This is a genomic window from Nocardia tengchongensis, from assembly GCF_054781395.1.
Map to the genome: position 1 here is coordinate 1 of NZ_BAAGUM010000015.1, position 56112 is coordinate 56112.

Genomic DNA, 56112 nt, shown 5'->3' on the forward strand with positions numbered 1-56112 from the left:
TTGGCGGCCGCGCTACCCTGTCGAGTCGAACGATGCACTGACCAGTTGAGACCAAGATCGTTTTCCGAACGGGTGTGGGGTCTCAAAAGTTGGACAGATTTGGGGCTCGGTGGCCAGTTCCAGCATCGTGTTCGGATGCTGCGCCTCTCAGGGTGCGATGACAAGGTGTTCGATCATGTCGCCGCGAACGGTGAATCGGTAACGCAGGTCGACGGTGCCGCCGGGGAAGTCGCCTTCGAGGTGCTGAGTCGCGATGTAGTGGGTGGCGTCCAACCGTTGGGCCGCTGTGAGTTCGATGGTGTAGGTGAACTCGGTGGCGGACCGGTTCATCCACTCTTCGATGGCCGCGCTGCCGTCGTAGCTGTTCCCGTCGTCGACCACCGTGGCATCGGGAGTGAAGGCGGAGCACGCGGTGGTTGTGTCGTGGGCACGGTGTGCGGTGAGGTACCGGTTGATCACCTCGGGCAGTGCCTGCGGGGCGATGGTCTGGGGCTGATTGGCGGTCACAGTGGTTCCCTTCTGGGGTTCGGTGGTCACACGGTCGGGGTTGTACCGCCGTCGATGACATACTCGGCGCCGACGATGGCCGAGGCGCTGTCGGAGACCAGGAAGGCGACGAGTTCGGCGACTTCCTCGGGTCGGTTGGGGCGGCCCAGTGGGATGCCGCCGAGGGAGTTCATGAGTCGGCTCAGGGCGGCGTCTTGGGTGATGTCGGCGTCCTGGGCGATCCGGGCGATCAGGTTGTCGGCGGCGGCGGTCTGGGTGAAGCCGGGCGAGACGGTGTTGACGCGGATGCCGCGTGGGGCGACCTCGTTGGCCAGGCCCTTGCTGTAGGTGGTCAGCGCGGCCTTGGCGGCCGCATAGGCCAGGGTGCCGTTCCACAGCGGCATGCGGCGCTGAATGGAAGTGACGTGCAGGATCACGCCGTGCCCGGCCGCGATCATGGCGGGCAGCAGGCCGCGGTCGAGGCGGACGGCGGCCATCAGGTTCGTGCTCAGCTCCGTGGCCCAGTCGTCGTCGCCGAGAGCGGCGAATCCACCGCCCGGCGCCTCGGAACCGCCCAGGCTGTTGACCAGGATGTCGATGCCCCCCAAACGGTCGTCTACCTCGGCGATTACGTGGGCGGCGCCCTCGGCGGTGGACAGGTCGGCGGTGATGAAGAGCTTGTCCTCGACGTCGGCGGGACGGCTGCGGGCGGTGACGAGAACCGTCGCGCCGGCCTGGGCGAGGCGACGCGCGATGGCTGCGCCGACGCCCTTGGTGCCGCCGGTGACCAACACTCGCCGTCTGTCGAGGGATGCATTGCTGGACACGGTCATAGGGCTCCCATCTCCAGAGCGGGTGTGAACGACACGGCCCCGCAAGTAACTGCTAAAGTAGAAGTTAGTAACTTCGATTCTAGCAGTAAATAAGGGGATGGAGTCCATGGCGAGCCGGATCAGATTGCAAGACCGGGAGTGTCCGCTGTCGACGACGGTGGCGTATGTCGGGGAGTGGTGGACGCTGCTGATCCTGCATGACGTCTTCGACGGTTACACCCGCTTCGACCAGTTCCAGGAGAACCTCGGCATCTCCTCGAGCATGCTGACTACCCGGCTGAAAGCGCTGGTCGCCGACGGCCTGCTGGAACGCCGCCCGTACCAGACCAACCCCGAACGCCACGAGTACTTACTCACCGACCGGGGACGATCTCTGCGCCCCGTCCTCGTCGCTCTCGCCGCCTGGGGCAACTCCCGGCTCGCAGTTGACGAGCGCAGCATGATTCTCGTCGATGCGAACAGCGGCGAGGAGGTCGAGCCTGTCGTCGTCGATGCCAAGACGGGCCGCCGCCTAGATGACAGCAACGCGTACGTCTTCACCGCGGGTCCCGCAGCCAGTATCGCCATGCGCGGCCGTTACCCCACGCGGTGACCGTCGCACACCATGTAGGTCGCCGTATCGCCGAAGCCGAAAGGGTTAAGGAGTAACTCGGCTACACAGGATCTGCCCCGTAGGGGCCGAAGTGCCCAGGATGGCGTCGATAGACCACGCGCAGACCGGGCTGCCCTGTAGTAGGCGGTGGCGGCGCCCATTGGGCGACAGTCGAGCATGTCCGGCCATCGTTTCCCGAACAGCTCGACCATCATGGGAAGGGGCGCGGGTGCCTCCGCAAGCCGCCGCTCAACCCCATGGAATTCGGGGCCGTCGCGTGCGCGGAATCCGCCAGATGTTTTGAAATGGAAATGATTAACTCTCCGGTGGTGGGTCGAGAGGTTCGGCCCCGCGCTCGATCGAAGGGTTCTCCTGTATGCGCACTCTCATTGCGGCAGTCGGTATTGCCACGGCACTGACCGTCGGAACCGGACAAGCGGTGGCCGCGCCGCTGTCGGTCGTCGACACTCCGGCCGCCTCTGTCGCGGAGACCGGCTCCTCCAGTGGGTCGCTTGGGGCCGTGAACCTCATCGCCGCGCTCCTGCAGTGCCTGCTCCCGCCTTCTTCGGGTTGCCACGCTGGAGGAGGCGATATCTCGTAGCGTCGCTGCGCTAGGCCATCGTCTTCGGAACATGTAGGCCGATTGTCATGCGGTGGCGCTGTTGCTACTGGCCGCGGGCGGCGAGCCTCCATGTCAGAACTGGACGAAAGAGCCGTGGATCAGCTCCTCGCTCGGCGGCACTTCCGCCCAGAAAATGGGCAGGTTAGGAAGCTGTGGCAGATATTGGCGCCACGGCCGAATTTGGAGATGTTTCAGGCCGCCTGCGGTGCTGTGAGATGGACACGGATGTGGTCGAGCAGTTCACCGTTTCTGAGCGGTTTGGGCAGGTAGTCGCACGCGCCGGCGGTGTAGGCGTCATCGATGTCATCGGGATTGCCGTCGAGGGAGACCGCGATGATCGGAATCGGTGAACGTTTCCGCATCTGTCGGCACAGGTTCGCGCCTGGCAGGTCGGGCAGGTCCAGCTCGAGTAGCACCAAGTCCGGATTCCATCGCCGAGCCAGGGTCAAAGCGCGCTGCGCGTCGGGGGCGGACATCACCTCGTGGCCTGCGTTGGCCAGCACGAGTGCCTCGATCTCTGCCATCGCCGGGTTGCTCTCGACGATGAGGACCTTGCTGGGCCGAATCGCAGGGGCCGGCGCCATCGTGGATTTTGTTGCAGAGCGCGGGAATTGGCTCATGGTGGATCCTTCGTAGACGGGTCACCGGCCGTTGAATCCGCAGCGTCATGGGGCTGGATGGGGTGGCCCTGTGATCGCAATGTCGCCAACGCGATCGACGTGCTTCGAAACTATGTCAACCCGCAATTGTTCAGCAATGAATCTGTGAACTGTTTTCATGGCGTTCACATGACCGGGGCTATTCTCTGGCATCCCATTACCGGTGACTCGCTGCGCCGATGTTCCCCATCACTCACTAGCACCGGGGAAGGCCGGTGTCGGGGTGGGTGGGGTCAGAGTCGGTAGGCGAGGTGGTCGTAGTCGTCGAGGTCGCGCCGGGTGATCCAGCCGGTCGCCGAGCTCCGGAATCTGCGCGGGCTGAGGGTGTGGTCGTCATCGAGGTCCAGTGGGCTGATCCAGGCTTGGTCGCAGCGGTCTGCGATCGCGGCGGCGTCGAAGGCGGCGCGTACGCATTCGGACAGGGGGTGCAGCGCGGTGGTGTCCAGGCCGATATCGCGGTCGGTGTCGCGGACGCAGAAGCTCTGCTCGGCGCGGTCGCCGTCGCTGCCGTTCGGGAAAACGGTGCCGGTGTGGGTCTTCATCTTCTGCCTCCCAACGGTCATCACAGGGCCTTCACAGGCCACGGTCTTCGAGTAGGAAAAGGGGCCGGGTGAGCCCGCAAGCGCGGTGGCTTCCGGGCTCACCCGTCGACGGAACGAATACTTGACCGATGTGTGTCGCGGGTCCCGCGGGAGAGGGCGGGAACGATGCCTACCTGCGGCTGCCAGCTCGGGTGGCTGTGCACGCACCGTCCGAAACGCCTCGGACAGGGGACGGTGCCGATGGCGCAGGCTCGGGGTCCGCACGCTCCCGCCTCCCGCGAGAACCACTGTCTTTGTTGCTGTGTGTCGGAACGGGCATCACCTCACTTTCCTGCTGCACGCGGTCACCGCCGCGGTCGGTGCCAGGCACATCCGGTGCGGAGGACCGCGCCCGATGCCCTGCCCTGGGCCGGTCCGACGGCCCCGCCAGAGTGCGGGCGGCGCCGGCCGCGCACGATCGGACCGGCCCGACCGGGGCATCGGTGCAGGGTTCGGCCCCGGTCGTGGGACTCGCGGCACCGCGGCGGCGAACAGGATCTGCTCGACCTCGGCGAACAAGTCCTCGAGGTCGGGATCCAGCGCGAGCAGCCGCGCATCGAGCCGGTCCAGTCCGGCACCCGTGACAGCCGACATGGTCATCACCACACCCCCTCTACTCAGCAAGAGGCAGGCCGGGTCAGGCGTTGATGGCCTGACGCTCGTGGTCGGCGTGGGTGATCTCGATCTTGCGAGGTTTGGCCTGCTCGGCGACCGGAATCGCCAGGCGCAGCACCCCGTCGCGGTAGTCGGCTCGGATCTGCTCGGTATCGAGGTTCTCACCCAGGAACAGCTGACGGGAGAACACTCCGCGGGTGCGTTCCGCGGCGATCATCGACCGCCCCGGATCCAGCTCCGGGCGTGAGGCCTTCACCGTGACCACATTGCGTTCAACATCCAAATCCAGCGAGTCGGGGTCGATGCCGGGCAGGTCGAACTCCACGAAGAACTCGTCGCCGTCGCGCCAGGCGTCCATCGGCATCACCACCGGCTGTGCCGGGGTCCCGAGCACCGCGCGGGTCAAACGATCCAGGTCTCGGAAGGGATCGCCAAAGGGATCGGTGCGCATCAACATGGTTGCCACCTCCAGTTACTCCGTTCTCGATTGAAGGTAACTCAGATAACCTCTGTCATCTGACAGAGATAATTTTTAGCACTCTCGATAAGTGAGTGCAAGAGCCTGGAGCAGGTAATCTGATAGCGAAGAGGAACAGGAGTGCCATGGATCCGCAGCAACAGCCACTCGGCCACCTGCCAGGCGCGGAGCGGGCGGTGTATGCGATCTCGGTCGCCGCCGAGTTGTCCGGCCTGGGCGTGCAGACCCTGCGCCTCTACGAGCAGCACGGCCTGATCACCCCGGTGCGCAGCAATGGCGGCACCCGCCGCTACAGCGGCGCCGACCTCGCCCGCGTCGCGCGCATCACCACGTTGACCGGACAAGGAGTCAACCTCGCCGGCATCGCGCGCATCCTCGACCTCGAAGACGCCAACAGCGTTCTGCGCGAATCCAACACCGCCTTGACCGCCGAACGCGACCAACTCCGCGACCAGCGTTGACCAACCCCGACCCCTTGTCTATCCCGTGTGGTCAGTGGGGGATGCGTTCGTGCAGGGTCAGCAGGATGTGGTCGAACGCCGACACCGTGGCGGGTTCGGCCGGTGGCACGGCGGGCAGCTCACGCAGTAGCTGCTCGGCCAAGGCGCGGAGTTTGGTGTTGGTTTCCTGGGACCGCCACACCAGCAGCTTGAACGCCTGTTCGTCGCTGATGCGGTACATGCGCATCAACACACCCTTGGCCTGCTCGATCACCGCCCGTGCTTCCACGAGCTCCGGCATCCGCGCCTCGAGGGCGTCGTGTTCGGCACGGACGAGGGTGCCGGCCAGGTCGACGTAGAAGCCCGCGGTGCCGACCGCGCGGCCCTGGTCGAGGATGCGGTCGGCGACCACCATCACCTGATGCTCGACACCATGGGTATCGATGAACCGGTGGCGGCTCGAGAACGGCTCACCCAACTCCACCGAGCGGGCAATCGTCTCGGCGACCTTATCGCGGTCGTCGGGATGTTTGTGTGCCAGAAGCATTTCGGTGGTCGGCTCGACCTCGCCGGGGGTGTAGCCGTGCATGCGGTACAGCTCCGGTGACCATTCCCAGCGGCGGGTGGCGAACCAGAACCGGAAACTCCCCGTCCGCGGCCCTGGAAACGTCCCCGTAGCCCATACCAGCGATTCCGCAGGTAGCTCAGCAGGAGAACCCATACCCGGATTATCGCGCCGGGATGCTGGTGCGCTCCACCGGGAATCGGCTTGACCACGAATGCCTACCCCCGCCCACGTCGGCCCCATCTGCGGTGGCGCAGATCCCTCGGCATCGCCCTGAGCGTTCATGGCATTCCTCGACGCCAACACCGTCCTGCGCGCATCCAACACCGCCCTGACCGCCGAATGTGACCAACTCCGCGACCAGCGCCGACAAACCGACCCGACCCCTGGCCAAGTCTGGAGTGCTGATCACCCGACTGGCAGTGAGCGCGAAAGTTCCGCCCTCGATCACGGCTACCACTCCGTGTCGGCAGGTAGCGGCACGAAATGAACGACTTCGTCATCGGGTGGCCACGATCAGGGGCCAGGGGTTCTGCGGGGCGGGTTGGTGGTGTGTGCTGAGATGTCGGCGCAGCACGCGACCCGGGTGTCCGAGCCGATACGAGGGTCACGCCCCTCGTGCACTGACGGACGCTTGGGCGAGGCCCTTGTCCATCCTGAGCCGGGATGTGGCCATGGCGACTGAGACCAGACGAGCTTCGACAAGGCTGCCGATCGCGCCGGTGAAGTAGCCCGCGGCCAGGCCGGGGCGGCGGCCGCGGGACTGGGACAGCCGGCCCACGGCGACGGCGGCAAGCGCGGAGCCCGCGGTGAACAGGGCGCTGGGGAGGCGGGCCAGGCTGTTGGATCCGACCATGTCCTGGGTCAGCAGCGCGCCGACGGTGATCCCGGCGGCCAGTCCAGTGCCGCCGAGGATCTGCGCGGACCCCAGCACGGTCAGGACACGGCGTTGGGCGCGGACAGCATCGGGGGTGAGGGATGGCGATGGCGTCGGCACTGTGCGTCACGATAGGTCTTTCCTGGAGATGTGAGCTGGCGCAACGGGGGGGGGGGGCATCGAGGCGGGAATTCTTCCCGATTGGATTTTGGTTGTTTGCCGGTGTGGAATCCGCTCGTCGGTCCTCCTTGCCCAGCCCCAGCTGCGTGAACAACGCTGTCAGTGCGCGTAAATCGCCGGGCGGTGCTGATGCCAGGGGAACCGCCGTTCGAGGTCGGCGGCCAGGCTCAGCAGGGTGGCCTCGTCGCCGTAGGGGCCGACGAATTGGACGCCGATCGGCCAGCCCTCGGCCGATCGGGCCAGGGGCAAGGAGATCGCTGGATTACCGGTGGCGTTGAACAGGGCGGTGAAGGGCGCGAAGTCGAAGATCTTGCGGTACCAGTCATGCGCGGTCAAGCTCGCGTCGTCGGCATCGAGGTGACCGAGAGGGAGATTCGGGCTGGCGGTAGTCGGAGTGAGGTAGACGTCGTAGTCGGTGAGCAGTCGGGCGACCTCACGGCGCGCGAGGTTGAAGGTCTCCTCGACGACGTACAAGTCTGCCGCGGACCTGGTGGCGCCGTAGGCGACGCAGGCGCGGGTGCTGGCTTCAAGGTGTTCGGTGCCGGGGTCGACGCCCAGTGCCTTGGCCGCGGTGGTGACGGTGTGTGCGAGAAAGCTGCACCATGCATCGAGATTGGCGTGATGGAACGCCTCGGCGTCGATGCGCGGAGTGGCTTCCTCGACGTGATGGCCTATCGAAGCCAACTGTTCGGCGACGCTGTGGACGGCGTCGGCGCAGGCGGGATCGGCCTGGGAGAGATCGCCTGCGACGGCGATGCGCAACGCGCGCGCCGGGTGGGAGATCAGTGTGCTGTAGCTCGTCGGCTCGGCCGGAAACAGATACTTGTCGCCGGGTTCACTGCCGTGTATCGCGTCGAGCAACGCGGCGCAGTCCCGGACGGTACGGGTGACTGCGAACTCCGCGCCCATGCCGAGCAGAGGATCAGCGTGGTCCGGAGCGGCGGAGACGCGGCCACGGCTCGGTTTGAGTCCGACCAGCCCACACGCCGCGGCCGGGATGCGGATGGAGCCGCCGCCATCGTTGGCATGGGCCAGCGGTAGCGCTCCGGCTGCGACCAACGCCGCGGCGCCGCCGCTGGATCCGCCCGCCGTGCGGGTGGGGTCCCACGGGTTGCGCGTCGGTGCGCCGTAGGCGAGAGCTTCAGTCGTGGCGTTGAACCCGAGCTCGGGGGAGGTGGTCACCGCCATCATCGCCAGCCCAGCTCGGCGCAAGCGGGCCATCAACGCCGTGTCGTCGGCGTACATCACGCCAGGGCCGAACAACCGGCTGCCGTTGCGCTGCGGTACGCCGGCCGCATGAATGATCAGGTCCTTGAACGCGGAGGGCACCCCCGCGAACGGGCCGGACGCATCGTAGGCCAGGGGGCGCTCGAACACCTCGCCCGCGACCGCACCGAGAACAGGGTCGACCTGCGCGATCGCGGCCGCAGCCGCGGCCTGCACGTCTGCGGCGCTGACCTCGCCCTGGTTGATCAGCTGGGCCAGCTCTGTGGCGTCCCGGCCGGCGTAATCGGCGACATCCATCGAAACCTCCAAGTTCGTCATAGTGGTGCGGGAGAACCTAGGACGAGGCGGGCAGCGTGACGTCCGCCGATCGACGGACGTCGCGAAACGGCGACTGTGCATCGTCGTTGAGCGGCCGGCAGATCGGGGGTGCTGTAACCGGCGCCATACTGTGGAGGTGGTTGTTGCACCCGGTCGAGATCTGGAACCCGCTGCCGCCGTCCGAGTGCGAGCCGCTATCAGGGCGGCCACGCCGGACCGATCGGGCCTGGGGCGGGTGCTATTCGAGCTTTCGCGAGTCGTCGCCTATCAGCACGCCGCATTGTCGCGGTGGGATCCGGGCGCCCGTGTGCACATCACAGCGGCCAGCGTCGGATACCCCCGGGAGGCGCTCGAGGTCACCAACAACTGCCTGCACACCCATCCCCTGTTCACCCGGCTCCGGCACGACCAGATACCGATGCGATTGTGCGATGTGCCGGCGCAGGTGCGGCACGGTGCGATCTTCGACCGGGTAATCGTCCCCCTCGGCTACCAGGAGGGCCTGACCCAGCCCTTGTTCGCCTCCGACGGCCGCTATCTCGGCATGCTGAACATGAGCACCACCACGCACGGACCGTTTCCCACAATGTCGGTGACAGCACTCGCGCTGATGGCAGATGTGGTCGGCGCCGCCATAGATCCTTGCCGCGGCATCGCAGCGCCGGCTGATCAGGAGGAATCGGTAGTGATCGTCACCGCGAGCGGAACCGTACATCCGGTGACGGAGCCTGCCGCAGCGCACCTGTTCGTACCTGGCAGCGCCGGCATCGAACTCGCGTGGGCGGTCGCCGCCTCCGGTCGACCCTGCGACCATCTGCTGCTCGACGGCGATGTCGTATACCGGACGCGGATGCAGGCGGCGCGATCAGGCGGGACCCTGGTCGCCTACCGGCGCGTCGATCCACCTCGCGGCCTCACCCCTCGGGAGCTCGTCGTGCTCGCGCTACTTCCACAAGGCGGTTCCAACGCCACCCTCGCCGCCCACCTGCGGGTCAAACCCTCCACCATCGCCACTCACATCGAGCGCATCCTGCGAAAACTCCACGTGCCCAACCGCACCGCCGCCGCTGCCACCGCGGCGCGCTGGGGACTGACCGTGAACTACCGCGACAGCGGGCTCATCTACTCGGGGTTGTCGATGTAGTCGAGGACTTCGGTGCGGATAAACCCCGACGAAGCCAAGGCACATTGCAACGAATGCGAACTCGCGATGGCGTGCTGCGCGGTGACCTGCCCCGACGGGTCGATCACCCGTGATCCGCCCAGAACACGAACACGACCCAACTCTGGTGCATGCGGGCAACGAAGGTGAGCAACTGGTTCCAATTGATGCCCGGCAGCAGCGCGTTGCGCTCCCGCAACCAGGCCACCGCGACCGTCAGCAGCGCCTTCACACCGTCGCCGGTCATCCACGCCTGATCAGCGATCCACGCCACCAGCTCCGCCTCCACCTCGGCGAAGGGCGTCAGATCGTAGGCGCGGATGATCTGGCCCTGATGCTCGTACCGCGTGGGCTTGCGGTCGAGATAGGACGTCACGCACGTCGGATCAGCGATCTCGAGCTGCTCGGCCAGATACTCGATCACCTCACCCGGAACATCCACCGGATCCGGCAGGAACATCCCCACAAACCGCACAGTGACCAGCCGAAGTGCGAACCCGAGCTTGTTGTAGTCGCGCCGCCGGTCGGCGATCAGCTTGCGGTTTTCATCGTTCAGGTGGAAGAACCGCTCGAGCTCCACCCGCGACAACGCCGGAAAGCGGCCGTACTCGCTCACACCCTCATCACGCACAGCCCGACATGAAACCACCAGTGGCACAACGCTGCTCGCGGTTCACCGAAGAATAACGATCGGTCCGCCCGCGAACCGCTAAGCGTGACTTTTCTCGTCACTGGCCCTCGCGGGCCGTATCGCATGTATGCCGCGGCGAGTACGGAGTCGGTGGCCTGGCTCCAGCGGCGGCGGACCCGTTCCGGCACGGCAGCGAAATCAGCTGTCCTGTCGAAGGTTTCGCCTTGGGTGGCCAGTTCCCGGCGGGTCGCGATGTCGGCTCGGACGACATCGACGCTAGCCGCCGCTGACCTCGACATCCTGGCCACCGCCCGCGCCTCATCGCCGCGGCGGGGGCCTGTCGTCGTCAGCTCGGGATGGATTCGATCTTGGCCGTGTCGAATTCGACGTATTCGATGCGTGCGCCGCCGGGGTGCCGCACCGTCAGATTGCGGCCGGTGGGAACGTCGTTCGGGCCGTCGAGGATGTCGCCGCCGAGGGTGGTGATGATTGTGAGCACCTCTTCCAGGTTGTCCACGATCGTGGTGGCATGTGTTTCCCGGTAGGGGGCAAGGGCTTCCAGGGTTCCGGCGATAAGCAGGTAGGCGCCGATGCCGGCCAGTTCCAGCTCGTGGTAGGCGAAGCGGAGTCGGGGCTGCTCACCGGTGAGTGCGGTGAACGTGGGCAATGCGGTGTCCAGATCGTCGACGTAGACGCGGGCCAGTGTGCTGAGGATCGTCATTGCGAGCTCATTTCGATATTTCCGAATTGACGAAGCGAACGTAAGCTGGTGACCCGGTCATGTCAACCGAACGAGGAGCCCGATGCCGCCGCTTACCCAGCCGAACAGCGCGGACCTGGACCTGGTGACGATGCTGCGCGCCCTGGGGGACCCGGTCCGGATGGAACTGGTGCGCCTGATGGCCGTCTGCGGCGAAATATCCTGCAGCCCAGAACATCTCGTAGTCCCGAGATCGACGTTGTCGAACCATTGGCGCACCCTGCGCGAGGCGGGCCTCACTGTCACCCGCGTCGACGGCAAGGCCCGCTACATGACCCTGCGCCGGGCCGACATCGACGAACGATTCCCCGGCGTTCTCGACGCGGTGCTCGGGTCCCTCTCTTAGCCTTGATCCACCGACGAGGCTTTTGCGTTGTCCGTGCGCCTGCGGCGCGCGGACAGCGGGGTTTGGGGGGACCTCGAGCGCGGGCGAGCGAGCCCTTGAGCAGGTCAGCAGTATCGCCGTCGAGGTCGGCGCATCACAGCTGGCGACGATCAGGAGGCCTGCGGTGCCCAGGGCGGACACGATCGACAGGGCAGTGACCCCAAGACGCTGGTGCTCCACGATCCCACGGGCGCGTTGTGTATCGGGATCTCACGTTCCTACTGCGGTGAGCGTCTGCCTGGTGAGAACGAGAGAAAGGTGAGCCGATGAATACTCGGCACACCGAGATCGACACCGCGGCACTGGGCGCGGTCACGATCGTGGCCACCGACGCGCCGGTGACCGGAGTGTAAAGGAAAACCTTTGCAAGACGACAACATCGATGAATCGGTGACGGTCGAGACCTTCACCCTGCGCATCGGAAGCGGTGTGGGGAAGTTCCAGCGGACCCCGACTTCCCCAGCTCATCGACATGCACGGGGTGCCCTGCCAGAGCTTCGCTGAAATCGTCGCCGAGGCCACGGCGGGCGCAACCGCCACCGCGGTGACCGACGACGAACACGCCGGGATCGACACCCGCGGCCGTACCCCCGCCGAGGCCCTGGGTTCGAGTGATCGCCGGGACCAGTCGGCAGTGACACGGGCTCTGCTGGCCGAGCTCGACCGCGCGGCCGGGTCGGTGCGGGGGCAGGGGTCAGGCGGGGCGGCCCCATTCGAGCACGGTTCGATGGGGGTGTCGGGGCGCGGTGTGTAGCTCGGCGAGGCTGCTGTTCCAGCTCCTCACCGAGGTCGTGGGAGGCAACTCGTCTTAGTGGTGGTCAATAATTTGACCGGTCAAATTGCACACAACGCGCCCGAGCGCTCCACTGGATCGGGAACTTCGGCAGCACAGTGGACTACTATCGGAGTTCCGGGGGGCGTGAATCGCAGGTGACCCACATGGTCGAGGATGACCCCCTCGGAACACACCGGGATATGGATATGGCGGCTCCACCAGTCGCGGAGCTGAGTTCGGTGGGGTTCGAGGACGCCGAGGAGATCGGGCGGGGCGGGTTCGGCGTGGTCTGCCGCTGCACCCAGCGCGACCTGGATCGCGTCGTCGCGGTGAAGGTGCTCACCACCGCTGAACCGGACGAGGAAAGCAGAGCGCGATTTCTTCGGGAGCAGCGCGCGATGGGGCGACTGACCGGCCACCCGAACATCGTCGGGGTTTTGCAGATCGGCGAGATCTCTTCTGGGAGACCGTATTTGGTGATGCAGTGCCACGAGCGCGGATCTCTCGAGGACCGGATCCGCAGGGACGGTCCGCTTTCTGTGGACGAGGCGCTGCGGCTCGGGATCAAGGTGGCCGGGGCGCTCGAGACGGCGCACCGGCTCGGTATCGTGCATCGTGACGTCAAACCGGCGAATATCCTGTTCACCGAATACGGGGAGCCGGCGTTGTGCGATTTCGGCGTCGCCCGTATCGCCGGCGGATTCGAGACCACGGCTAGAACGGTCATGGCGTCGCCGGCTTTCGCTGCTCCAGAGGTTTTCGACGGCCATCCGCCCGGTCCGGCGTCGGATGTGTACGGGCTGGGAAGCACATTGTTCTGTGCGCTCACCGGACATGCCGCTTTCGAACGCCAGAGTGGGGAACAGGTCGTTGCGCAGTTTCTCCGGATCACCACCGATCCGGTGCCGGATCTGCGCACGGGCGGGATCCCCGCCGATGTGTGCGCGGCAATCGAGACCGCGATGGACCGCGATCCGTCGCAGCGCCCCTCCGCTGTCGCCCTCGGTAAGCAGCTGCAGCGGATCCAGCGCGACCATGGTTACGGCGTCGATGAGATGACCATCCGTGGTGAATCCGACAATGTGCAGGAAGCGCACGTACCGGAGCGTGGACCGTGCCGTCGCAGCGTGGATACGGGTGCCCTTCCGTTGGAACTGACAAGCTTTGTCGGTCGGAAGGCACAACTGTCCGAGGTGAAGAAGGCGCTGTCGGAATCGCGTCTGGTTACGCTGACGGGCATCGGTGGGGTCGGCAAGACGCGGCTCGCGTCGCGGGCGGCGAGCAGGTTGGTCCGCGGTTACGCAGACGGGGTGCGACTGGTCGAGTTCGGCGACATCGACGACCCCGAGTTGGTGGACGACATTGTGGCTACTTCCGTTGGCGTGCGGAACCTGGCCGGCAGGCCGACGAGGGAGGTACTGGTCGAGTTTCTGTCGACACGCAAAATGTTGCTGGTGCTCGACAACTGCGAGCACCTGGTGGGGGCGGTCGCGGACCTCGCGGATTCTCTACTGCGTGCCTGCGTGGACCTGTCGATCTTGGCCACCAGCCGCGAGGTCCTCGGAATCGGTGGCGAATCCGTGTTGCCGGTGACGCCACTGGGTTTTCCGGATCCGTCCAGCGTGCCCACGCTGGGAGAAGCGTCCCGATGCGATGCGGTGGAATTGTTCGTCGAACGAGCGGCGGCGGTAGTACCCGGGTTCGAGCTGACCCGAAACAACCGGCTTGCCGTAGCCCGGATCTGTGCCCGGCTGGACGGGTTGCCATTGGCGATCGAGCTGGCCACGGCCCGGCTGCGCGTGCTGTCCGCCGATCAGATCCTCCGACGGCTCGACGACCGGTACACGCTGCTCACAGCGGGTAATCGGGATGTCCCGACGCGCCAGCAGACGCTGTGGTGGTGCATCGGCTGGAGTTACGACCTGTGCACGCCACGCGAGCAGCAGCTGTGGTGGCAACTGTCGATCTTCGCTCACAGCTTCGACCTCGACGCAGCCGAACAGGTGTGCGGCACCGCCACACCCGACCCCGACCTGCTCGATGCATTGTTCGCGTTGGTGGAGAAGTCGATCCTGATCCGGGAGGAATCCGGTGGCGTGGTCAGGTTTCGGATGCTCGACACGGTGCAGAACTACGGCAGGAGAAAGCTCGAGGAGGCAGGTGAGGACCGGGAGATCGGTCGCCGGCATCGGGATTGGTACGAGGGGTTGGCGTTCGACGCGGAGGCCGAGTGGATCAGTCCCCGCCAACTCGAGTGGGATTCTCGCCTGAAGCAGGAACTGCCGAATCTGCGCAAGGCAATGGAGTTCGACGAGGCCGGTACCGGCGGCATGAGGATTGCAGCAGCTCTGTTCTCGTTCTGGTACATGGGTGGCCGAATCACCGAGGGCCGCAGCTGGCTCGACCGTACTTTGGCCCACTCGGCCGGTGGGCACGGTCGAGATCGCGCCAAGGCGCTCTACTCGGCCGGGATGCTTGCCGCGGCTCAGGCGGACCTGGCCGCGGCGACCGCACGGGTGGCGGAACTCAGGGGGCTGGCCAGGCAGCTGGCCGGCCCGGAGATCGCCGTGTGGGAGGCGGTTGCGGACGGTTACACCGCGCTTGTCAGCGACGATCTCGGCCATGCAGTCGCCCGCCTGGAGCAGGCCGGAGAACTGGTCACAGGCTGTAGCGATCCCGTATTGCGAATGGACTCTTCCCTGTTGCTGGGGTGGGCATACCAACTCAGTGGGGATCTACAGCGTGCGGTCGCCTGTCACGAGCAGACGCTGGCATTCGCGGATTCTCGCGGGGGAGAGGCGTCGTTTCGCTCCTGGCTGTTGTGGGCAATGGGTACGGCCGTCTGGAGGCAGGGTGCGCTCGACCGGGCCACCGACTTGTTGCAGGAGAGCCTTCGTCATGCTCGCTCGGTAGATGATCCACTCATCGCCGCGACCAGTTTGGAAGCTCTCGCATGGATCGCGTCGGATCGCGACGATGTTCGCCGCGCCTGCGTGTTGATGGGTGCTGCCGAAGCACGGGGCCAGGCCGCAGGTAGCTCCTCCATCCTGTTCCCCAACCTGGCCACCTATCACGAGGCCTGCGAGCGCCGCGCACAGGAGACTCTCGGAACGCGAGAATTCGAAAAAGCCCGAGCGAAGGGCGGTGCGATGAGTTTCGCCGCGGCCGCTGCCTTCGGCCTCGAAGAAGACCCCCCATCGCTCGCCGACCGAGCGGCGTCAGTCCTCACCAAACGTGAGCAGCAGGTCGCCGAACTGGTAGCCGAAGGCCTCACCAACAGCGCAATCGCTGGTCGATTGATGATGTCACGGCGCACTGCCCAGGGACACGTCGAGCACATCTTGACGAAGCTGGGTTTCACCTCGCGGGCTCAGATCGCGAGGTGGGTGGGAGCAGGTGCAGGACCATCCTGAGTTCACATGATCCATGTTTGGGCGCTGCGTCGCGCCGGCCGGCGATGCAGTGACTTCCCACCTCGTATCCAGGGCTCATGCGCTGTGGTTGATCATGACGTGTTTGGTCCGGGAGAAGTCGTCGAGCGCGTAGAGCGAGAGGTCGCGCCCGTAGCCCGATCCCTTGAACCCGCCCCATGGCACCTCGCACGCGAACACGAGGTGAGAGTTGACCCAGACAGTGCCGAAGTCGAGCCGTTTGGGCACGCTCAGGGAGAGGCTCGCGTCCCGGGTCCATACCGACGCCGAGAGGCCATACGGTGTTTCGTTGGCCCTCGCAACCGCCTCGTCGGTCGTGCTGAACGATTCGACCGTGACGACGGGGCCGAAGATTTCTTGCTGGGTGATCGGCGCCCCGGCCGGCACCGCGCTGAATACGGTCGGTTCGATGAAGTAGCCGGGGCCGTCCAGGACCGCGCCGCCGATGGCCGCGTGCAGGCCGGCCGCCGTCGCCTCGGCCAGCGAATTCCGTACGCGCTCGAAGTGTGGGCGGGAAACCATAGGACCGATTTCGACGTCGTCCCCGGCGGCCGGCGCGCCGACTACAAGGCTGCCGACTTCCCGAACCAGGAGTTGGGTGAACTCTTCCGCCACCGATTCGTGCACCAGCACCCGGCAGGCTGAGCCGCAGTCCTGGCCCGCATTGAAGAATCCGGCGTTGCGCACTCCGGCCGCGGCCGCAGCGAGGTCGGCGTCGGCGAAGACGACGACGGGTGCTTTGCCGCCGAGTTCGAGGTGGACGCGTTTGACCGAACGGGAAGCGGTTTCCGCGACTGCCCGGCCACTGGGAACACTTCCCGTCACCGCGACAAGCGCGATGTCCGGGTGTTCGGCCAGGCGCTGTCCTACCGTCCCGCCAAGGCCGGTCACGACATTGACGATCCCGTCGGGGATGTGTCCGGCGATGAGCTCGGCCAGTTTCAGTATCGACAGCGGCGTCTGTTCGGAGGGCTTGAGCACCACGCTGTTTCCGGCGGCAAGAATGGGGGCGATCTTCCAGGCGGCCATCAGCAACGGATAGTTCCAGGGCGTGATCACCCCGACCACTCCCACCGGTTCGCGGAGAATGACCGAGGTGTGTCCCCGTGCATAGTCTCCACCGGCCAGGGAAGTCATCGTCCGTCCCGCCCCCGCCATGAACCGGAACGTGTCGATGGTGTTGGAGACATCGTCCTCGGCGATGCTGCGGGGTTTGCCGGTATTCGCGGACTCGAGCACTGCGAGTGCTTCGCGGTTGGCTTCTACGATGTCCGCGATCCGGGAGAGCACCTCGGATCGTTCCTGCGGTGTGGTGCAGCCCCACGATCTTTGAGCCTCGACGGCCGCCTCCACGGCCGAATCGACATCTTCGATGGTTCCTGCCGGGACGGATCCGAGGACCTCCTCCGTGGTCGGATCGAGGACGTCGATGACCTCCGGGGACGAGCCCTGCACGAACGATCCGTCGACGAAGTGGCCCGCGGGCGGCACGTCAACGACCGGGATCTGATCCGGTCGGGGACGCCGAACGGTGAATCGTCCAATTTCAGTTGATGCCATGATCATTCACCTGCATTTTCTGCGCCCGGTCCGGCGCCTGTAGGTAGGTTCTTCATTTCGGCCGCGTCGCCGAGGCGTCAAGTGCGGCGGAACGATTCCTGCGGCGGGCAAGAGCTGTGGCTGTGAAGTAGTAGAGCGGTGAAACGACAGCCAATCCGACGATGAGCGAGATATCCGTGTTGCCAAGCATTTTGGCGATCGGTCCGATGAAGGCGGTTCCGATGATCATGAACGGGAGTTGTACAGCGACACCGATGAGGTAGCAGCCGACCGCAGGCCAGTTGACCCGGCCGTAGCGACCGCCGTCGCGCTTGTAGAAATCCTCGACGACGTAGTCCCCATGCCGGACCAGGTAGTAGTCCACCAGATTCACCGCGGTCCACGGGGCCAGCGAAGCCAGCAGCAGAACCAGGAAGTTCTTGTAGGTGGCGACGAAGTCGCTGCCCCCGGTGAGCGCGACACTCGCGGCCACCGCACACAGTCCGGTGGCGATCAGAGCACGTTCGCGGCCGCGTGGATCGAAGCGCGGAAAGATCGTCTGCGCAATCGTGATCGTGCACAGCGTGCCGCAGTACAGGTTCATCGCGTTCGTAGCGGCGACTCCGATGCTGAAGACCACAACCACCACGACGCTGATCCCTGCGGTGGCCTGGGTCAGGGCGACAACCGGGTCGGTGTGGGGGCGCAGCAATCCGATGCCTGCCCCGAGGAACATCGGCAGGATCGAGCCGATGCTGGTGCCCCAGTAGCTCATCCAGAATGCCGGCCTCGGGCCCGTCCTTGCCGGCAGGTAGCGCGAATAGTCGGAAACGTATGGGGCATAGGCGATCTGCCACACCGCACACGCCCCGAAGGTGCTCATGAAGCCGGCCGGCGTTGCAGTGTCCGTGCTGAAGAAGTGAGCGGGCACCGAGTGGATGATGAACGCCCAGACGAACGCCATCAGCAGAACCAGCCCCGATGCCCACGTCATGATGCGCGCGTAGGCGTGGATCAGGGTGTAACCCCAGATGGCCGCGCAGACGCTGATCGCCGCGAGCACCACGATGCCGGCCTTCTCGCTCAGGAAGGGTATCGCCGACGCGAGGGACTGCCCGCCGAAGACAAGAATCGAGATGAAGAACCCCAGGTACATGCAGACGACGACTCCGACGATGAGAATCGATCCCAGCGAACCGAATTGGCCCTTGGTCTGCACCATCTGTGGAACACCCAGCCGTGGCCCCTGAGCAGAGTGCAGCGCCATGAAGATCGCACCGAAGAGGTTTCCTGCGATGATCGCCAGCGCGGCCGACCAGGCGGGCTGCCCGAAGCGGGTCGTCGACAACGCCCCGGTGACGATCGCCAGGATCATGATGTTGGTTCCGAACCAGATCGTGAACATGTCCCGGTTGCGCCCGTGGCGCTGGTCGGCTGGGATCGGCTGGATGGTGGCCGATTCGATGGTGGAGACGGATTCCTCACGCCCGCTGTGATTTTCACTCACTGGTGTTGCCTTTCGCAGGACCCCGGGGCAGGTTCGGGGAGTGCGGTTTCGGCCGCGACAGGTTCGCTCAGCGGATGACGAAGCCGCGCTCGACAACGTCGGCGAGAAGATCGGCGTAGGAATCCATGTCGTCACGGGCCGGTCGTGGTGCCGCGGCATAGGGCATGGCGGCTTTCACGGCGGGACTGAGGAAGTACGCGCCTGCCGTCAGCACCGTCAGCGCCTCGAACTGGTCGGGCCTGTGCACGGCGAGCTCATCGAGAGCGGCTTCGGGGTCCTTGCCAGTACCCGAGGCGACGGCGGCGGCGAACGCCTCTGCGATATCGGGCCGGTAGCCGAGAACCTGGTCGAGCAACGCGCCGGGTACTCCGGCGGCGCTCGCCGAGGGCATGGAGCCGGACGCGGGAATCAGTGTGTCGGCGAGAAGTGCGAAGGTGCGTCGCTGGTCGGAATCGAACATCATGCTGTCCTTAGAACGCGGTCGGGATGCTGTGGCGGGTGTCGGCGAGGTGCCGCATCGAGCGCAGCGCAATCGCCATGATGGTCGCGGTCGGGTTCACGCCCGTGGAGGTGACGAAGACGCTGCCGTCGATGACGAACAAGTTGGGTACGTCGTGTGCCCGGCCCCACTGATCGACGACGGAGGCGGCGGGGTCGGTGCCCATGGTGGCCGTGCCGAGCAGATGCCAGGCGCTGTGGCGCACCACTGGGATCGGGTGGACTTCGACAGCCCCGGCGGCCTGATGCGCCTCGATCGCCCGCTCCACGTTGAATTCGAGCATTCGCTCACAGTTCTCACCGATGGTGTAGCGGATTTTCGCGGCCGGGATCCCGTCGGAGTCCGTGACATCCGCGGCGAGCATGACCGCGTTGTGCTCGTCCGGCAGGTCTTCGGTGGTGATCCCCCATTCGGTGTAGCGCCCGAACGTGCGCTCGAGGCGGCTGTGGAAGGCGGGCCCGAAACTCCCACGCCAGTCCTGGCCCCGCTCCCACAGGACGTGGGCGAGCGGGCCACCGGTCGGCATCAGGTTCCACTTTGCTCCCCGCACGAACCCACGGCCGGTGTCGGTCTCATAGAACTGCATCGACTGCAGCGCCTGTCCTGCCGGGCCGAGCCAGGTTTCGAGCTCTTCGTCGTAGACGCCGAATACCGAGGCGTACGGGTGCGTCATCAGACGCTTGCCCACCAGCCCGGAGGAGTTGGCGAGGCCGTCGGGGAAAAGCGACGAGGTCGAGTTCAGCAGCAGGCGCGGTGTGCCGACACCGTTCGCGGCCATCACGGTCACCCGGGCCGCCAGGTGTCGCAGGTTCCCGTCGCGGTCGACGTACTCGGCGCCGGTGACAAGGCCGCGGTCGTCGACGGTGAGCCGGCTGACCCGGGCACCGGTGATCAGCACCGCACCCAGCGCGATCGCGTCACGCCAGTGTGTGAGGTCGGTGCTGGCCTTGGCTCCGGTTGGACATCCGGATTCACACGCGCCGTAGCGCAGGCAGGCCGGGCGGTTCTTGAAGTCGCGCGACGCGATGGCATTCGGTGCCGGCCACCAGTGCCAGCCCAGTTTGTCCATCCCTTTGGCCGCGACCAGCCCGTACTTGCCGATCGGCAGCGGCGGCAGCGGAAAGGTGTGCGGATCCGGATAGGCGGGGTCGCCTTCCAGCCCGGACGCGCCGATATGGTGGGTGACCTCGTTGTAGAACGGTCGCAGATCCTCATAGGTGAACGGCCAGTCCTCGGCCACGCCGTCGAGTGTCTTGACCCGGAAGTCCGACGGCATCGCGCGAACCCAGTGCCCGGAGAACAGGATCGTGCTACCGCCGACCCCGTTGAACATCAGCGGTTCGACCGGGCTCTCGGTGGCATCGACCGGATAGTCGGCCGGGTTCTGACGCACATTCGGGCTGGAGTTCCACTGCTTCAGACGGGTGAGCTCCCACGACGGTTTGTCGCCGGTGAAGTCGTCGGGCAGGTTCCATTCTCCCTGCTCCAGACACACGACCTCGAGGCCTCTGCCTGCCAACTCGAGTGCCGCCACCCCGCCGGATGCTCCGGCGCCCACGATGAGGACGTCGGCTCCTTCGGCGGTGTCGTAGTCGATGTGCCGTGTGTTCATCGGCTGTGCTCCTGGTCAGTCCAAGAGCAATGATGCATAGGTCACACCTCGCCCGCCAGCATCGATCCACAACAAACCGGCGAACCTGTGTTGTGTAAACGCACAAGGAGATGAAATGCGCACGTAACGCGACGTCGAGGCGGCAGATCACCAGAGCGCAACGCCGCGATAACCCAGATACCGAGTTGTGGGCGTAGGTCGGGGCCACGTCCCGTTCTGGATCGGGCATCGACTACGTCACCGTGCCGGCGTCGGCTCCGCTGACAGGATCTGCTGCCGATAGTCGGTGGGGGTCAGGCCCGTTTCGGCGCGGAAGACTCGGTAGAAGTTGCGGTTGCCGCCGAATCCGCAAGCGTTCGCGACCGCGGCGATGGTCCGGTCGGGGTTGGCGATGAGTAGTTGTCGGGCGTGTTCGGCGCGTAAGCGGCGCAGGAGCATCATGGGGCCGCCGACGGTATCGCTGAAGAGTCGGAACAGTTTTCGGCGCGAGAGGCCGCAGTTCGCGGCGATGAGGTCCGAGGTCAGGTCCGGATTCTCGAGGTTCGCACGCAGGTAGGCGGTCACTTGCTGGCGGAGTAGGGAATCGGCGGCAGGCTCTGCGGGACGCTGATCGGTGCCGATGGCCAGGCATGCGGCGAGCATATTGATGCCGGCGTTGAGCATCGCGGAGTTGCAGAGAGCCCCGGGAGACAGGTCGACGACGTTGCGGAAGTAGTCGATGACCAGGGCTTGGTGGCCGATTGGCTGCAGTCGCACCGCTCGGGGTAGCTCGCCCTCGCGCAGGCCGGCCGCGGCGGTCAGGACGTCGCGGCGGATGCGGATCGTGATGGCTTGATAGTCGCGGGTGATGACTTCCTGTGGTTGTTCACAATCCACGACCCACATGGTTCCGGCCGGGGTCCGCAGAAGCGTTCCGTCGCAATGGACATCGCTCCGGCCCGCCACCGTCAGCCCGGCCACCACATAGTGCGAATCCGCGGCGGCGAAGTGGCGGCCTCGAGGACAGGCTGGACGTGCTCGGCGTTCCCGCTATCTACCACTTCGACCCGACCGGCACACACCGCTAGGTTTACTGGCAGCAGGCGCTGCACGACTCTTGGCCGCTGCTGGCCCAGGGTATGGGGATCGAGTCTTGAGACACCAATTGATCAGTCGCGCTCTATTATTCGCTGTACCCGGTGTGGTTCTCGCCGCCAAGTTCTGACCCGCGAACCCCGCAGAACTCGCCACGTGGTGCCGCTCGTGTATGACGCATACGGCACCACCTGCGCGGACCTGCTCCGATAACCGCTCATCGGCTAGTTAGACACTTGCTGTCAGGATCAGGTCCCGGCCAGGATTTGATCCAGGTGCCCGGTGGGGTGCTCCCAATATTCGGCTGCCCACCGTCTGGTTTGGTGCGGCTCTCTAATGGCTTGCTTCCCACCGGGTGCCGTGCAGGGAGTGGCTGAAGAGGGGCCTGCCCCAAGCTCGAACTAGCGGTGCCCTCCCGCACGGACACCACTTGGTTCGTTGACGCGGGAGGCACGGCGATGACCGTCATCATCGGAATGGACCCACACAAGCGCTCGGCCACCATCGAAGCACTCGACCCGACCGGCAAGGTTCTGGCCACAGGCAGATACACCACCGACAACGCAGGCTATGCGGAAATGCTCACTGCCGGAAAACAATTCCCGGACCGGATCTGGGCGGTAGAAGGCTGCAACGGCATCGGCCGCCACCTCGCGCACCGCCTGGTCCACGACGGGGAAGCCGTGATCGACGTGCCGGCGAAACTGTCGGCGCAGGTGCGTGTCTTCGCGACCGGCAACGGCCGCAAAACGGACCCGGTCGATGCCCACTCGGTGGCCCTGGCCGCATTGCGCGCACCGAATCTGCGGCGGGTCGAGGCCGATCCGGAACTGATCGCCCTGGGCATGCTCGCCGACCGCCGCGACGAACTCGGTCGCGCCCGCACCGAAACCCTGTGCCGGCTGCACCGGTTGTTGCTGGAATTGATCCCTGGTGGCGCCAAAGTCTTTCTGTCCGCCCGCCAGGCCCGCGAGTCGATCGCGGCGATCACACCGTCGGACGCGGCCGTCGCGATCCGGTTGCGGCTGGTTGTCGAGCTGATAGAAGACCTGGAAGCCATCGACCGCAAAACCAGGGCCGCGGACAAAGAACTGCGCCAACTTGTCATCGAACGCGGATCCACCCTGATGGATCTGCACGGGATCGGACCCTCTTCCGCGGCAAGGCTTTTAGCCGATATCGGCGATATCAGGCGATTCCGTGACCGGGATCGGTTCGCGTCCTGGAACGGCACCGCACCGTTGGATGCCTCGTCCGGTGATCAGCGCCGACACCGGCTCTCACGAGCCGGGAACCGCAAGATCAATCGGGTATTGCACATCATGGCCATCGTTCAACTACGAACCCGCACCACCGCCAGCCGCCTCTACTACGACAGCCGCAAAGCAGGCGGGAAGACCTCGATGGAAGCAATCCGCGCCCTCAAACGACGACTGTCGAACGTCGTCTACGCCCGGATGCTCGCTGATCAACGACGTCGTGAATGGGCAGGCCCGGGAGGGCAATCGGGAACGACTCTTGACTCCAGCGCGACCGGTTCCAACCCGCACACCGATCCTTCGGACAAGCCACATCCCGGACCCGACAACCAGGCTAACCCCGCACCCATGATGACGTCTTGACATAGAGGGGAGCCACTACAGGGCGTTCACCGACCACCTGCAGCGCAAGGCCCAGATTATCGTCGACTACTACCGCCGCGACGACGCCGCAGCGGCGATCATCAGTGTGCGGTCTGGGAGGCGGCGGCGGTCTCGTTCAGGTCGGCGAGCGAAAGCAGGTGGCGGGGCGGGGAATCCCGAATGATGCTGGACCGCACGTGCAGATGCCCGGTGACATGGAGCAGTTCACCGGAGGCGAGGAGTCGCCATCCGGGGTCGTTGTCCATGCGTTCGGTGGCGATGACGACAGCGGGATGGTCGGTCAGCACGCCACTGCTGGCGCGAATGCCCCTGTGACTGGTGTGGTCGAGTCGCTGATCGCCCTGTGCGCCGCCGGCGGCGCGCTCGAGGACATACAGGTCGTGGGTGTCGGGATAGCGCAGGGCCCACAGTTCGGTCGCGGTGGTGAGAATCAGGTTGAGTGCGTAGAGCGGCAGCCGGTCGGCGATCCAGCCGACCGCGTCGGTGATGCCCGCGGTGACATCGCCCGCATGATGGTCGATCCGGGCCGTGATCAGGGCGAAGAAGCGCTCGGAGTCGGTGTCGCCGTGGACGAGTCGGCGATAGTCGCCGAGTTCGTGCTCCAGTTCGTCGAGCCCCTCCAGCACCCCGTTGTGCGCTAGCAGGCGTCCGTGCTGCTCGAACGGATGGGTATTGCGCACGTACAGCCCGCCCGTGGAGGCGAAGCGGACATGCGCGACGAAGGTTTCGGATTCGCATTCGCGGGCCTCCTGTGCGAAGAGCCGATCCTCGTAGGCAGCGATCGGCTGCTTCTGCACCAGCGGCGCGCCCGCGGCGGTGAAGGTACCCAGGCCCACGCCGTCAGGTTCGCGGTGACTTTGCCGGGACAGGCTGTCGGGCGCCTTCAGCAACCAGAAGGTGGCGCGCACCCGCTGCGGCGCGGCCGAGAGTCCGAACAGGCGGCACATGACCAACTCCTCCCATGAGAAGCGAAGACGCGCGGACTGCACGGCCGGGCCCAGGGATGATAGGGCCATGTCAGAGAGGCCGTCGGTGCTCGAGCATCATCGTAACCCCGAGCATGTACGCGATGGATCACCTCACCGCCTCACCCGCCGGTGCGCACACCGCCCGCATGGATGACTCACGGCATGCCCGGATCCGCAGCACCTAGCGCTGACCGGTTCGGTCAGCGCGGTATAAGGGCTGGCGTTCGGTGGACGTGAGGTGTCGGGCTCGCGGTCTTCTACCGGGTACGGGGTGTAGACCAGGTTGGCTGGCGACACGGCCGAATTGGAGATGTTTCAGGCCGCCTGCGGTGTCGTGAGACGGACACGGATGTGGTCGAGCAGTTCACCGGTTCTGGGCGGTTTGGGTAGGTAGTCACACGCACCGGCCGCGTAGGCGTCACCGGTGGCATCGGGACCAAGTCTGGATTCCATCGCCGAGCGAGGTTCAAAGCGCGCTGCGCGTTGCTGGCAGAAATCACCTCATGGCCGGCGTTGGCCGGCACGAGTACCTCAATCTCTGCCATCGCCGGGTTGCTCTCGACGACAAGGACCTTGCCGGGCTGAACTGCGGGGGTCGGCGGAAGTGTGAATTCTGTTGCAGAGCGCTGGAATTGGCTCATCGAGGATCCCTCGCAGACGGGGGTCACCGACCGTCGAATCCGATCTGTGAACTGTTTTCATTACGTTCACAAGACCAGGTCCATTCCCCGGCATCCCATTACCGGTTGCGCGCTCCGCCAATGTGCGACATTCGGCTGAGCGCGCACTCCCGACGGCCGTATGGCACTCTGCCCGTTGATCTTCCGCTGCCTCGGCCAGCCGGTTCGGCCAGCGCGGTATGCGCCATGAGAGTGTGTTGGAAGCTATTCGCTGGCGGTTGGGTCGGCTTGTGCGTCGTCGACGGCGTTGGCGTAGTCGATTTCGGCCATATGATCCTCGGCCCAGGTGCGCAGTGCTGCCAATGGGACCTCCAGGGACAAGCCCAGTTCGGTGAGCCGGTAGTGCACCCGTGGTGGCACTGTCGGCTCCACTCGACGGATGACCAGACCGTCCCGGACCAGGTTGTGCAGGGTCACCGACAGCATCTTCTGGGATACACCGGGCATGCGTCGCCGCAGCTCGGCGAACCGCACCTCACCCGGGGCGGCCTGCGCGAGGACCTTGACCGCCATCGACGTCCACTTCGTGCCGATGCGGTCCAGCAACTGACGGGTCGGGCATTGGCAATCGAACAGATCACCGCGAACCGGCGCCTTCGCGTGCACTGATCGAGTAGTCACCTGGACCTCACCACCTGTAGTCGAAGTGCCTTCTTGGCAGCGCAACTGACGTTACCTACCGTTTCCTGGTAACCAATGGTAACCAGACAGACGGGAGGTCTCATGGCCTACGCGCCACCGCTCCACACCGCCCCTGTCGAGCTGCGCCAGATCGAGACCAACGGCATCCGCGCCAACGTCGCCATAGCCGGCTCCGGTCCCGCAGTCGTTCTGCTGCACGGCTTTCCGCACACCTGGCGACTGTGGAGCGAGATCATCGGCCCGTTGTCCGCGCATTACCGGGTGATCGCCCCGGACCTCCGCGGGTTCGGCGCCACCACCCGTGCGTCCGACGGCTACGACGCCGGCGCGCTGGCCGCCGATATCGCCGGAATCCTCGATGCTCTCGGCGAACCCACCGCGGCCGTGGTCGCGATCGATGCCGGCACCCCGGTCGCGGTCCTGCTCGCTCTGCGCCACCCCGACCGGGTGCGACGGCTGGTGGTCATGGAGGCACTGCTGGGCAGGCTCCCCGGCGCCGAGGACTTCCTCGCCGCGGGTCCGCCATGGTGGTTCGGATTCCACGCCGTCCCCGGTCTCGCCGAAACGGTCCTGCACGGCCACGAGGCGCGGTATATCGAATGGTTTCTCACCACTGGTACCGGTGGCCGGGGTGTGCGGGCAGATATCCACGACGCGTTCGTCGATGCCTACACCGGAGAGGACGCCCTACGCTGCGCCTTCTCCTATTACCGCGCACTGCCGACCAGCGCCCACCAGCTCGATCACGCCGTTGCGGCCAATCGGCTCACCACACCCACCCTGGCGATCGGCGCCCACCCGGTCGGCGACGCGCTGGAGCGGCAGCTTCGACCCATCACCGATGATCTCGTAGGACAGGTCATTCCGGATTGCGGTCACATCATCCCGCTGGACCGGCCGCACGAACTGCTCGACCTCATGATGCCCTTCCTCGCCGCCGAACGACCCGCCTGACCACCAACCGCATCAGCGAAAACGCTCATCGGTATGAGCGCGCACTGGCGACGGTCGGTTGGCGGGCTCAGATGACTCCTGCCCGTTGATCTTTCAGCACGCACGCTGGCCGGTTCGGTCAGCTCCGTCGTCTTCGACCTCATTCGATCCGCACATCAAGGCTCCGTGTCACCCGTGTCTACGTCGGTCTCGAAGTTTGCGGCGGGTTTGCGGCTCTGCCATCATCTGCCGATGAAGAAAACGAAGGCTGTGGTGCTCGGTGCCGCAGTAGTGCTGTCCGTGGGAATCGCCGGTTGTAGCGCGGATCAGGAGTCGTCGTCTGCCGGGACCTCGGTCGCGCCGACCACAACGGCCTCATCAACTGTCGCGAGCGATTACACGAACCTGCTCATCAAGCCCAGCGATATCGACTCCGACTGGACGTTGAAGACCAGCAAGGCGGAGAAGAACGGCATCACCGGCATCTACGGCAACGGTGCGGGGACCGAGAAGATCACCACCGCGGTCATTGTGCGCGAGAACGCCACGAGCGCTGCCGCAGCGGCCAAGAATGATGTTGCGCAGAAGACGGGTGCGGCCTTCACACCAATCGATATCGGCATCGAGGGCGGCATCCTGAATGGCCCGGAGGGAACCACCGTCGTCGTGTTCGCCGAAGGCGGAGCCTTCGCGATCATCGAATTCAACAGCAAAACCGGTGAATACGTCCCGGCCGAAGTAGCGTTCGCGATCGCCGCGAAGCAGGACGCCGCCATCAAGAACGGCGTGAAGTAGCGGCTCACGGTCTCAACGCGTTCCGCTGTCGGATTGCCGACAACGGAACCGCGCTGGAAGTCACGGACTCTCCACCATCGCCGGAATACAGCTTTCGAAAACTGTCTTCGAGGTGTCCGAACGGGCAGTGTCGAACAGTGCAGGTTCATAGCAATTAGTCGCGCCAAAACGGCACGGTCGCACAAGCTTTCCATGCCTCAGCCGGCCAGTCGACACCCTCGGTGCAGGCAAACTCTTGGCCTGCTCAATTGGTAGCGTTGACTTTCCGTCCGTGAAGGCCCACAACGAGAAGTCGCGCTCACTGCGGTAGAGCTCGAACCGATGAGGTCGTTGTTGGCACAACGGCTATGCCGCCTTCGCCCCCCGGAGAACTCGGCCGGGTCAAGGCATGTCCGCAGTCGCCCGCCGGTGCTCGTACCAGATTCCCGGGACGACCGATCCGTTCGGCAACGGCTGCGCTCGCCGATCTACTTCCGTCGCCCCGATCCTGTCGCAGATGCGCTGCACTGCGAGATTCGTTTCGGCCGTACCGATCTCGATGGTAGTGAAACCGGCGTCGTGGATCGCCTCGACCAGCGCGGCCACCGCTTCGCTCGCGTAGCCGGCGCGCCGGTGCCGTGGTCCGATCCACCAGCCGAGAGTTCGCGACGATGCGTCACTGTTACTCGGGTGCACGGTCGCGCACCCTACCAAGGTCCCGTCCGACCGCGACTCGAACACGAGAAGCCCGGGAGTCGGGTGCCCCGAGGCGACGGCTTTCACCAATACCCGAGCAGTGCGTTTCGTCCAGCCATTCCTGGCCAGCATCTCCGCATCGATCGTGGCGGCGACCGCGACCGCGTCCTGCGGTACCGGCGCGCGCAGTAGCAGCCGTGCGGACTCGACCTCTGGCAGCGCGCCATAACGCGCCCTGACTTCCTTATCGACGAGCCCACTGACTCTCCACGCCCAGAGCCCGCCCGCGACAAGTACGACGCCTACCACGAGCGCCACCCAGCAGGCGATAACGAGTCCCCTTGCAGCGGAGCCCGATACGACCGTCAACGCGACCCCGACAACCACCGCCGGAGCCCCGACGCTCACGATCCAACTCGCCAGCCCACGAGCGACGGCACGCCAGGGCCCTTGCTGGAGGGCCGCTCTGACATACGTGATTCGCCACATTGGAAACATGCGCGAACCATATTCGACGCTGTCGAACCGACGCGGATCCCGGCCCAGAGAACAACACAGCCGTAGGGAGGTGACCTTCGTCGGTGGCGAGATCAACAAACAATCGGCAAAAGCGAACGGTCCGCAGCGCGCCGGGTTCGGCCGCCGGCACCCCGCAGTGGCCGGTCAGGTCAGCGCGGTCAGCGGCAAGTAGTGCGTTCGTCGGTTGGTCCGCACGGTTCAGTCGGTTGGAGCGAAGCGATAGACCCGTGATTGACGCGGTTGAAATCCGAGCCGCTCATACAGTCGGTTGGCGGCTGACCGTGAGGCTCGTGAGGTCAGATCCAACGTCCGCGCGCCGACAGCGCTAGCCCGCGTCTTGGCCTCCTCGATCAAGGCTGCTCCGACGCCTTGGCCGCGGGCCGAGTCATCGACCACCACATCCTCGATCCGCGCTCGAAGGCCCGACGGTATCGGGAACATCACCAAGCTCAGAGTCCCGACGATCTTTCCGTCGCTCCGTGCGACCAGGACGGTGGTCGACTCCGTGGAGGCCAACTGCGCCAGCGCTTCTCGATCCAATCGCTTCGCCGTCTGTGAGAGCTGGGGTAGCAGCCGGTTGAAAGCTTCCACGATCTCGTCGTCGACCTCGGTCAGTGTTTCCACAGTGACAGCCACCACGGCACTGTACTGCGTGCCCCGTAGGTGCCGCCTTCTTCGAGCCCCACGGTAGCGACACCCATTTCGCGCACTATGCGGCATGTGCGGATACGTGGGGCGGCAAGACCGTAGGCTCGCTCAGTGCATCTGGAGCTCATTGCGATCATCGTTGAGGAGTACGACTCGGCCATCGAATTCTTCGTTGAGACACTCGGTTTCGATCTCATCGAAGACTCACCCTCACTGACCAACGACGGACGCCCCAAGCGGTGGGTCGTCGTTCGCCCGCCCGGTGCGACAACGGGAATCCTGCTCGCGCAAGCAGACGGGGAAAGGCAACGCCTCGCCATCGGTGAGCAGGTCGCCGGCCGGGTCGGGTTCTTTCTGCGAGTCACCGACTTCGCTGGGACCTACCGGCGGATGGCCGAAGCCGGGGTGGCGTTCGTGACCGAGCCCCGCACCGAGACCTACGGTCAGGTCGCCGTCTTCACCGACATCTCGGGAAATCGATGGGACCTTCTCGGCCCGCCTGAATCAGCCGAACTGTAGCTTCCGCGTACCCGGCTGCTCGCACTGCCGGTTCGGTCAGCACGGTATGCGGCAACATGGTGCGTTTCGAAATCGCTGCCGCCCTCAGCCTCTCACCCGATCGCCGGTCTCGATGACGCTGTCAGCGGCGTCGCCATCGAAGACGTCACGATGTCCACGCGCGGTGTCCATATACTCGCGAACCCTGTGAATGAGGCCACCCCGCAACTCGAAGACGAAGCAGTAGTCGTTGCGGTACCTGTTCCCGTTCGCCAGCGTGGCGCTCATCGTCTCCTCCACGATCACCCGATCCCCATCGGCATAGAAGCCGTGGAAGTCCACGGCGACATCACTGACGAACAACCGCGAGAACTCGTGTGCCAGAAAGTGTGTGATGGCCTGCCTGCCGATCATGTGACTCGGACCGTCGAGCGCGACCGCAGTCGCGTTACCCGCTGGAGCAAGCCATTCGGCATCGGCGGTGAAGAACGCGGCGATCCGGTCGGCATCGTGACTGGCGAACGCCCGCCACGCCGCCTGGACAATGGCCTTGTTATCGGTGGTCATGGCTCGACAGTACAAACATCCACACGCGCCACTCTGGCGGGAAACGGACGAGGTCATCCACACTCCGACCGCCCGCCCCGCCTGGTATCACGGCAGCCCGCCGATCTCGAAACCCACCGAACTATCTGCTCATCGGCATGAGCGCGTACTGCCAGCGGTCGTGCAACGCTCTAACCATCGATCGCATCGTCTGAAACCGCGCCCACCTTGTTGAACCCGGCGCCCAACCAGAGGCCAGGATCACTACGCCGATCGGGAGTGGCCGAACCCGCTACTCGGCACGTATGTGATTGTCGTAAGAAGTTGCGCCAGAGCGATGTTTTACCTGGTCAGAGGCTATTGACGGCTAGTTGGGTCGCGCAGTGCGCAACTGTTAGCCTCGGTCAGAGATAGCTGCTATTGCTGTAATTCGAAAGGCGGCGCACTACCGAGGGAGACAGAGACGAGATGGGCGCGAGGTTCGCGTTGGCACAACAATCCCGCAGCGATACCGCGCCCTTCGTGGTCCGCAGGGTTGCGGTCCGGGTCGAGGCCTTGGCCGCTCTGCTCGGGGCGGCGGTGGCGTGTCTGCTGATGATGGCTCCGCTGAACCTCGGGGGAAATTCCGAAGGTGCGGTATGGAAAACGGACCTGCTGGTGCTGGATTTGCCGCAGGCCGCTGCGGCGGGGGCGGCGTTCGCGATGGTGTCCGCGGCGCTGGTGGTCGCGCTCGGGCAGCGCACCGCGTGGATCGTCTCGTGCGGGAGCGCGATCGTGCTGCTGGCCGACGGGCTCTCGAATCGGGCGGCACCCACCGAGAACCTTGCCACTGCCAGCTATATCGACTGCATTTTCAGCGGCATCCTGCTCGGCGCGCTCGCGGTCGCGGTCCACGGCAAGCCGATTGCGACCGGCGCGTACCTGATCGGGGCGCTGGGCGCGATCGAAGTCGGCGACCAGACCCCGCTGCCGTCCTCGGGTGGTGGCAATCCGATCATTCAATGGGTTTCGGTCGGAACACTGCCGGCGTGGCTGCTCGTGATGACCGCCCTGCTGCTGGCCGTCGGAGGCGCCCTGCAGCATGACGAGCCTGCGACCGATGACGAGAACACCACTCTGGCGATCGGCCCGACCCTGGCGGTACTGGTGCTGGTCACCGCGACCACGCTGTCCACGGGATGGCTTGTGCGGCACGCGGGAACACCCGCGCAGATCGGGGTGACCGTGGCCATCGTCATCGCCGCGGCCATGGCCGCCGCCCTGCTGCTGCCGGGACGCGACGGCACTCTCGTCCTGCTGGCGGTGGCCGTCGCCAATGCGGGTAGCGCGATTATCGCTGTGCCCCGGCCGGATTGGAGCCTGCCACTTCCGGTCCTCGCCGTGGTGGCGGGCCTGGCAGCCGGCCGGCGGTGGCGTTCCCCGTGGATGGCACTGGCCGCGACCGGCGGACTGGCGGTCTTCGCGGCCCTCACCGCCGACGCGGCGCACCGGCACACGGTGATTCCGGTGCTCGGGGTGACTCTCGCGGCACTGATCGTCGGGTTCTGCTTCGGCGTGGCCGTGCCCAGGACCGCGGGCAGCACCGTGGTGGCGCTGGCGGTGATGATCGTGCCGGGCCTGGTAGTTGCGCTGCGCGGCAGCAGTTTCGGCCGGGTCGCCTACTCACCGCGCTGGTATCGGGATCCGAACGGGGCCGTCTCCGCGATGCCCGGGTGGATGGCGCTGGTGATCACCCTCGGCTGCGCGGCCGGGATCTACCGGCTGTGGCAGATCCGGTCCCCGCGCGAAGCGGCCGCGCCCGAGCCGACGTCCTGCGTCATCGGCACGGCCGATGGATCATCGGCGGGGCGAAAGACGGGAACGGTGTCGGTGACCGCGGGGGCGTGACGATACGCCGCTCCCGCTCCAGACGGCGCGCAATCACAATGCGCTGCAGTGTGTTCCGTTGCTACCGTCGTGGTGAACATCCTGGCCGAGGTGATTGTGGGTGCGCGACATGACGGACGAGGTAGGCATCGCCGAGCCCGAGAAAGCGCACCGCAACGCGTTGTCGCTCGACGCGCAGCGCATCGAGTACATGGCCTACATCTGGGGCGGCGTGTATCGAATGGAATCGACGTGGTGGCGTCGCTTCCACGCCGCGGTGAACGTCAGTGCCGCTGTGCTGGCAGCGATCGCGGGCAGCGCCGGTCTGGCCTCATTGGTGAGTCACACGGTCGCCGGCGTCCTGGCGCTCGGCGCGGCAGCGATGTCGTCGGTGGCGGCCTCGGTGGGCGCTTCGACACGATCCACAGCCGCACAGTCGGCGGCGATCGCGAACATGGAGCTCAAGGAAGCCGCGCGACGCTTCTATTTCACTGTGGCCCCGTATCTTCCGTTCGATGAGGTCCGCAAGGAGTTCGACAACCTCTGCGCGCACCGCAACCGAGTCGTCGCATCGGTGCCGAGCACTCATCTACCCGCGTACCGGCGGAAGTATCGGCGGCTGAAGGCGCCTCTCGGGCAGCGGGTGGACCTCGATGAACTGATGGAGAAGCGCCGCGAATGGTGAGCTGTGCGGGCGAGGTCCTCTGGAATTCGCGGTCGTCATCGCACCGCTGATTCCTGGCCGGCGGGGGCCTCGCTCGTGGTCGGTGGTTGCCAGCGCACATGTGCGCGGACGGTCGTTCCGTGTTCGTCGAGCCAGCCGTGGGCCAGCGCGTAATCGAGCATGGCCGTGAAACGTTGCGGCCATTGCGGATCGTCGCCCAGCCGGCGGCCGAGCTCGTCTTCGAGACGCTGAACATGAAGCCAGGCATGGGTGCCGTCGAACAGGCCCCACCGCTGCAGTATCGCGCCCAGGTCGAGGTCGCCGGGGTGGGCGAGTACGACAACCGCCAGAGCGGTGAAGTCGGCGGGGTCGTGGAGAGTCACTTCTGGTCGGCCGAAGGGGTTGATAGCGAGGTACACGACAGGTTCTCCTCAACGAGATCGGCCGCACGCACGGCTCATAGTTGGATCGATTGATCCAGAATATGATCAGACCAGCGGGTCTTCGGTCAACCTAAAAGGCTGTTTTTACGAGGCATATCAGGGCGATTCCCACTGACCGGGACGCACATTTTTGGATCAGTTGATCCATGTTAGAACTGTGGGGTCAGTTCGTGAGCACGCTCACTGGACGACCGAACGCGGATGCTCAATCCGACAGGGCCGCCCGCAACCGTGCGGCCAGCGCGCCAGCCTGTTCCGGCGTCCACGCCAGCACACCGTTCTCCGCCATCAACGCGGGGAACTGCTGCTCGTGATACGGGATGCCTGGAGGCAACGGCGAGATATGCCAGTGCACATGGGAATTGCCTTGCTGGCTGCCCAGGCTCAACAGATAGGTACGTTCGACCTCAATCGTCGCTTCCACTGCCTTCGCGACCCGATGCACCAAGCTCATCAACTGGAGGAAGGCATCCTCGCTGAAGTCGCCGACCACATGCTGGCGATGAGCCTTCGGGGCGACCAGCACATGTCCCAGCAAGGTCGGGTACTTGCACAGGAACGCGACATTGTCCTCGGTCTGGGCGACGACCTCGTGCCATCCGTCGCTGCCCGAGGTGGCCACCACCTCGCAGATGAAACAGGGACTCGACCGAACGCGCCGAACGTAGGCTTCCAAATCGAACGGACTGCGTTGCATACCAGACGATTCTGCCGATACTGCTTCGACGCGGCCTGGCTTTCGGCATCCTCGGCCCGAACCGCGGCGTCAGCTCGACAGGAAGCTGTCCCCTGCGGAGATGCCGCCCCTCGTGGACTCGGGGAGGGTGCCGAGTCGGTATTCCTCGAGATACGTGATGCGCCACTGTTGCCAATCCAGATACCGGTCGCCGGCCTTTTCCCGGTAGCGCCGATACTGGTACCGCTTCGTCCGTACCAGGGACTTCCGTGCGTCACGGGCCGCTTTCCGGGCTGCCCGCTCGCCCCGTTTGCGTTCCGCGTCGGTGAGTTCCATCGGCGGATCAGCGAAGACTCCCGATCGCATCCAGTGCATAGTGGGCCATCCTCGGTTCGAGATGCCGGCAGTGTCTGCCCGGCGACCAACTCGATGGTAGCGATCAAGGAAATCAGCCGCTATCGGTTAAACGCCCTAATCATGTTGTGGGGCAACGCGGAACGCAGGAAAAGGTCAGCATGGCTAGTTGCCACCGGTCCCTGAGGGCCCTCTGCACGTTGAACGCGGCCTTCGGTGCCGGGTGTAGTCGCGGTCGGTGACACACCACGCTGATGCTGTCCATTGGTAAGCCGTTGCCGAAGGCGGCGATCTTCGCCGAAGCCGAAGACCAGGTCCAGGTGGCCCGCTACCTGGGTTATGGCGCACCCGACGCCCGAATCAACGGCGAGGGTGCGTGCTATGTGGCAGTCGGAGATGACTTGATGGCCACACCCGTGATCAGCGGTCGAACAATCGGGGGCATTGCCCGCCACGACATTTCTTGCACATCGTCGAGCTTCAGCCCCGACACTCGGATCCGTTCGAGGGTGGCGCGGTTGCAATGGCAGCCCTCCGCGAACCGGCGCCACGGGCCGGCGAGGCGGTCTTGCCAACGCGAAAGTCGCGGCGACTCGGAACGTACGTGCTCGAGAAACAGCAGCTGGCCACCAGGGCGCAACACGCGCCCGACCTCCCGCAACACCGGATCAGGGTCATCGACAGTGCACAACACGAGCGTTGAGACGACCGTATCCACGGTTCCATCCGCGAACGGCAATTGTTCCGCCGACGCGTCGAGCACGCGTGCGTGAAGTCGACTGCGACGCATCCTCCGCGTCAACCGCGTCCTCATCGCGGCCTCAGGTTCGGTCAAGATCAGCTCGTCGAGGCCATCCGGGTAGTACCCCAGGTTGAGGCCGGTACCGCTGCCAAGCTCGACAGTCAGCCCCCTCGCACGGCCGACCAAATTTCGCCGACGAGCGCTCATCCCCGCCTTCTCGCCCATCCACAGCAGCGGGTCGTACAGCGCTGCGAAAACCCGGGCCCACAGGTCCGAGCCCTGCACACCTGCCGCCGGTACGGCGCCACTGCTCACAGACTTGACGTTACGCCTAGGGGCAGCGTCGCGTATCCCGGCCTGTCGAGCGGGGCGATAGTGGCTACCGGTGCGCTACCTGGCGGCTAGGGCCACAAATCTCGGCTCCGGCTCTTCTACGGGGACCACAGCCGGACTGAAGTGAATCGATGCTCTGAGAAGGCAGCCGGCCGGCAGTACAGGGCTGGAACCGTCCAGCCGCCGGAAGGCGCGCCACTTGGCATGAGCGAGCAGGCCGAACCGACAAGAACCTGGCCTCCGCACCGCTCGCTCGGCGGCATGAGCGTGTGTTCACTATCTGAATCAGATTGCTGCTCACCTGTCCGAGTGGGCGGCCACAACTCGGCGGAACAGGTCTTGAATGGCGGGGATGATGTCGGTGTCGGTGTCGGTGTTGTGGTGGCAGGGGCCGGCGTAGGCGTGGGTGAGGAAGTCGGCGGTCAATTCCGGGTCGGGGACGTCGAATTCGCCCGCTTGGTGACCTTCGGTGAGGATTGTGACCAACAGGGCACGGGCGGCGATCAGAGGTTCTTCGCCTGCGGGGCCGAGTTCGTGGAACAGGCGATGGTAGAGCTCGTGGTGTTGATGTTCGGCGGTGACCCAGGCTGCGACCAGGCCGTCCAGGCGCTGAGTCCAGTTGAGGTCGGCGCGGTCCAGTAGTGCGGCCGGGGTTTCGAGGATGCCTTCCCACAGTCGTGCCTGGAGCGCTGCGAGCATCTGCTGTTTGGAGTCGAAATAGAGGTAGACGGTGCCTTTGGCGACACCGGCCCGAGTGGCGACCTTACTGACGGTGAGCGCCTCGTAGCCGTCCTCGAGCAGCAGCGCGGCGACCGCGTCGAGAATCTGGCGGCGCCGCACGTCCGGGGGCTGAAAACGCCCCACCTGCGGGTGGGCATTCGCGTTCACGGTGTGCTCCTCGGGTATGGGCCACGTCTCGGTTCCGTCGAATGGGAACCGCAACGGTCGAATGACCGTTGGTCAGTAGTATGACCCACGGTCATTCGACCGTCCACACCCCACCGCCGACCCCGAAGGACCACGATGACCGCGCCCGCCTTCGCCGACTACATCGCACACATCGGCGACCGCACCCAGCTCTACGCCATAGTCGCCGAGTACACCGGGGCGCACCGCGTGATCTATCCCGGCTGCTACCTCGATCTGGCACCGTCGTACATCTGGGACGACGTCACCTATCTCGACTCGGACCCTCGCGCACTACGCGCGTTCACCGGAACCCACGCCACCGATACCGCCCGTGCGCGCAAACGCTATCCTGCCGAACCTCGAATCACCTTCCACCCCGGTGATTACACCGAGACCTCACGCGAACTCCCCATAGCCGCATGGGATCTGGCCATATCCCTCTACGCCGGACCGATCTCCCGACACGTGAAACCGCTCCTGCGCGCGCCCGGGTGGTTGCTGGTCAACAACAGCCACGCCGACGCTGGACTCGCCCACCTCGACGCCGACTACGATCTAGCCGCGGTCATCCAGCACCGCAATTCCCGCTACACCCTCACCGCCACCGACCTGCAGCGCTACCTGCAACCACGTCGCCCACCCCACCCAACCCCTGAACAACTCCACGCCTCGGGCCGCGGCATCGCTTACACACACCCCGCCACCGCCTATCTCTTCCGATACCGGTAATCACCAGCCGCCGGAGGCTCGGATCACTGCCGCACAGCCGTTCAGGAATTCGAGCCACATCGTGTAATCGGCATGTGCGGACACAGCACGGCCCCGAGATACCCCGGGGCCGTTGATCTTCAGTTAGGTCGCGCTGGCCGCCTTGGACCGCGCCGGATGCGGCATTTCCGGATATTTGACAGGCCAAAGATCGCGATAGGGTGACTGTTGATTGAGACGGAATCGCCAGTGCAACAGGGGGTATCGTGGTGATGCGCGACAGTGAGGCGATATCCCGGGACGCGGCGGCAACCCGGGATATGTCGCGCCCGGCGCGTCTGCACGCCTACGGTGCCGTCTCCACGGCCCTGGCGCTGCACAGCGATCACGCGTTGGGTGAGCTCATGGATGCGGCTGTGCCGATCGGTGCCGGTATCGGCGGAAAGTCGGCGCTGCTGGAGGTCGCCGGAACCCCGGTTTTCGTGAAGCGAGTGCCCCTCACCGACCTGGAACGGCTACCGGAGCACGTCCGGTCCACGGCGAACCTGTTCGACGTGCCGCTGTTCTACCATTACGGCGTCGGTCTCATCGGCGGGGCGGGATTCGGGGCTTGGCGCGAGCTCGCCGTGCACACCATGACGACGAACTGGGTGCTCGCCGCCGAATACGAGTGCTTCCCGCTGATGTACCACTGGCGGGTGTTGCCGGACACGACGCCGCTGCCAGAGGAGCTCGCCGATATCGATCGCGCCGTCGCCTACTGGGACGGCCGACCCCAGGTACGCCACCGGATCGAGGCCCTGCGGGACTCTTCGGCGAGCATCGCGCTGTTTCTGGAGTACATACCGCAGACCCTGCACGAGTGGCTGAACGTCCAGATCGAGGCGGGCGATGAGGCCGCCGACAGGGCGTGCGCCATGGTGGAGCGGGAGCTGGCCGCCGGCACCGCCTTCATGAACAGCCGTGGGCTGCTGCATCTCGACGCGCACTTCTGGAACATCCTGACGGACGGTCGACGCCTCTACTTCGGCGACTACGGCCTCTCGCTCTCCTCGGCGTTCGACATCTCGCCGGAGGAGGCCGTGTTCTTCGACCGGAACCAGAGCTATGACCGCGGTTTCACTGCCACCTATCTGGTGAACTGGCTGCTCACTGCCCTGTACGGGCTGGAAGGCCGGGAGACACGCGCCGCGAAGGTGCGCGCCATCGCCGAGGGCAAGCCGCCGGAGGGCATCCCCGAGGGAGCCGCCGCGGTCCTCACCCGGCACGCGCCGGTCGCCGCGGCAATGTCCGCGTTCATGCGTGCGTTCCAGCAGGCGAGCCGGAGCACCCCGTATCCGGACGGCGAGATCTGCCGCCTGCTGGATGGCCAGGCTTCTGTGTTCATTCAGCCGGTGTGACGGGCCAGGTGGGCTCGGCGGGGATCTGGGGTACGACCTGGACGGGCCACCGTCCGCTCGAGGGCGCATCGACCACCGATAGCCGTTGTGCCGCAGTGTCTTTCGTGGCGAGGCTGCCCTCAATTCGGCAGTTGCGGACGTTCCGGACGTACGAACGCCTCGAGAGGTGATCTCGGGGCGCTGATCTTCAGGTGCACCCTGCTGGCCGCTCCGGACCGACCCGTATGCGGCAGGAGAGTGCGTTCGGGTTACCAGCCGCCGACTGCCAACCACTCTGTCTGGAAGTCGGTGCTGGTGATCGCTTCGGCCGATAGCTGTGGATAGCTGGAGATCTCTGCTATTGACGGCGTCAGGCCGCTGGTCAGGTATGTGAATTCTGTTCGGCCCGACATTGCGGCAAGACCGCCGCCGCCGTCGCGGAACAGTTCGACCCGCCGCCATTCACGACCGTTGGCCAGAATCTCACTGAACGACACCGCGATATGGTCGAACTCGGAGTGGTGGACAATCTTGAGATGACGCAGACCGTCGAGGTCCGGAACGAAATCCGCGGCACGCGAGACTGCTTCAGCTCTATCGATGCAGTCGCATCCCTCTTCGCTGTTGCAGCACGTCGACGCAGTCGTGTCATCGAACCAACCGTGACCGAGCACGGCTTCCTGATGCTCGCCGAGCTCGACGCGCATCCAGCCGGGCACAGAATCCCTTGGAAACAAACGCAACTCATCGGTGACAGCCTGAGCGAGCTGCTCACGCACGTTGGGTCGATCACGTCCGAAACGGACACCAACCAAGCCATCCGAGGTAATCGTCAACCACATCGTGAACCACGTACCCCGGCGCGGGACATACATCACCTGTCGCAGGTCCATGACCTCGTGCGGGACGCCGACCTCGAATGGCCCCGGCAACGACTCCACGGACAGAAAGAAATTCAGCTGCTTACCGACGATATCGATCCGCACCTCGAGAGTGGTCCATCCGGGCGGAACGTCAGCAGAAATGCGGGACACGATAGCGGCGAGCAACTGCCGCTCGGCGATCATCGGCGCGGACACCGGACCAGTGAATACCCACTCAACCGCTGCCGACCGGCGACGCCTCCAGCGTCCGAACACCGGCAGTCCACCTCCAACGCACCACCTGTACAACCTCGTTGGCCACACTAGAGGACCGGTCGAACCGATGAATCGCTTCGACCTTCCTGTAATCGCCATGAGCGGATGCTTTCCTCGCCGCGCGAAGGTCTCGATCCGGTGTTGCATTCGTGCGTGTGTAGAGAGTGGGACGAAGCGGACCTGATCGCGGACGGCTTCGAGCGTGTGTACACCGAATCAGCACGGTATGACTGGCCGCGGGCCGGGTTAGCCGATGTCGGCGGTCGGCCACACTACTACGACGGCTGGGCCTTCGACCGAGGTGACGACCAGTACGTCTACTACGTCTGGCCGGCTAGCGACGAGGCTGTGGCCTGGGAGCTCGAGTGGTGGGCGATCTATATCGCTTGGGAGCTGCGCCGTGCGGCCGGCGAGGCTGGGGTAGATAGCCATCCGGGTCACGGCGGCATCAATAGTCGCTACGACGAATTGGCCAGTCTGCTGGCTCCGCACCGTCAGATTCCGGAGAAGAAGCGAAAGCTTCTGGCCGAGCGCAGACTCGACAACCGCGACGGCTTTCGGGCTGGTGACACTGGTATGTGGTTCCGATGGCATTCAAGTGAGGACGCCGACGCCGGCGAGTGAGCGCCGAAGATGAGCGCGCCTGCCGATCTCGATCAGTATCGCGTCATCGGCACGATCGTGTGTTCGGCCGGCGTGGGATGCCTTGACCTGTTGATCTTCCGACGCTCCGCGGCTGCGGTTCTGTCGCGGCGTCGATGTGTACGTCACGCTCGTGCTGAAAACTCACTGGTGACCGCGTCCGCTCGCCATTACTGTTGCGCGCGTTATGAATCAGTACGAGATTCGCGCCGACTTCGACCGTGACACCATCGTGGTCTATCAAGCGTTCAACGATGCGATTGCTACCGCCGCTGTCGGCGCGCAGCGGTTTGTCGAGCCGTTTTCGCTCAATCGGATGACGTGGATCAAGCCGTCCTATCGGTGGCTCATGCATCGCAGCAATTGGGCACGCAGCGCGGGGCAGGAACGGATACTCGCGGTTCGGATTACACGGGCCGGATGGGAGGAGGCACTCGGTCGGGCGGTGCTGACCAGTCCGGAGCGGCGGGTGTATGGCGATGCCGCGCGGTGGCGGGAGCGGTTCGAAGAGGCGGTTGTGCGGGTGCAGTGGGATCCGGAGTATTCGATTCGCAATGTGAAGCTCGACCACCGGAGCATTCAGGTCGGGCTGTCCCGCAACATCGTCCAGCGGTACGTCGACGAGTGGGTCGTGGAGATCCGGGACCTCACCGCCCTGACGCACAAGATCTCCGCGCATTTGCGCGACGGGCGGGTCGACCGCGCCACGGCGCTCCTGCCCCCGGAGAAGCGCTATCCACTCGCGGAGAATCTGGCGAAAAGGGTTGGCGCAGAGTGATTTGTGGGCATCGGCTCGTGAGCGTATGTCTAGCGCGTCGTGTTCCACGCTTTGTGGACGAACTCCAGGCGGTTGCCGTCGGCATCGCGGACGTTGGCGGCGTAGTAGCCGGGGGCGAAGTAGGTTCGGTCGGCCGGTTTGCCTTCGTCGATTCCGCCTGCGCTGATGGCGGCGGCGTAGGAGGCGTCGACCATCTCGTTGCTGTCGCAGGCGATGCCGAGGTAGAGGCCGGTCTCGCCGGGGGTGCGGCGGCGCAGCCAGATGCTCGAGCCGGGCTTCGCGCCTGAGATGTAGTCGGGATCGCCGATGCCGAAGAGGTCGGGGACGTTGTCCGGCCCGGAGGAGGCGTCGTAGTTGCCGAACGCGCGCCAGCCTGCGGGGGCGAGGGCTTCGAGGTAGAAGGCCAGTGCGTGCTCGATATCGGTGACGGAGATGTAGACGTGGTCGATCACTGGGCATCGTCTTTCCATGTTGAGGAGTCGGCCTGGGTGAACTCGTCGGCGGGATCGGTTGCGAAACCCGGTGGCCGCGTACCGATTACCACGGTCGCGCCCATGTCCTCGCATTCCACGATGCGGGCTGCGAGGTGGTGGGTGCGCATGATGTCGGCGGCGACCGGGGCCTGCTCCTCGCTCTCCTCGACGAGGAGGTGTCCGCCGGGGGCGAGCCAGTCGCAGGCGACAGCGGCGATGCGGCGTAGTACGTCCAGACCGTCGATGCCTCCGTCGAGGGCTCGGCGCGGCTCGTGATCGCGGGCCTCGGGGGGCATGTCGCGGATGTGGTCGGACGGGACGTACGGGGTGTTGGCCAGGAGGATGTCTACGCGGCCATGGAGATCCGGGGGTACCGCGTCGAACAGGTCGCCTTCGACGACGTGTGCGTTCGCTGCGGCGAGGTTCTCTCGCGCGCACACGATGGCTGCCGGCTCGATGTCGGTGGCCGTCAGCTCGACCTGAATCCCTTCCGCCGCCAGTTCTTTCGTGAACGCCAATCCCAATGCGCCGCAGCCGCAACACATGTCCAGCGCAACAAGGGGCCGGCCCAGTGTGCGGGCGAGGGAGACGGCCTGTTCGACGAGGAAGCCGGTGCGTTGGCGGGGGACGAAGACGCCGGGAGCGACGGTTACGCGGAGGTCGCGGAACTCTGTCCAGCCCAGGAGGTGTTCGAGGGGGAAGCCCGCGATGCGTTGGGTGACAAGCGCTTCCAGGTGGGCGGGGTTGGTGGCCGCGGATAGGAGGAGGGCGGCCTCGTCTTCGGCGAAAACGCAACCGGCCGCACGCAGGCGTGCGACCAGGGGTGCGGTGTCACGGGCGGTCACCGCGTCATTGTGCACGGCCGGACCCGCGCCGGAGGTGGGCGGGTCCGGCCGTGGGGTCAGCGTTCGGCGGGGATGCGGAGGGTGCGGGTGGTGTCGAGGTAGATGCCGCGCTGGCCGCTGCGGGCGGGCGGGGGGAGCTGGGAGACCAGCTGCTCGAGGGAGGTGGTGGCGCCGACGACCGGGATGCCCGCGACGATGAAGTCGGCGACCGCGCGGCGGATGTGGTTGGGGGAGGTGACCACGATGGCGCTGGTCGCGCCCGCGTCGCGCAGCATCTGCGCGCCGAACAAGGCGTTCTGGACGGTGGAGCCCGCGCGATGATCGGCGAGGATGCGGTTGGCGGGGATGCCGTGGCCGATCAGCCAGCCCTGCATGGCCGCCGCCTCGGTGATGCCGTTCTGCGGGTTGCCGCCGGTCACCAGAATGGGGGAGAAGGGGGAGGCGATGGCCTGCAGCCACGCCGCCTGCAGGCGGTTCACCAGCTCCGGGCGCATCGCGCCGTCGGGCAGCAGGCCGTAGCCGAGCACCGCGATACCGGTCTGCGGTCCGGCGATCGCGGGGATCGGGTTGGGCAGGGTGCCGACCGCGGCGCCGATGGCCCGGAACAGGTTGCGGGTGCCGTCGGCGAGCCGGCCGTCGATGCCGTTGAGCCGGTTCAGCGCCACCTCGCGGGTGATGATGTCGCCGGAGTAGTCCGACCAGATCGCCTGCAACGCCAGCGCCTGCGCGTCATCGGGCGATTCGCCGAGCAATTGACGCAGGTCGGCCAGACCGGCCGCCTCGTTGCCGCTGGTGAAGTTGTCCTGCGCGGAATTGAACAGGGCCGCGGGATCCGCGTGCGCGGTGCCGGTGCCGAGGATGGCGAGGGTCGCGGCGGCCGCCGCGAGCAGGGTGGGAAAACGCCTGGCGATCTGCACTGCTGTCGACCTTTCCGAGGGTGTCACGCATGCGTCTACGGGCCGGACCATCGCATTAGCTGATCATTGGCCCTGTGCCGGATGGAGACACGATACGACTGTCCAAGGCAGTTATCTGGGATTTGCCGACCTGGTTTCGCGAGTTTGGATCGGCGGGACGCGGGGGACGTGCGAGGCGCGGGGCGGGCAATCCGGACGGGCCGGACAATTCAATCAGGACGGAACGGGGCAAACAACCAGACACGCACGGGTGCGCGGAAGCCGCCGGACGGACGCGCGCGGTGGCGCGGCGGACGCGCGGGACAAGGCGGGCTCCCGCGCCGGATAAGCTGTGCACCCGTGGATACGACTTCGCTCATCGGCAAGGAACTCGCCGCCGCCATCAACGCCGACACCAAGCAGCGCGCCGCCGCCCTCGCCGACCAGGGTGCGGCCCCGCGCCTCGCGCTCGTCATTCCGAACGACGACCCGGCCAGCGCCTGGTATGTGAAGTCGCTCAACCGCGCCGCCGAGCGCAACGGAATCACTTGCGAGAACATCGATCTCGGGGTCGACGCCACCGCGGAGGAGATCCGCGCCAAGCTCACCGAGCTCTCGCAGGACGCCTCCGTCGACGCGATCATGCTGCAGACCCCGCTGCCCAAGGGCGTCGGCCTCGACGACGTCAGCTCCGCCATCGCCGCCGCCAAGGACGTCGACGGCGTCAGCCCGCTGTCGCTGGGCCTGCTGGCCGCGGGCCTGCCGGGCTTCCCGCCCGCCACCTCCGAGGCGGTCGTGGAACTGGCCAAGTTCCACCAGATTCCCCTCGCGGGCCGCCACGTCGCGGTCGTGGGGCGCTCGAACGTGGTCGGCAAGCCGCTGCTGCAGCTACTGCTCGCGGAGAACGCGACCGTGACGATCGCCCACTCGCGCACCACCGATCTGCCCGCGGTCACCTCCGCGGCCGATGTCGTGGTCGCCGCGGTCGGCCGCGCGGGCCTGATCACCGCCGATCACGTGCGCGAGGGTGCGGTTGTCATCGACGTGGGCACCAACGAGGACGACAACGGCAACATCACCGGCGACGTGAACGCCGATGCGGTGACCGGCAAGGCCGCCGCCCTGAGCCCGGTGCCCGGCGGCGTCGGTCCGGTCACCACCGCGCTGCTCATGCGCCACGTGGTGCAGGCCGCCGAGTCCGCTCGCTAGCGAAAAGCCTCAGAACGAGGAAAAGGGCTCCCGCCGATGGCGGGAGCCCTGCTCCGGTGTCACCAGTGGGTGGTGACGGGGTCTCCGACGGAGACGTTGTCGTAGTACCACTCGGCGTCGGCGGGTGCGAGGTTGATGCAGCCGTGGCTGACGTTCGAGTTGCCCTGCGAATCCACCGACCAGGGCGCGGAGTGGACGTAGACGCCGCCCGAGGTCAGGCGTTCGGCGAACTCACCGGTGAGCAGGTAGCCCTCCGGGTCGTTGAGCGGGATGCCGATGGTTCGCGAGTCGAAGGTGACCGTGCGTTCCCGCGACATCACCGGGAAGGTGCCGACCGGGGTTTCACGGCCCGGTTTACCCATGGACGCGGGCATCGTGCGGGCCACACCGTTCACCCAGACCGTGAACGTGTGCGCCGACATGTCCGCATCGGCGGTGGTGCCGCCATTGGTCTGGAACTTGACGTTGTCACGTCCCGCGGAGACGGTGATCGGAGACGACACCGGTAGATAGTGATCCGGGGTCCACTGCAGTTGCCGGTCATCGAGCCAGGTGAACTGTCCCGCCAGGGCGTTCTCGGCTCGCACGGCGACCGTGCGTTCGGCCTTGGCCCGGTCGGTGACCGCGTCCGCGAACTGGACGGTCACCGGGGCCGCGATACCGACCACCTGACCTGCGCCCGGCGTGATCGCTTGGACCGCAGGGAGATTGGATGCCGGGAGTGCCGCGCCTGCGGCTCCGGAACCGAACGCGGCCGCCGCGGCGACGAAGCTTGCGACGAACAGAGAGCGAATCGCTTTCCGCATTCTTCCGTCCCTTCGAGAGGGTGTGGGGCTGGTTCATCAGCGTATGACTTGATCTTGACTACCATCCGGAAATGTTTCCGGTTCGTGACAATTGTACCGGCGTGGGTACTTTGTCCAGATCGGCCCTCGGGGTAAAGGGCATCGAACGCCGACAGTGCAGGTGGCGATACGAAAACGGTGCCCCGTTCCGGATCGGAACGGGGCACCGCGACAAGCGGATTCGCGCTGCTCAGCGTGTGATGGCCACCACAACGTCGTTGTGCAGCGCGTCGGCGCGGGCGATGACTTCCTCGATCTGCTTCAGCACCGGAGCGAACTCGGCGCCCGCCGCACCGTCGAGCGAGGCCACATTGATCGCGATGTTCAGCTGCGAGCTGCCGGCCGCCGAGCGCGCGCAATCGGCCGCCGCGCCGATGTCGGTCACCACGTTCGGATTGCCGATGGGCAGCAGTTCGGTTGCGAGAGAGACGATCTCGTCGGCCTCGGCGACCACCGCGGCGGGCACCCGGGCGGCCTGCAACAGCGCGGCGGTGATGGCCTCGGCGCGCGCGGCCTGCTCGGCCTCGGACTCCTTGGGCAGCTTGTAGGCGGCGCCGACCGCGGTGAAGGCCGCCGCATCGGCGTCGGCCAGCGCCAGCGAGCGCTCGCGAGCGACATCGGCGGCGGCGATGATCCGGTCGATGACCGGGCGATTGTCGGCGTCCTTGGCGCGGGTGGTGTAGCGCGCGACCATGGCGACCAGGGCCGCACCCTGCGCCGCGTGCAGCGCCGCGACCGCGCCGCCGCCGGGCGCGGGCACCTTGGCTGCCAGCTCCTCCAGGTACCCCCGCAGTGTCGAGTCACCGAACGTGGTGGTGTCCTGAGTCATGCGGGGTGGCCTCCCTTGGCAGTCCTGCTGGCATTACCCGGGATTCGGGTGATTTCGCCGCCCACGCTACCGGTCGTCGGGACGCTGCCGGCAACCCGCCCGCTGTCGAGTTGCCAATAGGGGAACCCGCCCGCTGTCGGTATGCAAATAGTTGGGTATTGTCCGGGTCATGCGTATCGGACTGTCGATCAATTACACCGACGGCTTCAAGGAGATCGCCGCCGAGGTCGCCGACCTCGAACGGGCGGGCCTGGACATCGTGTTCGTGCCCGAGGCCTATTCGTTCGACGCCGTCAGCGCGCTGGGCTACCTCGCGGCGAAGACCGAACGAGTGCAGCTGGCCTCGGGCATCCTGCAGCTCTACACCCGCACCCCCACCCTGACCGCCATGACCGCGGCCGGCCTGGACTACGTCTCCGACGGCCGCTTCATCCTGGGTCTGGGCGCGTCGGGCCCGCAGGTGATCGAGGGCTTCCACGGCCTGCCCTACGACGCCCCCATCGGCCGTACCCGCGAGGCGCTCGAGATCTGCCGCAAGGTGTGGAAGCGCGAGCGGCTCGAGTACAGCGGCAAGTACTACAACGTCCCGCTGCCCGAGGGGCAGGGCACCGGCCTGGGCAAGCCGCTCAAGCTCATCAATCACCCTGTGCGCGACAACATTCCGGTGCTGCTCGCCGCACTGGGCCCGAAGAACGTGGAACTGGCCGCCGAGGTGGCCGAGGGCTGGCAGCCCATCTTCTTCCTGCCGGAGAAGGCCGACGCGGTCTGGGGCGACTCGGTGAAAGCCGGTCTGGCCAAGCGTGATCCGGCGCGCGGCGACCTCGACATCTACGCCGGTCCGGCGCTGGCCATCGGCGACAATGTGGACGGCTGGCGCGAGGGCCTCAAGCCGCACATGGCCCTCTACATCGGCGGCATGGGCGCCAAGGGCAAGAACTTCTACCACGCGCTGGCCACCAAGTACGGCTATGGCGCCGAGGCCGACCGCATCCAGGAGCTGTACCTGGCGGGCCGCAAGGAAGAGGCCGCCAAGGTGGTTCCGGACGATCTGGTCCGCGACACCAACCTGATCGGTACGGCCGGGTTCGTCAAGGAGCGGGTCGCCGCGTTCCGCGAGGCGGGCGTCACCGTCCTGAACGTGGTGCCGATGGCTGGTACCGCGGCCGAGCGCGTGAAGCTGATCGAGCAGCTGCGCGAGCTCATCTGATCGCCACACACGACTGACGAAGCCGAGTCCGGGTCATCCGGACTCGGCTTCGTCGTGTTCACGGGACTGCGTACATCGGCCCGGTTCGGCGAGCCCCCGCCACACACGGCGGGCTCGCCGGCTCAGCCCAGCGCGGTCAGCGCCTCGTCGAGCGTGGAGTGCAGCGAGAACACCTGGTCCAGGCTGGTCATCTTGAGCTGCCGGCTGGTGGCGGGACCATCGGCGACCACGACCAGGCGGGTGTCGCCGGCCCGCTTGTGCACGCTGACCAGTGCCGCCATGCCCGCCGAGGCGAGGAAGCTGACCGCGGTCAGGTCGATCACGAGCGCGGCGGGTGGCCCGGCCAGGGCGGCGTCGAGCGCGCTCTCCAGGGCGGGGGCGGTCGCGAGGTCGACTTCACCGGTCACGGTGAGGACGGTCGCGGCGTCGGTCTGGGTGACCGAGGTGGTCATCGTTTCGGCGAAGGGGTGGCCGTCTGCGGAATTAGTGGTCACGTTGTTCAAATCTGCCATGATCCGTCCGTTCGTGCTGCATCGTTTGCCACATCGGCACTGGCTCGCAGGTGGGCCGCCTGCCGAAGACGTGCCGGCAGGCCGTGATTCACATTCTCCCGGCCGCGGAGAAGGAAACGGCCGTGAGTTTCACCGACATCCGCACCCGGGTGCCCGGACCGGAATTGTCGATGTCGAGTCGATCGGTGAGCGCGCGCATCATGGCGATGCCCCGGCCGCGGTTGCCCGGATCCGCGGGCAGCGGCCGCCATACACCGGTATCGGACACCTCGATGGTGAGGCAGTCCACGCCGCTGTCCGCGGCCAGCTGCACCCGGCCGGGTTCGCCGCCGAGGTAGGCGTGCTCGATGCTGTTGCTACAGGCCTCGTTCGCGGCCGACACCAGATCCACCGCCAGGTCGTGCGGCACCGCGGCGGCGGCCAGCCAGGACCGCAAGGCGCGCCGTAGCAGTGACAGCTCGCGCGCGTCGGCGGGCACGTCCAGGCGCAGCGGCGGGGGCGGCTGCCGGTACACCACCATGGCGACGTCGTCGTCGTAGCCGCCGCTGGGCCGCAGCCGCGACAGCACCGAATCGGCCACCTCGCGCGGCAGTTTGCCCGCGCCGCGCGACAATTCGTCGGCCAGCTCCACGAAGCGGTCGTCGATGTCGACGCCGCGCTGCTCCACCAGACCGTCGGTGAACAGCACCAGGGTCGCGCCGGGCGCCATCGCGGTGGTGGCCTCCGGGCGCCGCGGAATATCGAAGGTGGCCAACGGGAATGCGCGCCCGCCCTCCAGGAGCCGGCCCTGTTTGCCGGGTTCGGCCAGCACCGGGGGCATGTGCCCGGCGTTGGAGTAGCGCACCAGCCCGCGCACCGGGTCCAGGATCGCCGCGCACACCGTGGTGCACATGGCGCCCGGGATTCGGGCGGCCACGGTGTCCAGTTCGGCCAGCAGCTGCGCCGGGCCCGCGCCGCGCAACAGCAGCGCCCGTGCGGCCGTGCGCAATTGGCCCATCACCACGGCCGCGGACAGACCGCGCCCGACGCAGTCGCCGACGACCACGCCGATCGCGCCGCCCTCCAACCGCACCACGTCGTACCAGTCGCCGCCGATCTCGAGCGGCGGCAGCGCGGGCTCGTAGTGCACCGAGAACCGCGGCGGCAGTTCGATCGGGCCGAGCATGGCGCGTTGCAGGGTCAGCGACGTCGAGCGGGCCTGATCGAAGTTGCGGGCCCGCTGCACCGCCAGGCTCAGATGCCCGACCAACAGCGAGAACAGCGCCCAGTCACCAGCGGTGATCACCCGCGGCGCGGCGAAGCGCAGCCACAACGCGGAATCGCCGCTCTCGCCCAGCGGCGCGACGATGCCCTCGGAACTCGACTCTCCTTCGGGGATGGCGAACATGCTGCGGCCGGGCTGCAATCGGGCGCGATCGAGCAGGGCGCGGGCGCGGGCGTCGAGCACGCGCCGGGACTCGCCGCCGGTGGTCTCGGCCTCGCCGCGGCGGCGGATGGGCTGGGTGACGTGCGGGGCCAGGCCGGCGGCAGTGTACGGATTGTCCTCGGAGACATACAGTTCCGGTCCCGCGGTGTGGCTGGGCCAGACCGACACCACGGCGGCTTCGGCGCCGACCGCCCGGCGCAGTTCCTCCAGCCCGATGGTGAGCACCTCCACCACGCTGGTGGCCGCGCCGACCGCCGTCGCCAGCCGTGAGACCGCTTGGTCGCGGGCTTGGGCATCGTGCTCGGCGGTGACGTCGCGCAGCGTGCCGACGAAAACCCGTTCCCCGTTCTCGGGTTTCACCAGCGAGGAGGTCGACACCGCCAGCCACAGCTGCCGCCCGTCCCGATGCCGGATCGGCATCACGAACCGGGCGGCCTCGGTGCCCAGATCCGGGTACCGCGGCGCGTCCTCGACCGTCCAGGGGTGGGGCAGCGGGTAGGGGATGCCGTCGGGCCCGTATCCGGTGAGCGCGCCGAAGGCCGAATTGACCTCGATCAGTGTGCCTTCGGCGTCGACGACGAAGAACCCGTCCTGCAGCGACTCCACCAGCGCGGTCCGGAAGGCGTCGCGACCGGCGAGATCGTCGGCGCGCGAACGCTGTTGCTCGTAGCGGCGGGTGCCGTCGAGGAAGCCGCGGGTGGCGACGTCGAGGGCCGCCATGGTCTGCAACAGGAATTCCAGGGCGGCTTCGCTGCGGTCGGTGCCGTCGGGCGCGGAGCCGAGCCCCTCGAGTTCGAGCAGCCGGAAATGATGCTCGGTGAGATCGAGGATGCTCACCCCCTCGACCAGGGCGCGGCGTCCGAGCTCGTAGCCCTCGGACAGGGTGTTCTGATTGGGTGCGCGCAGATGCAGTCGTAGCGCGGCGGCGTACGCCTCGCGGAAAGCGGCCAGGACGGCACTCACGCTGGGCTCATGGCTTCACACTCGGAATGGGTTGGGAGGGATGGGATTGCCCGCGATGGCGGGCCGCCAGCACCAGCGCGTCGTCGGTATCCTTGGCGTGGCGGGCCAGGATGTCGGCGGTGATCTCCGCGGTGGGTTTGGACAGGTCGATGGCGTCGGCGAAGTTCGAGGTGATGCCGTCGGTGGACATCAGCAGCAGGTCGCCGGGGCGCACCGGCACGGTCTGCGGTTGCAGATTCGGCGGCAGCAGATAGCCGACGATGCCGCCGGTGAGCAGGACGGTCGCGCGGATGGCGGGTTTGCCTGGAGCCGCGGCGACGATGCGGGATTCGACATTGCCGACCCCGAGCCAGTGCACGCGCTCGCGAGAATCGAACAGCGCCAGCGAGACCGCCGCCCCGCGGGTGTCGCTCATGGCGCGGTGGCACAGCAGCAACAGCACATCCAGGGGCTCGGCGCGGTTCTCGGCGAGCACCTGCGCGGCCCGGTCCGAGGCGTCCGCGGCGGCCGCGCCGTGACCCAGTCCGTCCAGCACGGCGAACAGCACCGACCCGCCGCCCGCGTCGAGGACTACCGACCGGTCACCCGAAACCCGTTGCCCGGGAAGGGCGCGCCCGGCGACGGCCCATTCGACCGCGCCGATGTTTCCGTCCTCACGCACCGGTGGGCACCCACTTCCACATCTCGACGAGGGTGCCCTGGCCGGGCTCGGAGTTGATGACCATGCCGTCCATCAGCCGCCGCGAGCCCGGAAGGCCCAGGCCCAGACCGCGTCCGGTGGAGAACCCGTCCTCCATGGCGCGCGGGATGTCGGGAATGCCGGGGCCCATGTCCTTGGCCTGCACCACCATCGAGCGCCGGCCGTCGCGATCCTGCACGGCCAGCCGGATCTCCCCGGTGCCGGCGTAACTCGTGATATTGCGCGCCACTTCGGAAATGGCTGTCGCGATCATGGTGCGATCAGAGAGCGAGAAGCCGAGTTTGGCAGCCAACTCCAGCCCCGCTTGCCGAGCGGTCACGATGTCGTTGGACACGGTCACCGCGATCACCACGTCGTCAGCGGCCACGATCACGACCGTCTCGTCGGCCTCGCCCCTGGGTCTTCTTGTTCAACCAGAACAGACCTTCTTCGAGGTCGAGCGCGGTGTGCATGCCCTCGAAGGTGAGCCCCAATTGCACCATGGCGAAAGCGACTTCGGGCTGCAGTCCCACGATGACCGTTTCCGCGCCTCGCAGCTTGGTCATGTGGGCGATGGTACGCAGCGATCTGGCGGCAAAGGAGTCCATTACATCGATTGCGGTGACATCGACGATGATGCCCTGTGCGCGATATCTGCTGACATAGGTCATCAAATCGTCTTGCAGGCGTTCGGTATCCGCATCGGTGAGCGCTGACTGCACCGACGCGATGAGATAGGTGCCCTGTTTCAGAATGGGTACCGGCATGAGCCCCGCCCGGGTTACCTTCCGTCGCGATCGGTGACGCGTGACACCTCGTAGCCGAGCAGGCGCTCCGCTTCCTCGATGCCACCCTGGAGGTCACCGACGGCATTCATCTTCGACAGATCCAGGCCGATCGTGACAAGGGTAAGCGCGATCTCCGACGACAGGCCGGTAATGATGACATTGGCACCCATCAGGCCCGACGCGTCGACGGTCTGCACCAGGTGGTTGGCCACCGTGGAGTCGATCGCCGGCACACCGGTGATGTCGATGACGACGACCTTGGCGCGGTTGGCCCGGATGGCGCGCAGCAGCTGCTCGGTGAGCTGACGCGCGCGCTGCGAGTCCAGCACACCGATGATGGGCAGGATGAGCAGCTGTTCACGCACCTGGAGCACGGGTGTGGACAGCTCGCGGATGGCTTCCTGCTGCTGGCGGATGACGCGCTCGCGCTCCTGCACGAACGACACGGCCACGGTGTTGGCGATGCGGTTCGCGGCCGGTTCGTAGGCGTCGAGCACCAGTTTCAGCAGCTCGAAGTCGGTCTGGTATTTCTCGAAGAGGCTGCGGGCCAGCACGTCTCGCAGCAGCAGCACGATGCCGACGACCTCGTCGGTCTCGACGCCTCGCGGAATGATGCGCTCGGACAGGTCGCGGGCGTAGGCCTGCAGCGCCTCGACGCTACCGGTCTCGAGCACCTCGACGTAGTTGTCGTAGACGGAGGTGGCCTCGGAGAAGATCTCCTCGGGGGTCATGGCGGTGAGCAGCTGGGCATCGGTGATGCGACGGGCCCACTCCTCGCGAAGTTCGGTGCGGTTCTGCCGCAGGTGTTCGACGAGCTGCGGAAGCAGATTGTCGACGGGACCCGCGGGCAGCGAATCCGCCGAGAGACCGATGGACACGTCGGACATGGAAACTCCTGCCCCTTTCGCTAAGGCCAGGTCGGGTGCTCACTTCCACGGCCGGGTAACCAGCCGTGCGCTCGGTGCCGACCAACGTCGGAAGCCGGTGCCGAGCCTAGTCTTACCCACTACCCGATGGGTGCCAAACCAAACCGAGGTCGGCGGGTGGATTTCGCGCTCAGGTGTGCCGGCCGCGGGCGTCGATTCCGCGATGATGGGCCAGCAGGGTGTCGTAGATGTCGGCCAGGGCGGTCAGCTGGCCACGATCGAGCACATCGACCATGTGGCGGCGGACACTGTCGACGTGGGCGGGTGCGGCCGAATCGAGCACCTGCACGCCCTTGTCGGTGAGCACCGCGGCGGTGCGGCGGGCGTCGTCGGGAATGGATTCGCGCGCCACCAGCCCCCGCTTCTCCATCCGGGTGATCTGATGTGAGAGTCGGCTCTGCGACCATTCCAGCACCGCGGCCAGCTCGGCGAAGCTGCGGCGATGGTCGGGGGCATCGGCGAGCCGGGCCAGCACGGTGTACTCCACGTAGGTCAGATTGGACGCACGCAGCGAATCGCGCCCGACCGCGGCGGCGATCAGATCGCGGGTGAACACGAAACCCAGCCACGCTCGCATCTCGACATCATCGAGCCAACGGGTTTGCGCCACAGTTCCACTCCCGGGTTCCGCACTCATGCTAAGTCCTCCCCGCCGCCGACAAGCACATCATGCACAGGTAACACCTGCTCGGTTGAAGGTGCAACCTGTACCTGCGGGCGAGGAGACCCACACCTCTGCGCGGCGCAATCTATACCTGTCGGCGGGCGCTCGCCGGGTGCTGGATAGAGTCACTGTGCTTGAACCGTCGGCTGACCAGCCCCAGCCCTGCTCGAGGAGTGCGATTCGTGACCGCGCCTGATTTCCTGTACTCGGATCTGCTGCCCACCGGCAAGGACGACACTCCGTACCGGTTGCTCACCACCGAGGGCGTGAGCACGTTCGAGGCGAACGGCCGGACGTTCCTGCAGGTCGAGCCCGAGGTGCTGCGGATGCTGACCGCGGAGGCGATGCACGACATCAGCCACTACCTGCGGCCGGCGCACCTGGCGCAGCTGCGCAAGATCATCGACGATCCCGAGTCCAGCGGCAACGACCGGTTCGTGGCGTTGGATCTGCTGAAGAACGTCAATATCTCCGCCGGCGGGATCCTGCCCATGTGCCAGGACACCGGAACTGCCATCGTGATGGGCAAGAAGTCCGAGGGCGTGCTCACCGGAGTCGATGACGCGGAATGGATTTCGCGCGGCGTGTTCGACGCCTACACCAAGCTGAACCTGCGCTACTCGCAGCTCGCCCCGATCAATATGTGGGACGAGAAGAACACCGGCAACAATCTGCCCGCGCAGATCGAGTTGTACTCCAACCAGGGTGATCCCGCGCAGCCGTCGTACAAGTTCCTGTACATGGCCAAGGGTGGCGGGTCGGCCAACAAGTCGTTCCTGTACCAGGAGACCAAGGCGATCCTGAACCCCGATCGCATGCTGGAGTTCCTCGACGAGAAGATCCGCTCGCTGGGCACCGCGGCCTGCCCGCCGTACCACCTGGCGGTCGTGATCGGCGGCACCTCGGCCGAATTCGCTTTGAAGACGGCCAAGTACGCCTCGGCGCACTACCTCGACAACATGCCGACCGAGGGTTCGATGGCCGCGCACGGCTTCCGCGACCTCGAGCTCGAGGAGCAGGTCTTCAAGCTGACCCAGTCCTTCGGCATCGGCGCGCAGTTCGGTGGCAAGTACTTCTGCCACGACGTGCGTGTCATCCGCCTGCCGCGGCACGGCGCGTCCTGCCCGGTCGCCATCGCGGTGTCCTGCTCGGCGGACCGCCAGGCGCTGGCCAAGATCACCCCCGAGGGCGTGTTCCTGGAGCAGCTGGAACGTGAACCGGCGCAGTACCTTCCGGAGCAGACCGACGCCATCCTCGGCGGCGACGTGGTCAAGATCGACCTGAACCGGCCGATGTCGGAGATCCGCGACGAGCTGTCGAAGTACCCGGTCAAGACCCGCCTGTCGCTGACCGGCCCGCTGGTCGTGGCCCGCGACATCGCGCACGCCAAGATCAAGGAGCGCCTGGACGCGGGCGAGCCGATGCCGCAGTACATGCGCGACATGGCCGTCTACTACGCCGGACCGGCCAAGACCCCCGACGGCTACGCCTCCGGTTCCTTCGGCCCCACCACCGCCGGTCGCATGGACTCCTACGTCGACCAGTTCCAGGCCGCGGGCGGCTCGCACGTCATGCTGGCCAAGGGCAACCGCTCCGCGCAGGTCACCAAGGCGTGCAAGGAACACGGCGGCTTCTACCTCGGCTCCATCGGCGGCCCCGCCGCGCGACTGGCGCTGGACTGCATCAAGTCCGTCGAGGTGCTCGAATACCCGGAGCTGGGCATGGAAGCCGTGTGGAAGATCGAGGTCGAGGACTTCCCCGCCTTCATCGTCGTCGACGACAAGGGCAACGACTTCTTCGCCGAGACCTCGAAGCCGATCGCGCTGCGCGTGCGCGAGCGCTCCAAGGAGCGCGTCTAACCGAGGAGGCAGGGCTGAGACGCGGAAACGTCTGGCGGGCACGAGAGTTCGCGAACCATTCGGACCGGGTGGCCGGTTCGGGTATACCCGAAGCTGAACATCGAGCCTGGAGGCAAGCGGATGCGCGTTGTCGGTCCTGACATGGCAGTCCAGCGGCGGCCCGCCGGCGCACGACGGGTCGCGGCGCTGGCGGTCCTGGCGAGCGCGGGGCTGGTCGGCGGGTCCGTCAGCGCGGTGACCGCGGCTCGCGCTGCCGCCGAACCGATTTCGGACACGACGCAGGCCGGCGCGGACATCCCGAACGCCAAGGCTATCGCCGGCGGCATCGAGGGTCTGGACCCCCGCCTCGCCGCCGCGTACGCGGCCGCCGCCAACGACGCGAGCGCCGCGGGCGTCACCCTCTGGATCACCTCCGGCTACCGCACCCCCGCCGAACAGGAAGCCCTGTGGGAGGACGGATTACAGACCTACGGCAGCCCGGAGGCCGCCCGCCGCTGGGTCCTGCCGCCGTCCGAATCCACCCACGTCACCGGCCAAGCCATCGACGTCGGCCCGCGCGAGGGCGCGCAATGGCTGGAGGACAACGGCTCCCACTGGGGGCTCTGCAGGATGTACGACAATGAGTGGTGGCACTTCGAGCTGGCCACCGCTCCCGACACCGCGTGCCCGGTCCGTCTCCCCGACGCCAGCGACCGCTGATCCCAGGTAGGAGTCCCACGGACCAGCAGACCTGATGATCAGATCCACTTCGATCTCGAGACCGCCGCTGACGGTGGGACACTATTGCGGTTCACTTTGCTGGCCGCCGGAGATGCGCCAGACCAGAGCAGGGTGGGGCGGGCGTTGGGTTGTCGGTGTTCGGAAGGTGTCGTCAGTGGGTTTGGGTTTGGGGCGCAGTGGGCTTCGGCGATTTCGGGTGGTGGCCTGCATGGTGGTGTTCGCGGGGTTGGTGGGGGTGCCGGC

Annotated in this window: 60 protein-coding genes and 1 pseudogene (1 of these 61 only partly in view); 22 read left to right on the forward strand and 39 right to left on the reverse strand. The window is 66.2% G+C overall.

Translation table 11 applies throughout. From position 1 onward, the window contains the following. Window positions 1–147 precede the first annotated feature (147 nt). Both ACYVKL_RS26465 and ACYVKL_RS26470 read right to left on the reverse strand, forming a co-directional pair. The gene (locus ACYVKL_RS26465) at window positions 148–507 is read right to left on the reverse strand and encodes a nuclear transport factor 2 family protein (RefSeq protein WP_379165837.1); all 360 of its coding nucleotides are present in this window, start codon (window positions 505–507) and stop codon (window positions 148–150) included. Between the two features lie 26 nt (window positions 508–533). Beyond that, a complete protein-coding gene (locus ACYVKL_RS26470; RefSeq protein WP_379165838.1) occupies window positions 534–1313 on the reverse strand; it encodes an SDR family oxidoreductase in 780 nt (259 codons plus the stop codon). 112 nt (window positions 1314–1425) lie between these two features. Here ACYVKL_RS26470 and ACYVKL_RS26475 point away from each other — a divergent pair, with 112 nt between their 5' ends. Further along, the gene (locus ACYVKL_RS26475) at window positions 1426–1911 is read left to right on the forward strand and encodes a winged helix-turn-helix transcriptional regulator (RefSeq protein ID WP_379165839.1); all 486 of its coding nucleotides are present in this window, start codon (window positions 1426–1428) and stop codon (window positions 1909–1911) included. Between the two features lie 813 nt (window positions 1912–2724). On the opposite strand, the gene ACYVKL_RS26480 is transcribed toward ACYVKL_RS26475, so the two are convergent. From ACYVKL_RS26480 to ACYVKL_RS26490, 3 genes are all read right to left on the reverse strand, one after another. Next, a complete protein-coding gene (locus ACYVKL_RS26480; protein WP_379165840.1) occupies window positions 2725–3153 on the reverse strand; it encodes a response regulator transcription factor in 429 nt (142 codons plus the stop codon). 272 nt (window positions 3154–3425) lie between these two features. Beyond that, entirely contained in the window at window positions 3426–3734 is a 309-nt protein-coding gene (locus ACYVKL_RS26485) for a hypothetical protein (RefSeq protein ID WP_379165841.1), read from the reverse strand. 676 nt (window positions 3735–4410) lie between these two features. Then, window positions 4411–4860 carry an Hsp20/alpha crystallin family protein gene (locus ACYVKL_RS26490; RefSeq protein ID WP_379166649.1) on the reverse strand — a complete coding sequence of 150 codons (450 nt, stop codon included), beginning with the start codon at window positions 4858–4860 and terminating at the stop codon, window positions 4411–4413. Window positions 4861–4991: 131 nt separating this feature from the next. Here ACYVKL_RS26490 and ACYVKL_RS26495 point away from each other — a divergent pair, with 131 nt between their 5' ends. Beyond that, window positions 4992–5327: a MerR family transcriptional regulator gene (locus tag ACYVKL_RS26495; RefSeq protein ID WP_379165842.1), complete on the forward strand. Its 336-nt coding sequence runs from the start codon at window positions 4992–4994 to the stop codon at window positions 5325–5327. Window positions 5328–5358: 31 nt separating this feature from the next. Here ACYVKL_RS26495 and ACYVKL_RS26500 read toward each other — a convergent pair whose 3' ends face one another. The 3 genes and pseudogenes from ACYVKL_RS26500 to ACYVKL_RS26510 all read right to left on the reverse strand — a co-directional run bounded on the left by ACYVKL_RS26500 (window position 5359) and on the right by ACYVKL_RS26510 (window position 8473). Next, window positions 5359–6027 (reverse strand): PAS and ANTAR domain-containing protein, encoded by a 669-nt coding sequence (locus tag ACYVKL_RS26500; protein ID WP_379165843.1) that lies wholly within the window; start codon window positions 6025–6027, stop codon window positions 5359–5361. A gap of 550 nt (window positions 6028–6577) precedes the next feature. Next, window positions 6578–6868 (reverse strand): annotated as a pseudogene (locus ACYVKL_RS26505) (MFS transporter); the annotation flags it as partial. A gap of 159 nt (window positions 6869–7027) precedes the next feature. Continuing rightward, the gene (locus ACYVKL_RS26510; protein WP_460773159.1) at window positions 7028–8473 is read right to left on the reverse strand and encodes an amidase; all 1446 of its coding nucleotides are present in this window, start codon (window positions 8471–8473) and stop codon (window positions 7028–7030) included. 235 nt (window positions 8474–8708) lie between these two features. Here ACYVKL_RS26510 and ACYVKL_RS26515 point away from each other — a divergent pair, with 235 nt between their 5' ends. Next, a complete protein-coding gene (locus ACYVKL_RS26515) occupies window positions 8709–9617 on the forward strand; it encodes a helix-turn-helix transcriptional regulator (protein ID WP_379165846.1) in 909 nt (302 codons plus the stop codon). A 103-nt stretch (window positions 9618–9720) separates the two neighbouring features. On the opposite strand, the gene ACYVKL_RS26520 is transcribed toward ACYVKL_RS26515, so the two are convergent. Then, window positions 9721–10266 (reverse strand): DUF4158 domain-containing protein, encoded by a 546-nt coding sequence (locus ACYVKL_RS26520; protein ID WP_460773161.1) that lies wholly within the window; start codon window positions 10264–10266, stop codon window positions 9721–9723. A 346-nt stretch (window positions 10267–10612) separates the two neighbouring features. Then, entirely contained in the window at window positions 10613–10987 is a 375-nt protein-coding gene (locus ACYVKL_RS26525; protein ID WP_379165848.1) for a VOC family protein, read from the reverse strand. An 82-nt stretch (window positions 10988–11069) separates the two neighbouring features. Here ACYVKL_RS26525 and ACYVKL_RS26530 point away from each other — a divergent pair, with 82 nt between their 5' ends. The 3 genes from ACYVKL_RS26530 to ACYVKL_RS26540 all read left to right on the forward strand — a co-directional run bounded on the left by ACYVKL_RS26530 (window position 11070) and on the right by ACYVKL_RS26540 (window position 15599). Continuing rightward, on the forward strand, window positions 11070–11372 hold the full coding sequence (locus tag ACYVKL_RS26530) for an ArsR/SmtB family transcription factor (RefSeq protein WP_379165849.1): 303 nt from the start codon (window positions 11070–11072) through the stop codon (window positions 11370–11372). 511 nt (window positions 11373–11883) lie between these two features. Beyond that, entirely contained in the window at window positions 11884–12165 is a 282-nt protein-coding gene (locus ACYVKL_RS26535) for a hypothetical protein (RefSeq protein WP_379165850.1), read from the forward strand. A 185-nt stretch (window positions 12166–12350) separates the two neighbouring features. Then, window positions 12351–15599, forward strand: coding sequence for a protein kinase domain-containing protein (locus ACYVKL_RS26540; protein ID WP_379165851.1), 3249 nt, complete (start codon window positions 12351–12353; stop codon window positions 15597–15599). 75 nt (window positions 15600–15674) lie between these two features. Here the strand turns inward: ACYVKL_RS26540 and ACYVKL_RS26545 are convergent, their stop codons facing one another. The 5 genes from ACYVKL_RS26545 to ACYVKL_RS26565 all read right to left on the reverse strand — a co-directional run bounded on the left by ACYVKL_RS26545 (window position 15675) and on the right by ACYVKL_RS26565 (window position 21650). Then, on the reverse strand, window positions 15675–17183 hold the full coding sequence (locus ACYVKL_RS26545; RefSeq protein WP_379165852.1) for an aldehyde dehydrogenase family protein: 1509 nt from the start codon (window positions 17181–17183) through the stop codon (window positions 15675–15677). A gap of 46 nt (window positions 17184–17229) precedes the next feature. After that, on the reverse strand, window positions 17230–18663 hold the full coding sequence (locus tag ACYVKL_RS26550; protein WP_379166650.1) for a purine-cytosine permease family protein: 1434 nt from the start codon (window positions 18661–18663) through the stop codon (window positions 17230–17232). Window positions 18664–18730: 67 nt separating this feature from the next. Beyond that, window positions 18731–19123 (reverse strand): hypothetical protein, encoded by a 393-nt coding sequence (locus ACYVKL_RS26555; RefSeq protein WP_379165853.1) that lies wholly within the window; start codon window positions 19121–19123, stop codon window positions 18731–18733. 10 nt (window positions 19124–19133) lie between these two features. After that, window positions 19134–20774, reverse strand: coding sequence for a GMC family oxidoreductase (locus tag ACYVKL_RS26560; protein WP_379165854.1), 1641 nt, complete (start codon window positions 20772–20774; stop codon window positions 19134–19136). A 237-nt stretch (window positions 20775–21011) separates the two neighbouring features. Continuing rightward, complete coding sequence (locus ACYVKL_RS26565; protein WP_379165855.1) at window positions 21012–21650, reverse strand: helix-turn-helix domain-containing protein; 639 nt, start codon at window positions 21648–21650, stop codon at window positions 21012–21014. Between the two features lie 656 nt (window positions 21651–22306). Between ACYVKL_RS26565 and ACYVKL_RS26570 the strand changes: the two genes are divergently transcribed. Then, window positions 22307–23470, forward strand: coding sequence for an IS110 family RNA-guided transposase (locus ACYVKL_RS26570; RefSeq protein WP_379165856.1), 1164 nt, complete (start codon window positions 22307–22309; stop codon window positions 23468–23470). 101 nt (window positions 23471–23571) lie between these two features. Here the strand turns inward: ACYVKL_RS26570 and ACYVKL_RS26575 are convergent, their stop codons facing one another. From ACYVKL_RS26575 to ACYVKL_RS26585, 3 genes are all read right to left on the reverse strand, one after another. Further along, on the reverse strand, window positions 23572–24438 hold the full coding sequence (locus ACYVKL_RS26575; RefSeq protein WP_379165857.1) for a class II glutamine amidotransferase: 867 nt from the start codon (window positions 24436–24438) through the stop codon (window positions 23572–23574). A gap of 336 nt (window positions 24439–24774) precedes the next feature. Next, window positions 24775–24912 carry a hypothetical protein gene (locus ACYVKL_RS26580; RefSeq protein WP_379165858.1) on the reverse strand — a complete coding sequence of 46 codons (138 nt, stop codon included), beginning with the start codon at window positions 24910–24912 and terminating at the stop codon, window positions 24775–24777. A 431-nt stretch (window positions 24913–25343) separates the two neighbouring features. Next, complete coding sequence (locus tag ACYVKL_RS26585; protein WP_379165859.1) at window positions 25344–25760, reverse strand: winged helix-turn-helix transcriptional regulator; 417 nt, start codon at window positions 25758–25760, stop codon at window positions 25344–25346. Between the two features lie 102 nt (window positions 25761–25862). Here ACYVKL_RS26585 and ACYVKL_RS26590 point away from each other — a divergent pair, with 102 nt between their 5' ends. Both ACYVKL_RS26590 and ACYVKL_RS26595 read left to right on the forward strand, forming a co-directional pair. After that, window positions 25863–26735: an alpha/beta fold hydrolase gene (locus tag ACYVKL_RS26590; RefSeq protein WP_379165861.1), complete on the forward strand. Its 873-nt coding sequence runs from the start codon at window positions 25863–25865 to the stop codon at window positions 26733–26735. 174 nt (window positions 26736–26909) lie between these two features. After that, window positions 26910–27509, forward strand: coding sequence for a hypothetical protein (locus ACYVKL_RS26595; RefSeq protein ID WP_379165863.1), 600 nt, complete (start codon window positions 26910–26912; stop codon window positions 27507–27509). Window positions 27510–27890: 381 nt separating this feature from the next. On the opposite strand, the gene ACYVKL_RS26600 is transcribed toward ACYVKL_RS26595, so the two are convergent. Then, window positions 27891–28502 carry a GNAT family N-acetyltransferase gene (locus ACYVKL_RS26600; RefSeq protein WP_379165865.1) on the reverse strand — a complete coding sequence of 204 codons (612 nt, stop codon included), beginning with the start codon at window positions 28500–28502 and terminating at the stop codon, window positions 27891–27893. 250 nt (window positions 28503–28752) lie between these two features. On the opposite strand from ACYVKL_RS26600, the gene ACYVKL_RS26605 reads away from it, so the two are divergent. Beyond that, on the forward strand, window positions 28753–28875 hold the full coding sequence (locus tag ACYVKL_RS26605) for a hypothetical protein (RefSeq protein ID WP_379165867.1): 123 nt from the start codon (window positions 28753–28755) through the stop codon (window positions 28873–28875). A 26-nt stretch (window positions 28876–28901) separates the two neighbouring features. Here the strand turns inward: ACYVKL_RS26605 and ACYVKL_RS26610 are convergent, their stop codons facing one another. Beyond that, window positions 28902–29339 (reverse strand): GNAT family N-acetyltransferase, encoded by a 438-nt coding sequence (locus tag ACYVKL_RS26610; RefSeq protein ID WP_379165868.1) that lies wholly within the window; start codon window positions 29337–29339, stop codon window positions 28902–28904. Between the two features lie 123 nt (window positions 29340–29462). Between ACYVKL_RS26610 and ACYVKL_RS26615 the strand changes: the two genes are divergently transcribed. Next, the gene (locus tag ACYVKL_RS26615; RefSeq protein WP_379165869.1) at window positions 29463–29870 is read left to right on the forward strand and encodes a VOC family protein; all 408 of its coding nucleotides are present in this window, start codon (window positions 29463–29465) and stop codon (window positions 29868–29870) included. An 84-nt stretch (window positions 29871–29954) separates the two neighbouring features. Here ACYVKL_RS26615 and ACYVKL_RS26620 read toward each other — a convergent pair whose 3' ends face one another. Further along, window positions 29955–30416 carry a nuclear transport factor 2 family protein gene (locus tag ACYVKL_RS26620; protein ID WP_379165870.1) on the reverse strand — a complete coding sequence of 154 codons (462 nt, stop codon included), beginning with the start codon at window positions 30414–30416 and terminating at the stop codon, window positions 29955–29957. Between the two features lie 447 nt (window positions 30417–30863). On the opposite strand from ACYVKL_RS26620, the gene ACYVKL_RS26625 reads away from it, so the two are divergent. After that, window positions 30864–32282, forward strand: a complete 1419-nt coding sequence (locus tag ACYVKL_RS26625) for a hypothetical protein (protein ID WP_379165872.1) — start codon at window positions 30864–30866, stop codon at window positions 32280–32282. A 109-nt stretch (window positions 32283–32391) separates the two neighbouring features. Next, entirely contained in the window at window positions 32392–32946 is a 555-nt protein-coding gene (locus ACYVKL_RS26630) for a hypothetical protein (RefSeq protein ID WP_379165873.1), read from the forward strand. 35 nt (window positions 32947–32981) lie between these two features. Here the strand turns inward: ACYVKL_RS26630 and ACYVKL_RS26635 are convergent, their stop codons facing one another. The 5 genes from ACYVKL_RS26635 to ACYVKL_RS26655 all read right to left on the reverse strand — a co-directional run bounded on the left by ACYVKL_RS26635 (window position 32982) and on the right by ACYVKL_RS26655 (window position 36361). Next, a complete protein-coding gene (locus ACYVKL_RS26635) occupies window positions 32982–33344 on the reverse strand; it encodes a hypothetical protein (RefSeq protein WP_379165874.1) in 363 nt (120 codons plus the stop codon). 229 nt (window positions 33345–33573) lie between these two features. Then, window positions 33574–34065 carry an HIT family protein gene (locus ACYVKL_RS26640; RefSeq protein ID WP_379165875.1) on the reverse strand — a complete coding sequence of 164 codons (492 nt, stop codon included), beginning with the start codon at window positions 34063–34065 and terminating at the stop codon, window positions 33574–33576. A gap of 69 nt (window positions 34066–34134) precedes the next feature. Further along, window positions 34135–34419 carry a hypothetical protein gene (locus ACYVKL_RS26645; protein WP_379165876.1) on the reverse strand — a complete coding sequence of 95 codons (285 nt, stop codon included), beginning with the start codon at window positions 34417–34419 and terminating at the stop codon, window positions 34135–34137. A gap of 358 nt (window positions 34420–34777) precedes the next feature. Then, window positions 34778–35455: a class I SAM-dependent methyltransferase gene (locus ACYVKL_RS26650; protein ID WP_379165878.1), complete on the reverse strand. Its 678-nt coding sequence runs from the start codon at window positions 35453–35455 to the stop codon at window positions 34778–34780. A gap of 315 nt (window positions 35456–35770) precedes the next feature. Continuing rightward, window positions 35771–36361 (reverse strand): TetR/AcrR family transcriptional regulator, encoded by a 591-nt coding sequence (locus ACYVKL_RS26655; protein WP_379165879.1) that lies wholly within the window; start codon window positions 36359–36361, stop codon window positions 35771–35773. A gap of 135 nt (window positions 36362–36496) precedes the next feature. Between ACYVKL_RS26655 and ACYVKL_RS26660 the strand changes: the two genes are divergently transcribed. Both ACYVKL_RS26660 and ACYVKL_RS26665 read left to right on the forward strand, forming a co-directional pair. Further along, complete coding sequence (locus tag ACYVKL_RS26660; protein WP_379165881.1) at window positions 36497–37111, forward strand: hypothetical protein; 615 nt, start codon at window positions 36497–36499, stop codon at window positions 37109–37111. Window positions 37112–37362: 251 nt separating this feature from the next. Continuing rightward, window positions 37363–38490 carry a protein kinase family protein gene (locus ACYVKL_RS26665; protein ID WP_379165882.1) on the forward strand — a complete coding sequence of 376 codons (1128 nt, stop codon included), beginning with the start codon at window positions 37363–37365 and terminating at the stop codon, window positions 38488–38490. Between the two features lie 248 nt (window positions 38491–38738). Here ACYVKL_RS26665 and ACYVKL_RS26670 read toward each other — a convergent pair whose 3' ends face one another. Then, window positions 38739–39548 carry a DUF6881 domain-containing protein gene (locus ACYVKL_RS26670; RefSeq protein ID WP_379165884.1) on the reverse strand — a complete coding sequence of 270 codons (810 nt, stop codon included), beginning with the start codon at window positions 39546–39548 and terminating at the stop codon, window positions 38739–38741. A 165-nt stretch (window positions 39549–39713) separates the two neighbouring features. On the opposite strand from ACYVKL_RS26670, the gene ACYVKL_RS26675 reads away from it, so the two are divergent. After that, entirely contained in the window at window positions 39714–40232 is a 519-nt protein-coding gene (locus ACYVKL_RS26675) for a hypothetical protein (RefSeq protein WP_379165885.1), read from the forward strand. A 205-nt stretch (window positions 40233–40437) separates the two neighbouring features. Beyond that, window positions 40438–41028, forward strand: a complete 591-nt coding sequence (locus ACYVKL_RS26680; RefSeq protein ID WP_379165886.1) for a DUF4291 domain-containing protein — start codon at window positions 40438–40440, stop codon at window positions 41026–41028. Window positions 41029–41057: 29 nt separating this feature from the next. Here the strand turns inward: ACYVKL_RS26680 and ACYVKL_RS26685 are convergent, their stop codons facing one another. From ACYVKL_RS26685 to ACYVKL_RS26695, 3 genes are read right to left on the reverse strand one after another with little or no spacing between them, the layout of a single operon-like run. Next, window positions 41058–41480, reverse strand: coding sequence for a VOC family protein (locus ACYVKL_RS26685; protein WP_379165887.1), 423 nt, complete (start codon window positions 41478–41480; stop codon window positions 41058–41060). Next, window positions 41477–42346, reverse strand: coding sequence for a putative protein N(5)-glutamine methyltransferase (locus tag ACYVKL_RS26690; RefSeq protein WP_379165889.1), 870 nt, complete (start codon window positions 42344–42346; stop codon window positions 41477–41479). Before ACYVKL_RS26690 ends, ACYVKL_RS26685 begins: the two co-directional genes overlap by 4 nt. 56 nt (window positions 42347–42402) lie before the next feature. Beyond that, on the reverse strand, window positions 42403–43263 hold the full coding sequence (locus tag ACYVKL_RS26695; RefSeq protein WP_379165890.1) for a YdcF family protein: 861 nt from the start codon (window positions 43261–43263) through the stop codon (window positions 42403–42405). A gap of 339 nt (window positions 43264–43602) precedes the next feature. On the opposite strand from ACYVKL_RS26695, the gene ACYVKL_RS26700 reads away from it, so the two are divergent. Then, a complete protein-coding gene (locus ACYVKL_RS26700; protein WP_213555143.1) occupies window positions 43603–44451 on the forward strand; it encodes a bifunctional 5,10-methylenetetrahydrofolate dehydrogenase/5,10-methenyltetrahydrofolate cyclohydrolase in 849 nt (282 codons plus the stop codon). A gap of 59 nt (window positions 44452–44510) precedes the next feature. On the opposite strand, the gene ACYVKL_RS26705 is transcribed toward ACYVKL_RS26700, so the two are convergent. Then, window positions 44511–45257 carry a L,D-transpeptidase gene (locus tag ACYVKL_RS26705; protein WP_379165891.1) on the reverse strand — a complete coding sequence of 249 codons (747 nt, stop codon included), beginning with the start codon at window positions 45255–45257 and terminating at the stop codon, window positions 44511–44513. 229 nt (window positions 45258–45486) lie between these two features. Then, window positions 45487–46125, reverse strand: coding sequence for a cyclodeaminase/cyclohydrolase family protein (locus ACYVKL_RS26710; protein ID WP_379165892.1), 639 nt, complete (start codon window positions 46123–46125; stop codon window positions 45487–45489). A gap of 169 nt (window positions 46126–46294) precedes the next feature. On the opposite strand from ACYVKL_RS26710, the gene ACYVKL_RS26715 reads away from it, so the two are divergent. Continuing rightward, on the forward strand, window positions 46295–47332 hold the full coding sequence (locus tag ACYVKL_RS26715; protein WP_379165893.1) for an LLM class F420-dependent oxidoreductase: 1038 nt from the start codon (window positions 46295–46297) through the stop codon (window positions 47330–47332). Window positions 47333–47454: 122 nt separating this feature from the next. On the opposite strand, the gene ACYVKL_RS26720 is transcribed toward ACYVKL_RS26715, so the two are convergent. The 7 genes from ACYVKL_RS26720 to ACYVKL_RS26750 form a co-directional block, all read right to left on the reverse strand. Continuing rightward, window positions 47455–47784, reverse strand: a complete 330-nt coding sequence (locus tag ACYVKL_RS26720; RefSeq protein ID WP_379166652.1) for an STAS domain-containing protein — start codon at window positions 47782–47784, stop codon at window positions 47455–47457. A 148-nt stretch (window positions 47785–47932) separates the two neighbouring features. After that, entirely contained in the window at window positions 47933–50233 is a 2301-nt protein-coding gene (locus ACYVKL_RS26725; protein WP_379165894.1) for a SpoIIE family protein phosphatase, read from the reverse strand. Between the two features lie 7 nt (window positions 50234–50240). After that, a complete protein-coding gene (locus tag ACYVKL_RS26730; RefSeq protein ID WP_379165895.1) occupies window positions 50241–50894 on the reverse strand; it encodes a SpoIIE family protein phosphatase in 654 nt (217 codons plus the stop codon). Further along, complete coding sequence (locus ACYVKL_RS26735) at window positions 50887–51300, reverse strand: ATP-binding protein (RefSeq protein ID WP_379166654.1); 414 nt, start codon at window positions 51298–51300, stop codon at window positions 50887–50889. Before ACYVKL_RS26735 ends, ACYVKL_RS26730 begins: the two co-directional genes overlap by 8 nt. After that, entirely contained in the window at window positions 51290–51679 is a 390-nt protein-coding gene (locus tag ACYVKL_RS26740; RefSeq protein WP_213555149.1) for an STAS domain-containing protein, read from the reverse strand. Before ACYVKL_RS26740 ends, ACYVKL_RS26735 begins: the two co-directional genes overlap by 11 nt. Window positions 51680–51693: 14 nt before the next feature. Continuing rightward, window positions 51694–52587, reverse strand: a complete 894-nt coding sequence (locus ACYVKL_RS26745) for an STAS domain-containing protein (protein WP_213555150.1) — start codon at window positions 52585–52587, stop codon at window positions 51694–51696. A gap of 169 nt (window positions 52588–52756) precedes the next feature. Further along, window positions 52757–53236, reverse strand: a complete 480-nt coding sequence (locus tag ACYVKL_RS26750; protein WP_379165897.1) for a MarR family winged helix-turn-helix transcriptional regulator — start codon at window positions 53234–53236, stop codon at window positions 52757–52759. Window positions 53237–53472: 236 nt separating this feature from the next. On the opposite strand from ACYVKL_RS26750, the gene ACYVKL_RS26755 reads away from it, so the two are divergent. The 3 genes from ACYVKL_RS26755 to ACYVKL_RS26765 all read left to right on the forward strand — a co-directional run. Then, the gene (locus ACYVKL_RS26755; protein WP_357196047.1) at window positions 53473–55149 is read left to right on the forward strand and encodes a fumarate hydratase; all 1677 of its coding nucleotides are present in this window, start codon (window positions 53473–53475) and stop codon (window positions 55147–55149) included. 141 nt (window positions 55150–55290) lie between these two features. After that, entirely contained in the window at window positions 55291–55848 is a 558-nt protein-coding gene (locus ACYVKL_RS26760; RefSeq protein ID WP_379165898.1) for a M15 family metallopeptidase, read from the forward strand. A 229-nt stretch (window positions 55849–56077) separates the two neighbouring features. Then, window positions 56078–56112: the beginning of an alpha/beta fold hydrolase gene (locus ACYVKL_RS26765; RefSeq protein ID WP_379165899.1), read on the forward strand. Its footprint extends 1474 nt past the window's final position; only the first 35 of its 1509 coding nucleotides appear in the window; it begins with the start codon at window positions 56078–56080; its stop codon lies off the right edge, out of view.

Bases quoted from the DNA above. Each gene is read 5' to 3' on its own strand.
- ACYVKL_RS26475 (WP_379165839.1), top strand. From the start codon at position 1,426: ATGGCGAGCCGGATCAGATTGCAAGACCGGGAGTGTCCGCTGTCGACG.
- ACYVKL_RS26480 (WP_379165840.1), bottom strand. From the start codon at position 3,153: ATGAGCCAATTCCCGCGCTCTGCAACAAAATCCACGATGGCGCCGGCC.
- ACYVKL_RS26485 (WP_379165841.1), bottom strand. From the start codon at position 3,734: ATGAAGACCCACACCGGCACCGTTTTCCCGAACGGCAGCGACGGCGAC.
- ACYVKL_RS26495 (WP_379165842.1), top strand. From the start codon at position 4,992: ATGGATCCGCAGCAACAGCCACTCGGCCACCTGCCAGGCGCGGAGCGG.
- ACYVKL_RS26500 (WP_379165843.1), bottom strand. From the start codon at position 6,027: ATGGGTTCTCCTGCTGAGCTACCTGCGGAATCGCTGGTATGGGCTACG.
- ACYVKL_RS26510 (WP_460773159.1), bottom strand. From the start codon at position 8,473: ATGACGAACTTGGAGGTTTCGATGGATGTCGCCGATTACGCCGGCCGG.
- ACYVKL_RS26525 (WP_379165848.1), bottom strand. From the start codon at position 10,987: ATGACGATCCTCAGCACACTGGCCCGCGTCTACGTCGACGATCTGGAC.
- ACYVKL_RS26530 (WP_379165849.1), top strand. From the start codon at position 11,070: ATGCCGCCGCTTACCCAGCCGAACAGCGCGGACCTGGACCTGGTGACG.
- ACYVKL_RS26535 (WP_379165850.1), top strand. From the start codon at position 11,884: ATGCACGGGGTGCCCTGCCAGAGCTTCGCTGAAATCGTCGCCGAGGCC.
- ACYVKL_RS26540 (WP_379165851.1), top strand. From the start codon at position 12,351: ATGGTCGAGGATGACCCCCTCGGAACACACCGGGATATGGATATGGCG.
- ACYVKL_RS26545 (WP_379165852.1), bottom strand. From the start codon at position 17,183: ATGATCATGGCATCAACTGAAATTGGACGATTCACCGTTCGGCGTCCC.
- ACYVKL_RS26555 (WP_379165853.1), bottom strand. From the start codon at position 19,123: ATGTTCGATTCCGACCAGCGACGCACCTTCGCACTTCTCGCCGACACA.
- ACYVKL_RS26560 (WP_379165854.1), bottom strand. From the start codon at position 20,774: ATGAACACACGGCACATCGACTACGACACCGCCGAAGGAGCCGACGTC.
- ACYVKL_RS26570 (WP_379165856.1), top strand. From the start codon at position 22,307: ATGACCGTCATCATCGGAATGGACCCACACAAGCGCTCGGCCACCATC.
- ACYVKL_RS26575 (WP_379165857.1), bottom strand. From the start codon at position 24,438: ATGTGCCGCCTGTTCGGACTCTCGGCCGCGCCGCAGCGGGTGCGCGCC.
- ACYVKL_RS26580 (WP_379165858.1), bottom strand. From the start codon at position 24,912: ATGGAATCCAGACTTGGTCCCGATGCCACCGGTGACGCCTACGCGGCC.
- ACYVKL_RS26590 (WP_379165861.1), top strand. From the start codon at position 25,863: ATGGCCTACGCGCCACCGCTCCACACCGCCCCTGTCGAGCTGCGCCAG.
- ACYVKL_RS26620 (WP_379165870.1), bottom strand. From the start codon at position 30,416: ATGACCACCGATAACAAGGCCATTGTCCAGGCGGCGTGGCGGGCGTTC.
- ACYVKL_RS26625 (WP_379165872.1), top strand. From the start codon at position 30,864: ATGGGCGCGAGGTTCGCGTTGGCACAACAATCCCGCAGCGATACCGCG.
- ACYVKL_RS26630 (WP_379165873.1), top strand. From the start codon at position 32,392: ATGACGGACGAGGTAGGCATCGCCGAGCCCGAGAAAGCGCACCGCAAC.
- ACYVKL_RS26640 (WP_379165875.1), bottom strand. From the start codon at position 34,065: ATGCAACGCAGTCCGTTCGATTTGGAAGCCTACGTTCGGCGCGTTCGG.
- ACYVKL_RS26645 (WP_379165876.1), bottom strand. From the start codon at position 34,419: ATGCACTGGATGCGATCGGGAGTCTTCGCTGATCCGCCGATGGAACTC.
- ACYVKL_RS26660 (WP_379165881.1), top strand. From the start codon at position 36,497: ATGACCGCGCCCGCCTTCGCCGACTACATCGCACACATCGGCGACCGC.
- ACYVKL_RS26665 (WP_379165882.1), top strand. From the start codon at position 37,363: ATGCGCGACAGTGAGGCGATATCCCGGGACGCGGCGGCAACCCGGGAT.
- ACYVKL_RS26675 (WP_379165885.1), top strand. From the start codon at position 39,714: ATGCTTTCCTCGCCGCGCGAAGGTCTCGATCCGGTGTTGCATTCGTGC.
- ACYVKL_RS26680 (WP_379165886.1), top strand. From the start codon at position 40,438: ATGAATCAGTACGAGATTCGCGCCGACTTCGACCGTGACACCATCGTG.
- ACYVKL_RS26705 (WP_379165891.1), bottom strand. From the start codon at position 45,257: ATGCGGAAAGCGATTCGCTCTCTGTTCGTCGCAAGCTTCGTCGCCGCG.
- ACYVKL_RS26710 (WP_379165892.1), bottom strand. From the start codon at position 46,125: ATGACTCAGGACACCACCACGTTCGGTGACTCGACACTGCGGGGGTAC.
- ACYVKL_RS26715 (WP_379165893.1), top strand. From the start codon at position 46,295: ATGCGTATCGGACTGTCGATCAATTACACCGACGGCTTCAAGGAGATC.
- ACYVKL_RS26720 (WP_379166652.1), bottom strand. From the start codon at position 47,784: ATGACCACCTCGGTCACCCAGACCGACGCCGCGACCGTCCTCACCGTG.
- ACYVKL_RS26740 (WP_213555149.1), bottom strand. From the start codon at position 51,679: ATGCCGGTACCCATTCTGAAACAGGGCACCTATCTCATCGCGTCGGTG.
- ACYVKL_RS26745 (WP_213555150.1), bottom strand. From the start codon at position 52,587: ATGTCCGACGTGTCCATCGGTCTCTCGGCGGATTCGCTGCCCGCGGGT.
- ACYVKL_RS26760 (WP_379165898.1), top strand. From the start codon at position 55,291: ATGGCAGTCCAGCGGCGGCCCGCCGGCGCACGACGGGTCGCGGCGCTG.